Below are 57,644 nucleotides of genomic sequence, written 5' to 3' on the forward strand. Positions count from 1 at the left end.
GGTCGCGGTTGACCAGGACGGTCAGCGAGCGGCGCTGCGCGGTGGCGCCGGCCGCGCGGAACCCGCTGTTGCCGACGGTCTCCGCGGCGGCGTCCGGGTCGACGTAGCGCCGGTCGTCGAAGAGCCCGAGCACGAACTTCTCGCGCAGCAGGCGCCGGACCGAGTCGTCGATCCGCCGCTCGGCGATCCGCCCGGAGCGGACGAGTTCGACCACCACCTCGGGGCACTCCTCGCCGCCGAACTGGTCCACGCCCGCGTCCAGCGCCTTGGCGGCGCGCTCGGCGACGGTGAGGTGCTCGACGCCCCACGCCCTGGCCCGGTGCGGCTCGCCGAGGATCTCGTCGTCGTTGAGCAGTCCCCAGTCCGTGCAGACGATGCCGCCGAAGCCCAGTTCCTCGCGGAGCAGCCCGGTGACCACGCCCCGGTTGAAGCCGAAGCCGACCTCCTCCCAGTCGGTGCCGATCGGCTGGCCGTAGTACGGCATCATCTGCGCGGCGCCGGCCGCGATCGCGGCCCGGAACGGCGCCAGGTGCAGTGCGCGCATCCCGCCGGGGTAGACCTGCTCCTTGCCGTGCGGGAAGTGCGGGTCCTCGCCGTCCTTCTGCGGGCCGCCGCCGGGGAAGTGCTTGACCATGGTGGCGACGCTGTCGGGGCCGAGCCGCTCGCCCTGGAAGCCGCGGATGTAGGCCTGGACGAGCTCGGCGGTGAGCGTGGCGTCGGCGCCGAAGGTGCCCATCTGGCGGGACCAGCGGGGTTCGGTGGCGAGGTCGATCTGCGGGTGGAGGGCGACCCGCAGCCCGACGGCCAGGTACTCCTGACGGGCGATGTCGGCGAAGCGGTGGACGAGTTCCGGGTCGCGCACGGCCGCCAGGCCGATCGCCTCGGGCCAGGCGGAGAAGGCGCCGGCCTGGATGGAGGCGCCGATGTTGAGGGTGAAGGAGTGCCGGGGGTCGGTGGAGACGGTCACCGGGATGCCGAGCCGGGTGCCGGCGGCGATCTCCTGCACGGCGTTGTGCCACTCGGCCAGCTGCCGGGGGCCCGCGGTGCCGACCAGGTTGAAGTGGTTCAGCCCCGCGTCGCGGATCAGCCCGGTGGTGTCGGCGGGGAAGTCGGGTCCGTCCCCGTCCGCCGCCTCGACCGGGCGGCCGTCGGGGTGCATCGGGATCATGGTGTGGAAGAGCAGGCCGGCCTTCTCCTCCAGGGTCATCCGGTCGAGCAGGTCGGCGACCCGCTCCTCGACCGGGCGGGCCGGGTCCTGGTACGGGTGGACGGCGGCGGGGACGGTGCGGCCTGCGGTGGGGGCGGTGCGGCCTGCGGGGGCGATGGTGTGCACGAGGGGTGACTCCTGGGTGGTACGGGGGTGTTGCGGAAGCGGCGGAGGTGACGGACCGGCGGTCGCGGCTCAGCGGACGCCCTTGATGGGGGCCACCGCGAGCGCCCCGGCGAGGATGATCAGCGCGCCGACCAGGTAGAGGGCGTCGTAGCCGGCCGCGCCGACGACCAGCGAGGCCACGAAGGGCGCGATGATCTGCGGGCCGGCGTTGGCGATGTTCAGCACGCCGAGGTCGCGGGCGGCGTCGTCGGCGCTCGGCAGCACCAGGGTGACGAGCGCGGTGTCCACGGCCATGAAGCAGCCGAAGGCGATCCCGGCGAGGGCGGTGTAGAGCAGCATCCCGGTCCAGTCCGGCATCAGCACCGGGACGGTCATGGTCGCGGCGGCCAGCACGCAGGAGACCGCGATCAGCGGCTTGCGCCGTCCGAACCGGTCGGAGAGCCAGCCGCCGAGGACGGTGGCGGCCAGGGTGCAGACGGCGTCGACAGGCGCGAGCACCGCCTGGGCACCGGCCGCGTCCATGCCGCCGGGCAGGGTGATGTGGTCCTGGAGGATGTAGAACTGGAACAGCGAGACGGCGAAGAAGCCGAGCATCATCAGGAACCGGCCGATGAAGGCCCAGCGGAAGTCGGCGACCCGCAGGGTGTCGGCGAAGGCGGCCAACTGGCGCCGCAGCGGCACGGGTTCGGCGACCGGCAGCCGCTCCTCCCGGACCAGCGCGACGAACAGCACGGCCGCGACGGCGACGCTCGCGCCGAGCACGAGGTAGCCGGTGCCGAGCGCGTCGGGGACGTAGCGGGTGGCGAGGGTGACGCCGACGACGGAGCCGATCGGGGTGCCGATGCCGACCATGGCGGAGGCCAGCCCGCGCCGTTCGGCGGGCACCCGGTCGGGCACGACGGCGGTGAGCGCGGCCTGGTAGACGTTCATCGCGGCCTGGACCAGGCACCAGACGATGGTGACCAGCAGGACGGTGCGGACCTGGCCGAGAAGCGCCAGGGTCGCGAAGGACGCGAGGCCGCCGCCGAGGATCCACGGGTTGCGGCGCCGGGAGCGGTCGGAGAGCAGGCCGGCGAGCGGGTTGAAGAGGGTCGCGAAGACGGCCGCGACGCCGGAGACCCAGCCGAGCGCGGCGACCTTCCCGTCCGGGTCCAGCAGTTCGATCTGGGCGGGCAGCAGCACCTGTCCGATGCCCAGGTAGACGAGGTAGAGCACGGCGTTGCCGAGGGTGAGCATCGGCAGCAGCCGACGGCCCCCGGCGATCGGGGGCGGCTTCTCCACCCCGGTTCTCCGGGCGCCGACGGCGGTGTCGGTGGTGGTCATGACCGGCCTCCTGGGTGGCCACAGGTCCCGTGCGTCGGGAAGTCGAGGGGGGCGCCCGGGGGACGGCACGGCTCGGCTCCGGTCGGCGGGCGGGTGGGGCCGACCGGGCGGCTCGGGCGCCGTCTCGGGGTGGCACCAGAGAACCATGAAAACCGAGTAGGCAGTAGGTTTTCGTCCTGTGACCCAGATCACAGATCACCGGCCGCGCGGAGCCGGTGACTAAGGTGACTGTCATGGACGTCAAGGACGGGTCGACGACCCGCGGCACGGGCAGGGGCGCGGCACGCGGCACGTACGCGGTGGGCGACGAGCGGCGCGCCCGCATCCTGGACGCCGCCGTGGAGCACTTCGCCCAGTGGGGCTTCCACGCGACCTCGCTCGCCCGGATCGCCAAGGACGTCGGCATCACCCAGGGCGGCCTGCTGCACCACTTCCGCACCAAGGAGGCGCTGCTGGTCTCGGTCCTGGAGGCCAGCGACGAGCACGACACCGAGCGGTTCTTCGCCGAGGAGTGCGAGAGCGTCGCCGAGTGGTTCCACCGGCTGCTCGACCTCACCGCGTACAACAGCCGGCGCCCGGGCCGCACCCGGATGTTCAACGCCCTGGTCGGCGAGTCCGGGGACCCGGACCACCCGGCGCACGCGTTCTTCGCCCGCCGCTACCGCACCCTGGTCGCCGACGCCGCCCAGTCGCTGCGCCGGGGCCTGGACAGCGGCGAGCTGCGCCCCGACACGGACTGCGAGGCCGAGGCGCGGCAGCTGCTGGCGGTCATGGACGGGCTCCAGCTCCAGTGGGTCCTCGCCCCGCAGGCGGTCGACATGACCGCCGAGCTGCGCGGCTACCTGACGCGGCTGTACCGGAACCTGAGCACCGCCGGGGGCGCCCTGCCGCCGGCCGCGACGGCGGCCGAATAGCCGGGCCGCTCCCCCGCGGCAGGGCGTGGCGGGCTCCGCCTTCAAGTCGCTTGCGGCACGGAGGAGTTACCCAAGAGGCCGGACGTGCTCCGGACGGGAGGGTCAGCGGCGGGACGGTGCCGCGGCGGAGCAGCGGTCGCGGCTCAGGTTTCCGGGGGCAGCGGTTGGCTGACCCAGATGGTCTTGCCGCGGTCGTGGTAGCGGGTCCCCCACAGGTCGGCGAGCTGGGCGACCATGTAGAGCCCGCGCCCGCCCTCGTCGGTGTCGGCGGCGTGCCGCACGTGCGGGGAGGTGCTGCTGTGGTCGGTCACCTCGCAGGTCAGGCCCTGGTCGCGGATCAGCCGCAGCCGGATGGGCGGCTTGCCGTAGCGCAGGGCGTTGGTGACCAGCTCGCTGACCATCAGCTGGGTGCCGAACTCCAGGTCCTCCAGGCCCCAGGCGTCCAGTTGCTCGGCCACCACCGTACGGGCGCGGCCGACCTCCGCGGGGTCGTCCGCCAGGTCCCAGTCGGCGTAGCGCTCCGGTCGGAGGGAGCGCAGCCGGGCGGCCATCAGGACGGCGTCGCAGAGCGGGCCGCTCGGGCTGAGCCGGTCGATCACGTGGTCGCACAGCGCGGACGGATCGGTCTGCGGCGCTTCCGGCGAGGACGGCGAGGCCGGTGAGGACGGTGAGGGCAGAGAGGACGGCGCGGGCAGCGAGCGCAGCGCGGCCACCAGCGCGCCCGGGTGGCCGTCGGCGGCGCCGAAGCCCTTGGTGCTCAGGACCAGGACGTCCCCGTCGGTCCAGGGCATGACGGTGCTCTCGTAGGGCGTGCCGTGGACCCCGAGCGGGCGGCCGACCGGCATGTCGACGGCCCGGACGCTCCGGTCGGCGGCGCGGATCAGCGGCAACGGGTGGCCGGCGCTGGCCAGCGACAGCTCCTGTTTGATCGGGTCGAAGGCCACGAACAGGCAGGTGCTCCCGACCGGACCGTTGTCGGGCTGCGCGAAGTCCACCATGAAGCGCGTCACCAGCGCGTCCAGCCCGGTGAGCACCTCGTCGGGGGTCAGGTCCTGGTCGGCGAGGACCCGGGTCGCGGTCCGGATGCGGGGCGCGTAGAGGGCGGCGGGCAGCCCGTTCCCCGCCGCGTCGCCGACCACCAGGGCGGTCCGGGCGCCGGAGAGCCGGATGTAGTCGTACCAGGCGCCGCCGAGTCCGCTCGGGCCGCGCGCCGGCAGGTGGCGGTAGGCCACGTCGATGGTCGGCTCGTTGGACAGCCGGCTGGGCAGCAGGAGGCGTTGGAGGTCCAGCGCCCGGGCCCGTTCCCGCGCGTAGCGGCGGGCGTGGTCGATGGCGGTGCCGGCCCGCCGGACGATCTCCGCGGCGGTGACCACGTCGTCGCGCTCGAAGCGCCGCGCGACCGGGGGCGGGGTCGCGGGTGGGCCCGGGAGCGGGTGCTCCGGCACCTCCTTGGACCGGACGAGGACCGCGACGCCGAGCGGCTGCTCCCCCGCGTACATCGGTACGACGAGCCAGGAGTGCACCCGCTCGCGGGCCTCCGCCGCGGCCCGGGTGTCGCCGCTGTCGGTGGCGGCCGAGGACAGCTCCTCGCCGGTCAGGAGCAGCGGCCGTCCGCTCGCCAGGGCTCGCCGCACGGGCCCGCCGGGGGTGGACGCGAACCGGTCGGTCTCCCCCGCGCCCGGGTCCGTCGGCCCGGGCCGCCCGGCGTGGGTGGCGGCGGTGGCGGTCGCCGCCCGCAGCAGTGGGAGCGCCGAGGAGGCGGCGTCGGGATCGGGCTCGCCCGTCCCGAGGGCGAACTCGAAGAGTGCGACGTGGGCGCGGTCGCACAGTCGCGGGACCACGAACTCGGCCAGGCGCTGTGCGGTGCCGCGGGCGTCGAGGGGGCCGCCCCCGATCCGCAGCCCCGCCTCGTTCACCAGCCGCAGCCGCTCGCGGGCCTGCTGCTGGCGGGTGTCGTCGACCAGGATGTGCGCCAGGCCGATCGGCTCTCCGGTGCCGCCGCGCAGCGGGAGCACCGTCTCGGACCACACCACGCGGCGGCTTCCGGGCGCCGGCGTGGTGCCCTCCACCCGGACGCGCACCAGCGGCTCGCCGGTGTCCAGCACCGTGCGCTGCCGCTCCTCGAAGGCGTCCAGGTCCAGCAGACCGGGCGGCGCCACCTCCCGCAGGGTCCGTCCCTCGATCCCGGTGATCCCCGCGACCAGCCGGCCGGCCCGGTTGAGGGCGAGGAATCGCCGATCGATGTCGAACACCCCGACGACGACCGGGGATTCGGCGAACAGGGCGTTCAGCAGGGCGTGGTCGAGCTGGGTCCGCCGCACCGCGCCGCCGCGGTCGGCCTGGAGCAGCCAGGAGCCGTCGAGCGGGGTGGCCCAGAGCGCGGCCTCGACCGTGCGGCCGTCGCGGTGGCGCAGCAGGGCGCTGCCGAGGTGGCCGGGTCGACGGCCGACCAGCCGGGCGGTGTCCGCGCGGTCACCGAGGAGGTCGGTCGCCGCGGTGCCGAGGACGTCTCCGGCCCGGTACCCGAGCAGCCGCTCGGCCCCGGGGCTCCAGTGCGACAGTCGTCCGGTTGGATCGACGACCGCGAAGGCGTCGCCCTGCGGTCGCGGGTCGACGCGTGGGCGCTGCGGGGAGGCACCGCCGACGGTCATGGTCCACCTCAGTGCTCCACCGGATCTCTCGGGCCCCTTGCGCCAGGATAGGCCGGGGGTCGTCGGCCTGCCCGGCGCGCGGCCGGGCGCGCGGCCCCGGCGCACCTGTCGCCGGGCATCACCCCCGGGGCGCCCGGCCCCGGGGGCCGACGGAGCCGACGGGCCGGGGTCAGGGCACCGAGAGGCAGTCGCCCATCCTGGTCAGGGCGTCGCGGAGGGCGGCGCGCGTCGTGATGCCCAGCTTGGGGAAGGCCCGGTAGAGGTGGGCGCTGACCGTACGGGGGGACAGGCGCATCTGCTCGCCGATCTCCTTGTTCGTCAGGCCTCCGGCGGCCAGTTCGGCGACCCTTCGCTCCTGCCACGTCAGCGGCACCGCGGCGGGCGCCGGGGCGCGGGACGCGACCCCGGCGGCCCTCAGCTCGGCCTGGGCCCGCTCCGCCCACGCGGTGGCGCCGAGCCGGTCGAAGGTCTCGGCCGCCGGGGCGAGGATCGCGCGGGCCGCCGCTCCGCCCTGGGTGCGGCGCACCCGGATCCCGTGCGCCAGCCGGATCCGGGCCAGCTCGAACGGGAACCGCTCGCCGGCCGGGTGGGACTGGGCGCGTGCGTACATGTCCGCCGCCTCCTCCTCGTCGTCGGCCGTCATCGCCAGGACCCCGTACGTGAGCAGGGCCAGGCGCGGGGAGATGTCGGGCAGGCCGGCGTCGCGCGCGGCCAGCGCGTGGGCCCGGGCCTGTTCCTCGCGTCCGGTGCCCAGGGCGGCTTCGACGAGGTCGAGCAGGGTCCGCGACGCCTGGTGGGCGTAGGGCCGGAACGCGCCCGGTGCCGTGATGCCGATGGCGTGGAGGAACGCGGTCTCGTGGTCGCCGGCGCTCAGTGCGGTGGTCGCGCCGACGGCGTCCGCGATCTGGGTCAGGAACCCGATGGCGCGCGGGCGGGCCCACGCGTCGACCGCGGTCTGGAGGTCGCGCGCCTCCTTCACCCGGCCGCGCACGGCGGCGAGCTGGGCCAGGTAGGCGCGCGTCTGGTAGGCGAACAGGGCGTGGCCGTGCTCGGCGGCCAGGGCCAGGGCGCGGCGTCCGGTGCGCTCGGCGGCCTCCCACTGACCGAGCGCCGTCTGGTCGAGCATGATCAGGTGCAGCATGACGATGCCGCTGGACGCCGCGCCGGTGTCCAGCTCGCGGTCCACCATGCGCTCCAGGTGCGGGCGCAGCGGGCTCAGCACGTCGAGGTGGTAGGCGGACACGGCCAGGCGCGTGACGTCCCACGGCTCCTGGTCCTCCAGGCCCGCCGCGGCCCGCTCCACCGGTTCGGACCAGCCGGCGCCGTGCCGGACCACGTCGCTCCAGGTGCCGCCGTACATCGATGCCCGCTCGGTGGCGGCGTCGCCGAGGGAGGCGAGGGCGCCGACGCCGCCGGGGTCGCCGAGGGAGGCGAGCACCTCGTGGGTGCGCTCCCACGCGCTGCGGCTCCCGGCGTACTGGCTGACGGCGAGCAGGAGGCCCACCAGCCGGTTGAGCACCTCGTCGTCGCGGTCGGCGTCGGGCCGGTCCGAGCGGTGCCGGTCGATGCCGGGCCGGTCGGCCGCCCCTCCGTCGCACAGCCGCTCCACCGCCGCCGCGACCTGGCGGTGCGTGGCCCACACGTCGCCGTCCCGGTACAGCGCCAGGTAGCCGTTGGCGAGGACGGCGGCGGGGTCGTCCTCCGAGCCGTGCGCGGACGCGGCCAGCGCGAGGCCGTGTGCCTGGCCGAGGCGGTCCGCCTGCGCGGCGACGAACGCCGCGTCACCGAGCCGCCTGGAGCGGTCGGCCCGGTTCTCGCTCAGCTCGGCGGCGCGGGTCAGCCAGGACACCGCCATGAGCGCGCCGCCGGTCCGGGTGGCCGACCGGGCCGCGGCTTCCAGGACGGCGGCCACGTCCTCGTCGGGGTCGACGGTGGCGGCCGCCAGGTGCAGGGCGCGCCGCTCCGGGTCCTCCCGGTGGACGTGGGCCAACACCCGGTGGGCGGCTCGGCGTTGATCCATCGTGGCCAGCTGGACGACGCTCGTCCGCACGAGCGGGTGCCGGAAGGCGAGGTCGCCGGAGGCCGGTTCGACGACCAGCAGACCGCACGCGACCGCCTCCTCGACGCCGCGCATGCGGTACCGCCCCGTCCTCGGGGCCGAACCGTCGCCGGACCTGACCGTCGCGCCGTCGAGGGCGCCCGTCAGCAGTTCCGCCCGGACGCTGTCGCCGAGGCGCGCGAGGCGGGCGGCGTAGATCTCCTGGATCCGCCGGGGCAGCGACACGTCGTGCCCGCCGAGGAGGTCGTCCGGCCCCTGGCCGCCGTGGCGGGCGGCGATGTGGGCGGGCAGCTCCACCAGGGCCAGCGGGTTGCCGCGGGCCTGGTCCAGCACGATCGCGCGGAACTGCTTGCCCAGCTCCGGGTGGTGCCGGTCCAGCAGGCAGGTGGCGTCCGCGAGCGCGCCGACCGGCATCTCCGGCAACGCCGCGGTGTCGAACCGCGAGGGGATGTCGCCCCGGACGGCCACCAGGAGTTTGACCCCGGGACTGCCGGCCAGCCGGCGGCCGATGATGCCGCAGACCTCGGCGCTGGCGTCGTCCAGCCACTGGCCGTCGTCGAGGACGAGCAGCAGCGGCCGCTTGGCCGCTGTCGAGGACAGCAGGTCGAGGACGGCGATGCCGAGGGCCATGACCGACGGCGGCGGGGCGCCCGTCCGGCTGAACACGGCGTCGAGCGCCGCCCGGACCTCGGCGTCCGGCTGCCTGCCCTCGGACGGTCCGCCGTCCGGGAGCAGCGGGTAGACGAGCTGGTGCAGCCCGGCGTACGGCAGCTCGCTCTCCGCCTCGACTCCGGTCGCACGGATCACCAGGTGGCCTTCCCTGACCGCGAGTTGCACCGCCAGGTCGAGCAGGGCGCTCTTGCCGACTCCCGCCTCCCCCCTGAGCACCAGGGCCTGCCCGTCGACGGCCTGCACGAACGCGGACAGCCGCGCCCGTTCGCGGTCCCGACCGACCATCACCATGCCCGGTTCCAAGCTCCGTTCCCTCCCCTGCCCCCGAGGCGCACCAGCGTTCTCAACTGGATGGTTAGTTGATTAGACTGTGTCGTGGTTGAGCTGTCAAGTAAATGGTTAGTTAGGAGCTGGCGCATGGAGCGCGACGCCAAAGCCACCAAGCGGAGACTCATGGAGGCCGGCCGGGCCGAGTTCGCCGCACACGGACTGAACGGCGCTCGCGTCGACCGCATCGCCGACGCCGCGCGGAGCAACAAGGCGCAGATCTACCACTACTTCGGGAACAAGGCCGGACTGTTCGACGCGGTCTGGAACGAGCTGGTCGAACAGATCGTCGAGGGCGTACCGGTCGACGTGGAGGACCTGCCCGGGTTCGCGGCCGGCCTGAGCGACCTCTACGCCGAGTACCCGGACATGCCCCGGATCATCACCTGGCAGCGGCTGGAGCGCGGCGACACCCTCAACGAGCTCGGGGTCGCCGAGGTGCGCGCCAGGAGCGCCGTCGTCGCCGAGGCGCAGGCCAGGGGCCTGATCTCGACCCGGTTCGAGCCCCAGGTGCTGTTCTCCCTGCTCGCCCACGTCGCGATGCTGTGGGCGGCGGCCAACCCGGAGGTGCTGACCGTGATGGGCCTCGAAGACCGGGCGCAGCGCCGCGAGACGATCCGCCGCATCGCCACCGCGCTGGTGGAATGAGCCCGCGGGCCGGGGTCGGCCGCCCTCGGCGAAGCGGACGGTGCCGCCCCCTGCCAGGCCGAGGCCGACCTGGCAGGGGGCGGGGGCTGCGGGCTGCCTCAGCCGACGAGGCCGGTGAGGTGCTGCGCCACGGCGGTGGGGGTCGGCATCGCCGCGATCTCGGCGCTGACCTCGCGGGCGGCCCGGGTCAGGGTGTCGTCGGTGAGCAGCTGCTCCAGCAGGGCCGGGGCGATGTCCTCGGCGGAGGCGCGGAGTCCGGCTCCCCGCTCCCGCACCGCGTCGGCGGTGATGAAGCGGTCGGACCCGTCGGGCAGGACGAGCTGGGGGATGCCCGCGTCCAGCGCGCTGAGCGCGGTGCCGCTGCCGCCGTGGTGGATGGCGGCGGCACAGGTCCCCAGCAGCTCCCGCCAGGGGACCCAGCCGTACCCGCGGACGTTGTCCGGCAGGGTGCCGAGGGTGCCGAGGCCGAGTTCGCCGGTCGCCAGTACGAACTCCGCGTCGACGTCGGCCGCCGCCTCGATCACCCGCTCGATCCGGGTCAGGCCGTCCGTCTTGGGCGGGACGGTGCCCAGGGTCACCGCCACGCGCGGGCGGTGGGCCGGCAGGGCCAGCTGGTCGGGGAGCGCGCCCTCACCGTTGTACGCGACGGGCCGCATCGTGCGGCCGTACCGCTCCTGCCCCGCCATGCTGGGCGGCGCGAGGTCGATGGTCTCCGCCGGTTCGGGCAGCAGGTCGATCCCGTGCCGGGCGAAGGTGTCCGCCATCTCCGCGAGCATCAGCGCGCGCAGCTTCGGGGTGCGGACGAATCCCAGGTCGTGCTGGACCGCGGGCACGCCCAGGCGGGTCGCCGCGAGCAGGGCCACCGGGAACTGGTAGTCGTACACCACCAGATCCGGCCGCCACCCCGCGGCGAGTTCGACCATCGCGTCGGCCACCCGGCTGTTGACGTGGGCGGCCAGCGGGACGAAGGCCTCGCGGTCGGCCGAGTTGCTCTCGACCACCCGCCGCATCAGGTCGGGCCGCCGGGTGCGGCCGGCCTCCCTGATCTCCTTGCGCCAGTCGACCCCCGGCGCGATGGACAGGTACGGCAGCCCGGCCCCGGCGACGGCCTCGCCACCGTCCATCGAGGCCACCGCGACCTCGTGGCCGAGTCCGCGCATCGCCCTGGCCAGCGGGACGAGCGGGAAGAGGTGGCCGATGCCGGGGGCGCCGGCGAACAGTACACGCATGAGGGAACCTCGGTCGTCGGGATGGGGGGAACGGCTGCGGCGGCTCAGGAGGCGGCCCGGTGCAGGGCGGCTTCCAGGCCGTTCAGCACGGCGTTGCAGTCGCGCTGCAGGGTCGCGGCGTCGACGGCGCTCAGCAGGTAGACCCCGAGCCAGTTGCGCGACCCCGCGGACGGGTCGAAGGCGGGGACCGTCCGGCCCGCCGGCATCGCGAAGGCGGGGATCGCCTCGATGGTGCTGCCCGGGGACAGCAGGCTCTGCCAGTCCACGGCCTGCGGGTTCCAGACCGGGCTGCTCCGCCAGGGCACGCCCGCCGCGTCGGCCGGGACGACGGCCAGCGAGGCGGCGGCCCTGAGCCCGTCGGTGAGCATGGCCTCGGGGTACTCGACCCGCTCGCCGAGCAGCTGGCGGACCAGCATGCCGATCGGGTCGAGACCGAAGACCTCGTGGACCTGCCTGGTCGTCAGCAGGCCGCCGAACCGGGCCGCGGTCTCGATGACCACCAGCTCGCCGTCCTTCATCAGCTTCAGCTCGGTGTGGGTGCCGCAGTTCTCCAGCCCGAGCGCGTCGACGGCCTGCCGCGAGACCTCCTCGATCCGGCGCTGCAGCGGCACCGCCATGACGGAGGGCGAGGTGCTGGCCACCTCGACGAAGGACGGCACGGTCGGCAGCTTGGCGGTCATCGCCAGCGGGCGGTAGACGCCGTCCGCGACGATCCCCTCCACGCTCACGTAGTCGCCGTACCCCGGCTCCTCGTACCAGCCCTCGGTGGAGCCCTGGGCGATCTCCTCGACCAGGCGGTCCCGGTCGGTGTCCGCGGCGTGGAGCTCGTTCATGCCGACCCGGCTGCCGGCCTGGAGACCGCGCTCGATCTCGGCCCACGCCGGGGCGGCGTCCCCGGGCGAGTCCAGCACGATCTGGGCGACCGACCCGGCGCCCCAGGCCGGCTTGAGCAGCAGCGGGGGCGTGAAGTCGGCCAGGGCGCCGTCGAGGTCCGCGAGGCTGTCGACCCGGCGGAATCCGGGGATCGGCACCCCGGCGGCGGCCCACGCCTCCCGCATCAGCCGCTTGTCCCGGGCGCGGACGATCCCCTCCCCCGCACCGGCCAGGCCGAGACGGCTCGCGGCGTGCGCGACGGCCAGCACCGCGAACTCCGAGAGGGTCAGCACCGCGTCGGCCCCGATGGCCTTCGCGTGCTCCACGATCAGCTCGACCAGGTCGTCCCCGCGCGGCGCGTCGAGCACCAGCTCGACGCCGGTACAGCTCGGCCGCCAGACCTCCTCCCCGGTCGTGGGCAGCGGCGCCAGCGCGAGGACGTGCAGCTCCCCGCAGGCGGCGATGCGCGGGAAGGCGTACTCGAGCGGGGCTCCGCCCTTGACGTAGACGTACAGGATCTTGTTCAACGTGCTTTCTCCTGAAGGAAGTTTACTTGTGCGCGGACGCGCGGGACCACGGGATCGCGGGCACGCGGGACAGCCGGTGCGCGGGACAGCCGGCGCGCGGGACAGCCGGCGCGCGGGATCGCGGCGCCGCGGGCCCGCGGGATCACCGGCCCGCGGGCCCGTGCGGGCTCCGGCCGCGTCAGCCGGCGGTGTGGAAGGGGCGCAGTTGCAGCAGGTCGACCCGGTCGCCCTCGATCGCCCACTCGATGTCGACCGGGGCCCCGTACGTCTCGTCGGGTGCGAAGTGCGACTGCAACAGCCTGCTGATCAGGGCCAGTCGGCGCACGAGCTCCTTGGTCGGGGCGTCGAGATCGGCGGCGGCGGTGCCCAGCGAGACCGTCCGGCTTCCGCCCTCCATGGTGTTGCACAGGTACTGGAGCGGGGCACCCTGTCCGGTGACCACCTCGGTCACCGAGCGCGGCGAAATGTTGAGGTAGACGTTGCGGAAGTCCTGCGGGCTCAGCGGGTTGCAGGTGACCAGGACGCCGCCGACGGTCGCCCCGACCTGCTCCTGGACGATCACGCCCATCCGGCAGTCGTCCAGGGGGATGCCCGCCTGGCGCCGCAGCAGCACCGCGCGCGGCGAGAACAGCGAGGCCCAGACCTCCCGGACCGCGTCGAGGACCGCGTCCGTGCCGCTGACGTGCGCCACCGATTCGTAGAGTCCGGCGGCGGAGAAGCCGGGCAGGTCCTCGGCGTTGGAGGAACTGCGGACGACCTGGACGGGGGCGCCGTACAGGTGCCGGTCGATCGCCCGGTCGATCTCGGTACGGATCGGCTCGGGCAGCGGGGTGCTGCGGATCAGCCGCTGGACGTCGAGGCAGAGTTCCTCGGTCCCCGGCGTCTGCTCGCGGAGCCCGGAGTCGGGCCGGTCATCGAGCCGGTGATCGAGCCGCTCGTCGAGCCGGTCGACGGCGTCCCGGAGTTCCGCCGAGGAGTCGAGGAAGCGCTGCTGGAGGGAGAACGGCAGCACGATCCCGCGCGGCACCTGGGCGTACTCCTTCACCAGGAGCTGTGCGGCGGCGTTCAGTTCGGCCTCGTCCGCGTCCTCCGGGAGGCCGAGCTGCCGGGCCAGGTAGCGCAGCAGGTTGTCCCGGGGCGGCCGGGGCACCTGGTAGAAGCCGAGCCAGCGGGGTGAGCCGTGCTGGAGCAGGTGGGTGAGTTCACCGAGGTTGGCGGCCTTGGTGCCGAAGCGGACGTGGTCCCCCGCGCGCAGCTCGGACAGCGGGGTGACCGGTGTGGGCGCGAGGTCGGGCCGGTCCACGGTGATGCGGTCGGCCGGCGGGATCGGCCGACCGTCCTCGTGGCCGCCGCCCGGCGCAGCGGCTTCGAGGAGGAGCTCCGCGCCGCCGGCTTCGACCCGGTAGCGCACCCACCGGCCGGCCAGTCCGGCGCGGTCGATCCGGTCGAAGGCCTCGATGCCGACGGCGTTGGGGATGCGCCATCCGGCGGCCATCACGTTGATGTGGGAGAGCGGCGTGGTGTGCTCGGTGTGGATGATGCCGGACACCCGGGGGATGTCCTCGGGCACCCGGGGCATCACCACGATGTCGTGCCACTCCAGCGGCTCGGGGTCGGCCCGGTACTCCTCCTCCGAGCGGAACACCCGCAGCCGCCCGTGGGCCGTCCCGGGGTTCAGCGGCACGAACGAGGCGGCGGAGTAGAGCTCGTGGGACAGGACGCGCGGTATCTCGGTCTCCGGGATGCCGGCCAGGTAGCCCTCCTGCCGGTGACCGGCGGGCTTGAGGACCAGCCGCAGCGACGGGTCGATGTGCTCGCGCACGCGGTGGTAGAAGAACCGCAGCATGTCCTGGGACATGGTGTCGACGTCGACCGTTTCCAGGGAGAGGAAAGTGTCGGTCTCGTCGCCGTTTTCGACGCTTTCGACGCTTTCGGCGCCTTGGGCGATTTCAGCGCTTTCGGCACTTGGGGCGATTCCGGCACTTGGGGCGCTTTCGGCGCTTTCCGTGGCGCGACGGGTGTGGCGGGCGAGGGTGCCGAGGTAGAAACGGCGATCCGGATCCCGGTAGACGCGGTCGTTGAACGCGTCGAGCTCGCGGGCCAGTTCGTCGATCGACATGCCGAGGATCTCGCACGCGATGTAGCGGACGTGGAGGGTGCCGTCGGCACTGTCGATGAAGTGAAGCACCGACTCGTCGCAGTCGAGCACGATCTTCACGTAGGGATAGCCCCCGACCTGGCCGGCGAGCCTGGAGAACTCCTCAAGGGTGAGCTTTTCGCCTAAGAAGCGGGGCCGCGTGGTCGCGTCGTTGCGATCCGAACGGGTCATGCGCACAGTTCAGCCATTCGTCATCTTGTGCACGATCCGTGCACAACTGTTGCAGAAGGGTCGGGTACGACCACGCACACAGTGCCACCAGTATGAACGTTTGACGAATGATCACGTGAATTTGGCCATCCCGAACTGATCCGGCCATAAAAGTGCCGCCAAGGAAGCCGCAATTCCGCATCAGGCTGTGGCAAAGGTCACAGCGAGGGGTGACCCGCACTCAATGGGTGCGATCGATGATTTCCGGAACCATTGATTCCTGTACGACCCCTGGCGGGTTCGTTCACCTCTGGACTTCCCTCTTCCTGCGCCCCGCGAAACACCGTGCACCCGCTCTGGTGGACTTTCCGCGAATTGGCGTTGTCCCGCCAGCGCACGACGACGGCCTCCGGGCCGTCAGGTCAGCCGAGCGTGCGGTCGAGATTGAAAGCGGCGCTGATCAGCGCGAGATGGGTGAAGGCCTGGGGGAAGTTGCCGAGCTGTTCACCGGTCGGCCCGATCTCCTCGGCGTACAGGCCGAGATGATTGGCGTAGGTGAGCATCTTCTCGAAGGCCAGCCGGGCCTCCTCCACGCGTCCGGCTCGGGCGAGGGCCTCGACGTACCAGAACGAGCAGATCGAGAAGGTGCCCTCGGCCCCGCGCAGACCGTCGGGGCTGGCCTCCGGGTCGTAGCGGTAGACCAGGGAGTCGGAGACGAGTTCCGCGCCCAGCGCGTCCAGGGTCGTCAGCCACTTGGGATCGCTGGGCGAGATGAACTTGGCCAGCGGCATCATCAGCACGGAGGCGTCGAGGACGTCGTCGCCCAGGCTCTGGGCGAACGCCCGGCGGTCGGCCGACCAGCCGCGTCGCATGATCTGCCGGTAGATCGCGTCCCGGCTCCGCTGCCAGCGGGGAAGGTCCGCCGGCAGCCCGCGCCGGTTCGCCATCCGGATGGCCCGCTCGATCGCCACCCAGCACATCAGCCGCGAGTACAGGAAGTCCTTCCGGCCGCCCCGGGTCTCCCAGATGCCTTCGTCGGGCTGGTCCCAGTGGTCGCAGAGCCAGTCCACCACGGCACCGACCTCGTCCCAGTGATCGCTGCTGATCGGTTGCCCCCACTTGTCGTACAGGTAGACGGAGTCGATCAGCGCTCCGTAGATGTCCAGCTGGAGCTGGCCGGTGGCGGCGTTCCCCACCCGCACCGGGGCGGACCCCAGGTACCCCTCCAGGTGGGACAGCTCGCGCTCGGGCAGGTCGCTGCGCCCGTCGATCCCGTACATGATCTGGAGCGGCCCGGAGGCACCGCCGCCGCCCCGGAGGACGCCCCGCTCGGAGAGGAAGCCCATGAAGGCCTCGGCCTCCGCGGTGAAGCCCAGCCGGAGCATCGCGTAGACGCAGAAGGCCGCGTCGCGGACCCACATGTACCGGTAGTCCCAGTTGCGCCCGCCGCCGATCCGCTCGGGCAGGCTGGTCGTCGGCGCGGCCACCATCGCACCGGTCGGCGCGTAGGTGAGCAGTTTCAGCACCAGCGCGGAGCGGTGCACCATCTCGCGCCACCGCCCGTGGTAGCGGGAACCGGCCAGCCAGTGGCGCCAGAACCGCACCGTCGCCGCGAACTGGTCCTCCGCCTCGGCCCGGGGGCACGCCCTCGGGGCGACGTCGCCGCCGACGCGGTCGAGGGCGAACACCGCCGACTCGCCTTCGAGGAGCTTGAAGTTCGACCACACGTCCACGCCGTCGCGTTCGAGCTGCACCGTGGACGTCAGCGCCAGCGCCAGCGACGGGGACTCGAAGACGGCCTCGTGGGACCGGAGGCTCACGGTGTGCGGTGCGGATCCGAAGTCGAACCGGGGAGCCACCCGCGCCCTGAACGGAAGCGTTCCCCGCGCGCAGACCACCCGCCGGATCAGCCGGTGCCGACCGGCCTCGCGCGACTCGTCCACGACCGGCATGAAGTCCTGGATCTCCGCCACCCCGTCAGTGGAGAAGAACCGGGTGATCAGCACGTTGGTGTCGGGGAAGTAGAACTGCCGGGTGCGCGTCGGCACGTCCGCGGTCAGCTCGAACGACCCGCCCCGGTCCGCGTCGAGAATGGACGCGAAGACGCTGGGGGCGTCGAAACGCGGGCAGCAGTACCAGTCGATCGTGCCGTCCGTCCCCACCAGCGCGGCGGATCGAAGGTCGCCGATCAGGCCGTGCTCGGCGATCGGCAGGTAGCGCGAGCCGCCCGCGCTCCCGAATCCGGCATCCTGCGGTGCCATACCGGCCTCCCTACCGCGGCGGCGTGGGCACCGGGCGGCGGTGCCCGTGGAGACTGGAACGCCGCCGCCGTGGGCCTTGTTCCGGGTCACTCCTCGTGTCGGGGGGCGGCGGGTCGTTCCGGCCGGGACACGAGGGGCGGCAGGGTCCGGGAGAGCCAGTCCCGGACGGCCTTCGCCGTCGTGGCCACGTGCTCGTCGAGGATCGAGTGGTGGTCGCCCGGCACGTCGCCGGCGCGCAGGTGCAGGGTCGGGACCGTCGGCTCCGGCTCCTGGCGGTCGAGGAAGATCCGGGCGTACGCGCCCATCGCGGCGAGGCCGGGCTCGTCGAGCCCGGTCGCGCCACGCACCGCCAGGGCGGTGAGCCGCTCCTCGTCGCGGACGGGGTGGGTGTCCAGCAGCACCACCGCCTCGGCGGCGACGCGGTCCGCGACGGCTCGGGCGACCAGACCGCCGGTGGAACGGCCCAGGAGCACCACCGGGCGGTCGAGCCGCTCGATGGAGGCGGCATGGGCCCGGACGAGGGTCTCCACGTCCTGCGGGACGGGACCGCCGTCGTACCCCGGGTGCGGGAGCACCCAGAGGCCGGGCAGGTGCCGGGCGAGGAGGGTGTACTCCCCGGGGGGAGAGGCGAAGGCGGGGAAGCAGACGATGGCCGGGCCGTCGCCGTCGGTTCCGCCGTTGCTTTCGCCGTTGCCGTCGCCGAGCCTCTTCGGGGCCGGGGAGGGGAGGGTCTCCGCCGACGGCAGCGCCCAGGATGCGGAGACGAGCAGGTGCATGGCCTCCCGGGACCGGCCCAGCTCGCACAGCTTGCGGTACAGGAACGCGAGCGACCCCGGGGGCGGCGGCGGACGCAGCTGCTCGGCGAGGGCCCTGGGCGTGGCGGCGTCGAACACCACCGTGGCGGGCAGGCGCAGGCCGGTCCGCTCCTCCAGCCGGTTGCGCAGTTCGATGGAGGTCAGCGAGTCGAACCCGAGGTCGGGGATCGGGGTGTCCGGATCCACGTCCGGGTAGCTGAGGATCGCGGCGACCTCGGCGCAGACCATCTCCAGGGTGCCGGCCGGCGGGGTCGGTCGCGGCGCGGTCGGTCGCGGGGCGGTCGGTCGCGGCGCGGTCGGTCGCGGGGCGGTCGGTCGCGGGGCGGTCGGTCGCGGCGCGGTCGGTCGCGGGGCGGTCGGTCGCGGCATGCTGGATGGTTCCGGCCGCTGCGGGCGGTCCGGGAGGAGCTCCGGGAGCTCCGGGCGGTCGAAGGCGATCGGCACCAGGACCGGCTCGTCGGTGCCCAGCGCCGCCTCCAGGAGTGCCACGCCCTCGGCGGGGGTGAGGGGCAGCAGGCCGGCGCCGGTGGTCCGGTCGGCCATCATTCCGACCGTCCACGGGCCCCAGGCCAGCGACAGCGCGGGGAGTCCCAACCTCCGCCGGTGGCGGGCGAGTTCGTCCAGGTAGCTGTTGGCCGCCGCGTAGTTGGCCTGTCCGGCGTGACCGAGCACACCGGACGCCGAGGAGAACAGCACGAAGGCGTCCAGGTCCCGGTGCGCGGTCAACTCGTGCAGATGCCAGGCGGCTTCGGCCTTGGGGCGCCACACCGTCGCCATCCGGGCCGGGGTCATCGACGTCAGGACACCGTCGTCGAGCACCCCGGCGGTGTGCACCACGGCCCGCAGGTCCTCGATCGAGTCGACCAGTGCGGCCAGTGCCGCCCGGTCGGTGACGTCCAGGCGGGTCTCGCCGCTGCGGCTGGCGACCACGACGCGCACCCCCTCGGCCCGCAGGTGCTCGGCGACGGCCCGGCCCAGCGCGCCGCCGCCGGTGACCAGGACGGTGCCGCGCCAGCTGAAGGTGCCGCCCGGCACGGGGGCCAGGTTCGCCCGCTCGGACACGAACTCGGTCTGCCCGTCGATCAGTTGGGCCAGGGCGAACCGGCCGGGGTGCTCGGTCTGCGCGACCCGGACCAGTCCGGCCACCGCCGCTCCGGCCGGATCGCCCGGCCGCACCAGGACGGTGAGGTGTTCGTGGCCGGCCTGCAACTCCCGCAGAGCCAGCGTCAGGGCGGCGGGCGCGTCGCCGGGCCGCACCTCATGGACCCGACCGTGCGGCCGCCCCGGGGTCCGGTGCCACTCCGGGCGATACAGCGCGCCGCGGCCGGTCCCGGCCTCACGGGCAACAGCCTTACGAGCAAAGGGAGTTCCGAAAACTTCAGCCCCGACCTTACGCACCACGAGCGACTCGACGCACGCCACCGGCCGGCCCTCCGGATCGGCCACGTCGATCCGCCCCTCCCGGATGCGGACCCGCAGCCCCGTGGCGCCCCGCGCCAGCAGGTGCACCCCGCGCAGGGCGAACGGCACTCCGTCGGTGAGCAGCCGCGCCGGGTGCAGCGCCGCGTCGAGCAGGGCGGGGTGGAGCGCGAAGCGCCCCGCGTCCGGGAAGTCCCCGCGCACCTCGCCGAAGAGTTCGTCGCCGCGGCGCCACACCCTGGACAGCCCGCGGAAGGCGGGTCCGTACTCGGCGTGGTCGACGGCGAGTTCCTCGGCGTCCGGCGGGGGCCACGGACCGGTGTCCACCGGCGGTGCGGGGCGGGAGTCCAGTCGGCCACTGGCGCGGAGGACTCCGTTCGCGTGCACCTCGAACGGCCGGACGCCGTCGACCCCGGGGCGTACGACGATCTCGGCGCGCCGGGTCTCCGGCAGGCGCATCGGCGTGTGCAGGACCAGGTCGTCGACGGTGCCGCAGCCGGCCCGCTCCCCCGCGTACAGCACCAGTTCCAGGATCGCCGTGGCGGGCACGATCGCCGTTCCGTCCACGACGTGGTCGAGCAGCCACACGGGGGTGAGGTCGGCGGTGCACACCACCTCCCCGGAACCGGGCACGACGACGGTCGACTCGACCAGGGGGTGCTCGGCGGCGCGGTCGAGCCAGTAGCGGCGGCGCTGGAAGGCGCGGGTGCCCCGCAGCCGGGCCGCCGCCCGTTCGGGGTCGGTGGTGGGGATGACGCCCTCGCCGAGCGCGGCGAGCGCGTCGCCCGGGCCCAGGTCGACCAGGGCGGCGCCGTCGACGGTGGCGACGTGGTCGGCGAGGCCGGCCGTCTCGTGCAGGCGCCGCGCCCAGTGCTCCGGATCGTCCGGGCGGGCGCCGATGACCGGAACGAGCGGCGGGTGGTACGTCAGGCTCCTTGCCACCTCCGCGAACCGGGACGACCCGTGGGCGGCGAGCAGCCTCGCCGCGTCGGGCAGGGACAGGACGCCCGCCACGTGAGCCGCCGCGATCTGCCCGGCGCCGTGCCCGATCAGCGCGTCCGGGCGGTACCCCCGGGACTCCAGCAGGCGGAACAGCGCCACCTCGTGGGCGAACAGGGCCGCCCGGTCCGCCCTGTCCGCCTGGCCCGCCCGATCCGCCCGATCCGCCCGATCCGCCCGGTCGGTGCCGATCGCCTCCCGCGGCCCGGGGTTCCGTACCGGATCCACCGGATCCAGCTGGGCGCACGCCTCCTCGAAGGCGGCGGCGAACACCGGGTACCCGGCCGCGAGTCCACGTGTCGTCCCGTGCCGCGGCGCCCCCTCCCCCGGGAACAGGAACGCCACCCGCAGCTGCTCGTACTCCTCGACGATCACATGGGCGTTGGTCCCCGAGATCCCGAAGGCCGACACCCCGGCCCGGCGCGGGCGGTCCCGCCCCGGCCGGTGAGGAGCCGCCGGCCAGGGCGTCGGCTCGGTGACCACGCGCACGGCGCCCGCCGACCAGTCGACCCGGGGCGTGGGCTCGTCGACGTGCAGCGTGGCGGGCACGGTGCGGTGCCGCATCGCCATCACGGTCTTGATCACACCGGCGACCCCGGCGGCCGCCTGGGTGTGCCCGAGGTTGGACTTGACCGTACCGACCAGGAGGGGAGCCGACCCGTCCCGGTCCCGGCCGTAGGTGGCGAGCAGCGCGGCCGCCTCGATCGGGTCGCCCAGGGCGGTGCCGGTGCCGTGGGCCTCGACCACGTCCACGTCGGCGCCGGTCAGCCCCGCGTCGGCCAGGGCCTGCTGGATCACCGCCGCCTGGGCGGGGCCGCTGGGCGCCGTGAGGCCGTTGGACGCCCCGTCCTGGTTGACCGCGGAGCCGCGCAGCAGGGCCAGGACCGGGTGGCCGTTGCGCAGCGCGTCCGAGACCCGTTCGAGGAGCAGCACTCCCGCCCCCTCCGACCAGGCGGTGCCGTCGGCGGCCGCGGAGAAGGGCTTCACCCGCCCGTCCGGGGCGAGGCCGCGCTGCCGGCTGAACACGACGAAGCTGTCCGGTGTGGCCATGACGGTCGCGCCGCCCGCCAGGGCCAGGTCGCACTGCCCGCTCCGCAGGGAGTCTGCTGCGAGGTGCAGGGAGACCAGCGAGGAGGAGCAGGCGGTGTCGAGGGTGAGCGCGGGGCCGTGCAGCCCCAGGGTGTAGGCGATCCGCCCCGAGGCCACGCTGCCCGCCGCGCCCAGCGCGATCTGGGCCTGGAGGGGGTGTGCGGCGCCGCGGAAGCGACTGGCGTAGTCGTTGTACATCACGCCGACGAACACCCCGGTGTTGCTGCCGCGCAGCGACTCGGGCGCGATGCCCGCCCGCTCGACCGCCTCCCAGGCCGTCTCCAGCAGCAGGCGCTGCTGCGGGTCGGTGGCCAGGGCCTCGCGCGGCGACATGCGGAAGAACGCCGCGTCGAAGTCGGCCGCGCCTTCGAGGAAGCCCCCGCGCGTGACGTAGCTGGTGCCGACGTGGTCCGGGTCCGGGTGGAACAGCTCGTCCAGGGGCCAGCCCCGGTCGGTGGGGAAGTCCGTGATCGTGTCCTGGCCCGCGGCGACCACGCGCCAGAGGTCCTCGGGGCCGGTGATCCCGCCGGGGTAGCGGCAGGCCATGCCCACGATCGCGATCGGCTCGGTGGCCGTGGCCCTGCGGGCGGGCGGTGGCGGGCCGGCGGCCGCGCCCGTGAGGTAGTCGGCCACCGCTCGGGGCGTGGGGTGGTCGAACACCAGGGACGGCGGCAGGGCGACGCCCAGGTCCGCGCCCAGCCGGTCCCGCAGCCGTACGGTGCCGAGCGAGTCCAGGCCGGCTTCGGCGAACGGCTGGTCCGCCCCGGGCGACCGGCCGGTGATCCCCGCGGTCTCCCGCCGGACCACGTCGAGCAGGTACTGGTGGCGGAGCCGTCGCCGCACCGGCTTGCCCGAGGAGGTCCGCGGGATCCGGCTGACGGGGCGGACCTCCTGCGGCACCCGGTGCGGTGGCAGCAGGCCGCGGCAGGAGGCCAGCAGCGCCGCCGGATCCACGCCGCCCACCACGTAGGCGACCGGTACCTCGCCGAGCACCGCGTCGGGCTCACCCGTCACCGCCACGTCCCGGACGCCGGGGCAGCGGGCCAGGACCTGCTCGATCTCGGCCGGGTGGATGTTCTCCCCGCCCCTGATGATCACTTCGCTCGCCCGCCCGGTCACCACCAGTCGGCCGTCCTCCTCCCGGCCGAGGTCCCCGGTCGCGAGCCATCCCTCGGCGCCGGGCAGCCTCAGCCGGATCTCGCCGTTCACGAACCGGGTGTCGATCCCGGGCAGGACGACGCCGTCGACGGCGATCTTCCCGGACGCCTCCGTGCTGCCGTAGCCGTCGTGCAGCTCCCGGCCGAACGCGCGGCGGAACCGGGTCCGCAGCTCCTCCGGGAGCGGGGCGCCCGCGGACAGGCAGCGCGACGGCAACGGCGCCCCGACGTCCAGGAGTTGGGCGAAGACCGTCGGCACGCCGCCCAGGGCCGTGAACGGCGTCCGGCGCAGCAGGTCGGCGGCCCGGTCCGCCGTGAAGCGGTCCATCACGTAGGCGCTCGCGCCCAGCGCCAGCACGCCCACCACGCACATCGAGTGCCCGAACGCGTGGAACAGCGGCAGCGGCCAGAGCAGGTGGTCCTCGCCGGTCATGCCCAGAAGTCCCCGGTAGGCGTGGTCGGCCGACCGGAGCCAGGCCCCCTGCGTCGACAGCACGCCCTTCGGCTCCCCGCTGGTCCCCGAGGTGTAGTGGAGCCAGGCGGGCTCGTCCGCTGCGAGGTCGTCACGCGGCCGGGTACGGGCGGGCGCGAGCAGCTCGTCGACGGTCACCACGCGGACCCCGGCCACCCGCCGGACCAGCGCCAGGTGCTCGCGGTCGGTGACCACCAACGCGGCGCCGCTGTCCTCCATCCGGAACCGGAGGCCGTCCTCGCCGCTGCGCGGGTCGAGTGGCACCCCGACCGCGGCCGCGCGGCTCACGCCGAGCGTCGCCGTGACGGCGGGCACCCCGCCGGACAGGCACAGCGCCACCCGGCCGCCGCGCTCCACCCGCAGGTTGCCCGCCACCCGGGCCGTACGGCGGGCGAGTTCGCCGTAGTCCACCGCGCCGTCGGCATCGGCGAACGCGGTCTTGTCCCCGCGATCCGCTGCGTGACGGAGGATCAGCTCTTGCACCTTGCACCCCTGCGGTCGATGGCTGAAGTCAAGCACACGGCCAGGACAGGAGGGCAATCCACCGGGGCGGCCCCTCGGCCCGGACTACCGGCTGAGGACCGCCATTCCCCGGTACTCCAGCTCCACCCGGTAGTCGGGCGAGTCGATCTGGGCCTGGAAGGCCAACTCCACGAAGACGGCGACGGACACGGACGCCATGTGCTCGCTCCAGTCGGGATCCAGCACGGCCGCACCGTCCTCGCGATCGGTCAGGTGGACGTCCCCGTGGTGCAGGTAACCCTCCAGGGTGAGCTCGGCGTTCACCCGGACCTCCCCGAGGCTGAGCCCGTACTCGTAGGTCTCCGCCGGCTGCCAGTCGATCGATCCGAGCATCGGGGCCACGTCCGCCACCGAGGTGCCCGTCATCGCCGCGAGCACACGGTGGCCCCGGCCGTTGTACGTCGGCTCGTCGTCCAGATCGACCTCCAGGTGGACCAGATCCGCACAGGCGGACGCGACGGCCTCGCGCAGCGCGTCGTCGAGGTTCCGTGGCGGAGGCCACGGGTCCGACTCCTGAACGAAGGCCCGGAGCAGGACGAGACAACTTCCCCGGACCGTGCGCACGCCGACACGGGGAGAGATGTTGAACAGGGTGTCGTTCTCGGTGTCGTCGGGTGTGTCGAGGATGACGACGACGCTGAGCGGATCCGGCCGGTCCGCGGCTGCCAGGTCCAGGAGTGTCCACTCCGGACGGAACGCCGACTTGAGGTCGATCGGGATCCGGATGTCACTCTCGGGCACCTGGCAGTACAGGTCGTGACTGCTCGTTCCTCCGGTGCCGATGGTGAACCGGTGCTCCAGCGCCGTACCCAGGCTTTGTTCGAGCACCCGCATCACATACGGCACCCCTTGATTCCTGGTCATCATCGGTTCATCGGAACTGATGATGACCAGGAGTGCCCGCAGGATACGGTCGATCTCCTCGTGGACCCATTCCCCGAACCGGCCCCCGAGGTGCCCCCAAACCGCCTCGCGCATGAGGTCGTACGCCTCGCGGATGGAAGGCACCACATAGCCGGGTGCCGCACGATTGCGCAGGAGCGCCAGCGGCGACCGAGAGTGGTGCGCGTGGTGGTTCACCACAGGAGGTGACGTCAACTGCCTCATCGCACGGGCGATGCGCCCCGGTCCCAGCAGCTCGGGTCCCTCGGGAATGCCATTCGCCATCACGCGGTGCAGCAGTCGGGGGAAGGAGTCGGGGCCCGGCCCGTTGCACAGGACGTAGACATCCGCGTCCACCTCCAACTCCATGGGGTACTCCGAGCTACCGGGGAAGCTCTCGAAAATGATCACGATTCGGCGGAAGTCACCCTCCAAGAGGATGTCCGCCAGGTGTTCGAGACTGAGGACTTCGTGCCCCAACACCAGGAAGCGGGGCCCGATGCCCGACCCCACCCGGACGAGTCCGGCGAAGTACAGGAGAAAGGTCTCGTCGCCTCGCCGAAGACTGCGGCGGAGCACGTCGACGAATTCCTTCCGTCCACGGGGCTCCCTCACGACCTGACAGTGGCCGGGTGGCAGATGCCAGCCGTCCGGGGACATCAGCACCCCGCGCATCTCCTCCAGCGCCTCATCGATATCACCGATCCTCGAGAGCTGCGCGCGCTCGGGCACCCCGACGAGCAGCGCCCCGGTCCGGCTCGGGTCCGGGAGGCTCGGAGCGGCGAAATTCTCGGACCGCGGCCGCGCACCCGTCCCCCGCACCGCCCGCCGTCTGCGCCCGCCGTCCAGCACGGCGAGGAGTTCCTCCGAGGCCAGGGCGAACGGCCGCAGCTCGGCGGGCAGTTCCTGGGCGCCCTCCGCCGCGACCGCGGCCACCGCCGTGCCCGCTCCGGGCGTGCGGGCGGCGACGTAGCGCGTCAGCGCGGCCTGGACCGTCCAGGCGTCGTGGCGGCTGAGCAGCGGTGCGAGCCGGGCCCGGGCGGACTCGGAGAAGGTGAGCACGGTGGGCCCGCCGTCCACGGTCGCGATGTCCGCGATGCCGCTGGTCAGCAGCTCGGCGAGATCGCTCACCGAAGCCTCCGGGACCGTCTCCTGCCGGATCAGCCGGAGCAGCGGCAGGCTCATCCGGCTGAACGGGCTGCACAGCGCCGCCAGCCGCTTGGCCGCCGGGGAGCCCGCGTGGAGGAAGGCGGCCGCTCGGCCTTCGGCGTCCGGGGCGGGCGGCGCGTACTCGGCGAACGGCGAGGTGAGGACGCCGGTTTCCGGCAGCAGTACGGCGTCGTGGCCCGCGCGGGCGCCCCGCATCACGCCGGCCGCCCAGCGGCGCAGCGCGTGCGGGGTCAGGGACAGGGTCGGCAGGGCGACCCATCCGAGGTCGGGTCCGAACAGGGTCTTCAGCGCCAGCGGGACGGTGTAGGAGAGCTCCGTGTTGTGGGTGGACGGCGTCCGCTGCCGGACCCGTACGGCGGGCAGGTCCAGTCCCGTGCCGGCCCAGAGCCGTGCGGGCAGCGGGTTGAGCAGGACGACCGAGGTGGCGGCTCCCCAGTCCCGCAGCAGCAGCCGGACATCGGCCTCGCGCCAGCCCGGCGCGGCGCAGTCGGACACGACCAGGACCAGCTGCCGGCCGCCCGGCGCGGGAACCCCGGCGGTCGCGCGCGCGTGGCCGCGGGGGTCGGTGACGCGCGGGTCGGGCCCGACGGTGAGCCGCAGGGACCGGACCAGGCGGAACGCGCCGAGGCCGGCCAGCAGGGAGGTGAACTCGTCGACGGTCTCCCGCCACACCTCCATGGTCGGGTGGGTGTCGACCACCACGACGGCCTCGAACCACGGCTCGGGGGCGGGGGTGAACACCGGGACGAGCTCGCCGCTGTCCGCGTAGGCGCGCACCGTGGCGTCGAGGTCCAGGGTCCGCCGGGTGCCGCGTCGGTAGCGGCGTTTGAACGGGCGCAGGGCACGGCCCAGTTCGAGGGCGTGCGGGAGCGCCCGCCCGGTCGCCACGTCGACCGGGCGGCCGTCCGGTGCGGGCAGGCCGGGCAGGGGCAGACGCTCGTACAGCGGCACGTCCCGGCTCACCGGCCGGGCCTCCCGCGGGGGTTCCGGCGGGGTGTCGTCGTCGCCGTGCGGCCCGTTCGACCGCTCGGGACGGGGGGCCGCCGACGGCGGCGGGGGTGTCGCCGGTTCCGCCGGGCCCGGGTTCCCGGCCGGTGCCGCGGCGAGCCAGAGCGCGTCGGCCACCGTGGCGGCGTCCGTGCCGGGGGGCATCGCCTCGCTGAGCGCCTCGACCAGGGCCGCGAGGCTGTCACGCACCGGACAGGTCCCGCAGCATCAGCCGGAGCAGTCGCTCCCGCTCCGCGCCGGTGGGCGCCCGGTCGTCCGTCACCAGCCGTACGGCGTTGAGGAGTTGGTCGACGGCCAGGCTGTCGCCCCGGGCGATGCGCTCGGCGAACCCGGTGATGACATCGGCGGCGGGGCCCCGGTCGTCCACCTCGCAGCGGAGATGGGCCTCGACCGCGCGGCGCAGCGTTTCCGGGGTCGGTGTCGGCATCTCGTAGCGGATGCAGCGGCGGAGGAAGGGCGCGGGGAAGTCGCGTTCCCCGTTGCTGGTCATCACGATGAACGGGAAGGTCGTGCACTGGACCTTGCCGTCCGTCACCGGGTGGGTGGCCGTGTCGTCCCATTCCCGGACCCGCACCTGTCGGCGCGGGTGGCGGACCAGCTCGGGGATCTCGAAGCGTCCGCTCTCCAGGACGTCCAGCAGGTCGGCGGGAAGGTCCAGGTCGCTCTTGTCGATCTCGTCGATCAGCAGGGCCCGGGGCCGGTCGCCGGGCAGCAGGGCGGTGCCCAGCGGGCCCAGTTGGAGGAACGGGGCGATGTCGGCGCTGCCGTGTACCCGGCCCGGGTAGCGGCCCGCCCGGCCCACCCGCTTCGGGCGGGCCGGGCGGGGCGCCGCCGGGGCCGACCGGAGCCGGAGGGCGTGGATGTGCCCGAGCGCGTCGTACCGGCAGAGGGCGTCCGCCAGGCTGCTGCGGGACGTGATGTGCCACCGCAGGGGCTTGCCGAGCTTCAGCTCGGCCGCGACCTGCTCGATCACCGAGGACTTGCCGGTGCCGGTGCTCCCGGTGATCAGCAGCGGCCGGTGCAGGTACAGGGCCGCGTTGACGGCGTCGGTCAGGCCTTCCGGCGGCAGGAACGCCGTGGCGGAGTCTCCGCCGGAGAAGCTGCGCCACGGCGGCGGGGGTGGGAAGTCGACATCGCGGGGCCGACCGTCGCCTCGGTAGTACGTGTTCCAGGTCATCAGGTGCTCCTCGGGGCGAACGGCGCGTGCTGCTCGTAGGTGTCGCAGAAGTCGAACCAGTCGGTGTCGTGCCAGGCGGCACGGAGGCAGGCGAGCGGACCGAGGTGGTCGGGAGCCTCGGCGCACCCGTCGTCCTCCTCGTCCCAACTCTGGCGCTGCGCTTCGTTCAGGACCTCGGGCAGTCGCTCCCAGACCTGGCCGAGGCGGGATCGGGCCGCTTGGTCCACATCGCCCTCCGTGTCCGGCCAGAACAGGATCGGGGTGTAGGGCAGGAGCGCCGTGACCAGTTCCTGGAGGTGCGAGGGGCGGTGGCCGACTCCGATGGCCCGTCCGTACTTCCCCCTGGCCAGGCTCGGCATGAGCTGCGCCACCACCGTGCGCTCCTGGTCCAGCCAGTCGACGGGGGCGCTCTCCAGGGGGTCCTGGCGGAGCGTCTCCAGCTGGGCCCGGGCCCGCTCGTTCAGTCCGCGCATCCCGGCCGGCACCACGAGGCGCCCGGACCAGCGCAGCGTGACCGTGCGGTGGGTGCCCAGCAGGTACTGGTCGACCAGGGCCTGCTCCGGGCGCCAGTTCAGCAGCACCGGCGCGGTGGCGACGATGTCGACGTGCCCCACCTCGGCGCGGCCCGGGGACGCCTCGTACGCCCAGGCGATCACGTCGGGCAGGACGGCCTCCACGCCGGTCCGGTCGGGCCGGCACGGGAAGTGCTCGTGGCGCAGGCAGCCGGGCCCGTCGCGCAGGCACGCGGACAGCGAGTCGGGCCAGTCCACCTGTGCCGCGTGCAGGCTGATGACCAGCCGCAGCGCCCGCTCCCGGCGGTTCCGCTCGTACCTCTCGCGGGCGTCGTTGAGGCTGATGGGATCGGCCGTGTTCCGGGCCCAGCGCCGCACCCGGGTGTCCGACAGGTCGCTTCCGCAGGTGTCGGCCACGGCGACCACGTACCAGGCCAGGGCGAGGTCGGGGGACACGGTTCCGGCCACGCTCGGCGTTCGCAGTGCCGCGTGTTCCAGGAGGTGTCGGAGCAGCGCACGGCCGGTCAGCCCACCGGGCGGCCGGACCGGCTGGATCCCGTCGGCGGCCCACTGGCGGTTGAAGTCGGCCGCGAGCCGGCGCAGCAGCGGGGTGGTCAGGGCGGACCCGGCCAGGTCGACCAGGAGGCTGCCGGTGTCGATCGCGGCGACCAGGCCCTCGGCGACCTCGGCCGCCCACCGGGCGGCGGGCGGCCCGGACGGGTCGAGGGCCCGTTCGGAGAGCTCGGTCAGGGCCTCCCGGCTCCAGGGGTCCGGGGTGGCGGGGCCGCCGGGCCAGTTCCGCAGCGCCTCGGCCAGGTCCTCGGCGCCGATCGCACCGATGCCCTGGTTCTGCGTCCACGGTCGGCGCAGCCGGTTCAGGGCGAGCCACAGTGGTTCCTCGGCGTCGGCATCGCCGTCGAAGTCGACGTTCTGGACGTCCTGGTCCTTCAGCCTGGGCCCGACCCGCAGTTTGAGCGCGCCCGTCCTGAGCATCTCGCCCTCGTCCGGGATCCCCTCGCTGAGCGCCTCGGCCAGCTCGTGGCTGAAGTCCAGCCGGTAGGCCTCCTGTTGGGAGCCGCAGGCCATCAGCACGGAGAGCCGCTTGCTCCCGTTCCTGAAGCCACCGGCCAGGGCCGCGGTGTTCGGCACGCCGGCGCCGGCGTGACAGGTGTCGATGAGCGCGATCACGCCCGTGGCGCCGGTGGCGTCGCTCGCCAGTTCCAGCAGGGCCGCCACGTCGAGGGAGCGGTCGGCCTCGTCGGGGAGGCTGTCCGCGGCCATGTACCAGAGCTTCCCTCCGGCCAGCGGGGTCTGGCCGTGTCCGAGGAAGGCGAGGACCAGGGTGGCGCCGGCCCGCGCCGCCACCCGGACGGCCGCACGGATCGCCTCGTCCGCCTCCCGCCAGGTGACCGACCCCGACCGCAGGTGTGCGGCGTCCCCCGCGGGGGCCGGACTGGGCTCGCACCTGCCGGTCCGCGGATCGGTCAGCACGTCGAAGAGCCGGTCGGCCCTGGCCGTCAGGTCCGGGAGTTCCGGCATCGCCGCGCACTGGGTGGCGATCAGCACCAGGTGACGGGCCGGTGGCCGCCACACCTCGCTCATGACCGTGGGGCCGTGGCTGCCCGGGCCTCCAGCACCGGACCCGCGACCTCCTCACGCCGGAGGTAGGTCGTGGCGTCGTGGGACCAGAACCTGGCGGACGTCAACCGGTGCGGTGTCGGCCGGACGCCCGCCGAGTTCGGCTCGACGGCCTTCACCAGCCGGCGCTTGGGCACCACGAGGTCGTCGCTGTCCCGGAAGTCGGCCCAGGCGGCGACGGTCTCCGGGGTCGCGGGCGGGCGGGGCCTGATCAGCGGCCGGACCACCCCGGGGGTGGCGATCGGCGAGCCGACCGTGACCAGGAGTGCCACCGGACCCCGATACTCCGCCAGGGCCTCCAGGGCGACCACCGTGCCCAGCGAGTGCGCCACGACGATCGCGGGCCGGGACGGGTCGAGGCATCGCAGGACCCGGTCGCGCACCCGCCGGTCGAGCGTCCGCCCGGTGGCGTCCGGCTCGGCCCGTCGCAGGTAGCGGCCCGGCTGGGAGAGGATCCCGAGCAGTTCGACCCTGCTGAGCCGCCGGGCGCCCCAGCTCAGCCCGGGCAGCGCGGCGACGGAGGCCAGCATCAGGTTCAGGTGCCGCACCGGGTTGAGCACGCCCTGTGCCTCGCCCTGCGGGCTCAGCTGGGCGCGCACCCGGGCGAGGCCCCGGTGGTCCTGGTGCCCGGGCGACGTGGCGAGCTCGTCGAGGAATTCGGCCAGCAGGTCCAGGGTGAGCACCGCCTGCTCCTCGTCCGCCCCCGCGCCCGCTCCCTGGGCACCGTTCGCGGTGAAGAGGTCGCCGTAGGAGGCGAACGCCGAGTCGGCGGCCAGGGCGGCGGCCAGGGCGGCCCGCTCCGGGGCGCTGCCGGCGGCGCCCGCGCCCTCGGCCAACGCCCGTGTCCAGTCGGCGAGTTCCTTCGCCGCGTCGCGGGGGCCGCCGATGCCGTGGACGAAGACCAGCTGCGGCCTTGTCTGCCCGGTCGCCATGGTGTCGGTCGTCATGGCCGGTCCCCCACATCCGTCAACGCGCCGCCCCTCCCCCTCCGCCCGGCCGGCCGCGGGCCGCCCGTGGGCGTGTCCACGGCGGTGGCGACGGTCGAGCCCGTGGCCGCGCACCGATCGGAGCAGGGGGAGACGAACGGTACCAACATCCGCTGCCCGACCGTGAATCCGGCCGGTCGGGACGCCGCCGGCCGGTCGGCTCGCCGCGGCCCCCAGGTCAGGGAGACGGGGGGTCGGGAGGCGGGCCGTCGGGGTGGGTCGAGGAGTGGTAGGCGGCGACGGCGGTGGGGAGGGTGGGGAAGATCCGGTCGGGGCCGACGGAGGCGCTCAGGCCGTAGGCGTCGAGTTCGGCGCGCAGGTCCTGCTTGACCCGGGCGAGGGCGAAGACGATGCCCCGGGCCTCGAGTTCGATCCGCAGGGCGTCCAGGGAGTCCAGGGCGGTGATGTCCACCTCGACGTTCGCCTCGGTGTTGAGGACGAACCAGCGGACCGGCTCGGGCTGTTCGGCCAGGGCGGCGAGCGCCCGGCGCCGGAGGTTCTCGGCGTTGGCGAAGAACAGCGGGGAGTCGTAGCGGTAGACGAGCAGGCCGGGGACGGTGCGCGCCTCGGGGTAGTCGTCGACGTCGTGCATGCCGGCCACGCCCGGCACCAGGCCGAGGACGGCGTCGTGGGGGCGCGCGACCCGGCTGAGTAGTTCGATCACCGACAGGCCCACCGCGACCAGGACGCCGTAGAGGATGTCCAGGCTCAGCACGCCGACCATGCAGCCGAGCGCCAGCAGCAGTTCGCGGCGGCGGAAGGAGGCCAGCCTGCGGAAGCCGGCGAGGTCGATCATCCGCAGCGCGGCGAACACGACCAGGGCCCCGAGCACGGCGTCCGGGGTGTCGTGCAGCAGCGGGCTGAGGAACAGCAGCACGGCGACGACGCCGACGCCGGCCGTGAGGGCGTACAGCTGGGTGCGCCCGCCGGCCGACTCGGCCAGCGCGGTGCGGCTGGCGCTGCTGCTCACCGGGAAGCCCTGGAGGAAGCCGGCGCCGAGGTTGACCGCGCCGAGCCCCAGCAGTTCCTGGTTGGCGTTCAACCGCCGTTCCTCGCCGGGCTTTTCGAAGGCGCGCGCGGTGAGGATGAAGTCGGTGTAGCCGACCAGGAGGATGCCCAGTGCCGGCATCAGCAGCCGGTTCAGCTCGGTCAGGTCGGGCAGCGCGGGGCGGGGCAGCCCGGCCGGGATCTCGCCGATCACCGCGAGGCCGTGGTCCTCGAGCGAGAACGCGGCCGAGACCGCGGTGCCGAGCACGACGGCGAGCAGCGGTCCTGGCAGGCGTGGGAGGAGGCGGGCCATCAGGAGGAGGAAGAGCAGGGTGGCGGCGCTGAAGGCGACCGTCGGCAGGTGGGCCTCGGTGAGGTTCGACGCGAAGGACGTCAGCTGCGGGAAGAACCCCTCCCCCCGCACGTCGATCCCGGTGAGTTTGGACAGCTGGTCCACGATCATGATCAGCGCCACGCCGGCGAGGTAGCCGATCAGCACCGGCCGGGAGAGCAGGTCGGCGACGAAGCCGAGCCTGGCCAGCCAGGCCAGCACGCACAGCAGGCCGACCACCACGGCCAGGCTCGCGGCCAGGACGGCGTACCGGGCGGTGTCGCCGCCGGCCAGCGGCCCGATCACGGTGGCGGTCATCAGCGCCGTGGTCGACTCCGGCCCGACCGACAGCAGCCGGGACGAGCCGACGAGGGCGTACAGCACGATCGCGGGCAGGATGGCCCACAGCCCGGTGACCGGCGGCAGGCCCGCCACGCTCCCGTACGCCATGACCTGGGGCACCAGGTAGGCCACCACCGTGGCACCGGCCAGCAGGTCGCCGCGCAGCCAGTCCCGCCGGTAGGCGCGGAGCACCGCGAGTCCCGGCAGGGCCGGCACGACGCGGCGCCATCCCCGGTCGGGGGGAGCACCGTCGGGAGGAGCGGCGTCAGGGGGAGCACCGGCGGCCATGGATCTCCTCAAGGACTCCGGAGCACCGTCACGGACGGGAGGCGGCCGTCGCCGCGCCGCGGGCGGCCGGCGATCGGCGGGCCACGAACTTGCCCAGCTCCCAGAGCAGCAGGAGCGCGACGGCGGCCAGCAGGGCCCAGCCGAACTGCCGGGCGTCGATGTCGGTGGTGCCGAGGAGGCGGTGGAACGCGTCCATCTGGGTGACCAGGACCGCCAGGGCGAACTCACCGAGGGCCGCCAGGTTCATCTGCCGGCTGTCGAAGGTGCTGACGGTCAGCGCCGAGCCGCGCTCGCTGCGGCACTCGTAGGCCGCCACGATCAGGCAGAGCGCGAAGGCGGTGAAGGCGATCGAGTTGCCGATGTGCGCGCTGTGGTAGTGCGCCTCGCCCAGTTTGGTCAGCCCGAGCAGGGCGACCGTGACGGCCAGTCCGGCGAGCCCGACGGTGATCATCACGGGTCTGGTCAGCACCGTCTCGCCGCGCGGGCGCGGGGTGCGCCGCATCAGGCCGGGGCTCTCCTGGTCGAAGCCCAGGGCGAAGCCGAACGGGGCGTTGACCACGAAGTGGACCCACAGGACCTGCGCCGGGGTGAACGGCTCGCCCGCGGCGATGTTCAGGAGCGCGGCCCCGAGGAAGGTCAGCACGAACGTCACCAGCAGCACCAGGACGAACCGGATGTACTTGGTGAGGTTGTCGTAGAGCTTCCGGCCCTCCTCCACGGCGTAGACGATGGTGGCGAAGTTGTCGTCGGCGAGGACCATGCGGCTGGCGTTCTTCGCCGCGTCGGTGCCGCTGCCCATGGCGATGCCGATGTCGGCCGCCTTGATCGCCGGCGCGTCGTTGACGCCGTCGCCGGTCATGGCGACCACGTCGCCCTTGCGCTTGAGCGTGGCGGCGAGCAGCACCTTGTGCTCGGGCGCGACCCGGCCGACGACTCCGATGCCGTCGATCCGGGCCAGCCGCTCGTGCTCCGGCAGGGCGGCGAAGTCGGCGCCGAGGACGGCCTCCCCGTCGATGCCGAGCTGCCGGGCGATGGCCGCTCCGGTGGTGACGTCGTCGCCCGTCACCATGCGGACCCGGATGTGGGCGGCCTGCGCGCTGGCGACCGCGGCCTTCGACTCCTCGCGCGGCGGGTCGACCATGGCCACCAGGCTGGTCATCCGCAGGTCCTCGACGTAGGCCAGCAGGTCGCCGTCCGGGTCGAAGTCCGCCGGGTCCAGGTCGCGGACGGCCCCGGCCATCACCCGCAGCCCTTCGCCGCCCATCCGCTCGGTCTGAGCCCGGGCGCGTCCGCCGAGGTCGGCGTCCCAGGGGACGACGACGCCGTTCGCGACGGCCGAGGAGGCGCGGGCCGTGACGGCGGGGGCCGCGCCCTTCACGAAGCACCGCACCACCGCCCGGCCGTCCGCGTCCTTCGCCTCGTTGAAGCTGGCCATCAGCTTGTAGGTCGGGTCGAAGGGCAGCGTGGCGAGCCGGGGGAGGCGCTCCCGGGTGCCCTCGATGTCCAGCCCGGCCTTGTGGCACAGGACGAGCAGGGCGCCCTCGGTCGGGTCGCCGACGACCTCGCCCCCGACCAGTTTCGCGTCGTTGGCGACCAGGTAGGGCAGGACGGCGTCCTCGATGCTCGGGGCGGAGCCCGCGGCGTGGTGGATCCGCCCGTCGAGGCGGTAGCCGGTGCCGGAGACGGTGTAGCGGTCGGTGGGGCTGAGCACCTCCACGACCGTCATCTGGTTCATCGTCAGGGTGCCGGTCTTGTCGGAGTTGATGGCCGAGGTGAAGCCGAGGGTCTCGACGGACGGCAGCTCCTTGACGATCGCGTGCCGCTTGGCCAGGTTGAGGCTGCCGACGGAGAGGATGACCTGGCTGACCGTCGGCAGCGCCTCCGGGATGGCCGCGATGGCCAGCGAGACCGCGCTGACGAAGAGGGCGTCCCACGCCTGGTCGCGGCTGCGGCCGAGCGCGAACATCACGACCATGGTCAGGCCGGCCGCCGCCGCGATCCACAGCGTCAGCGTGTTGAGTTCCCGGGTGAGCGGCGACTGCTCCTTCTCGGTCGCCGACAGCATCCCGGAGATCTTGCCCAGTTCGGTGCCGGAGCCGGTCGCCGTGACGACGAGCAGTCCGCTGCCGTGGGTGACCGGGGTGTTCATGAACGCCATGTTCGTCTGGTCGCCCGGGCCCAGCGGTTCGGCCGGCAGGGTGCCGGTGTCCTTGGCGGCGGGGACGCTCTCGCCGGTCAGCGCCGACTCGTCGATCTGCAGGGCGCTGGCCTCGACGATCCGCCCGTCCGCCGGGACCTCGTCGCCCGCCGAGAGGAGCACCGCGTCGCCCACGACCAGCTGTTCGGCCGGGATCTCCGCCTCCGTGCCGTCCCGCCGCACCCGCGCGGTGGCCTTCATCATCGACCTCAGCGCGTTCATCGCGCTCTCGGCCTTGCCCTCCTGCCGCAGGCCGACCACCGCGTTGAACAGCGTCAGGACGATCAGCAGGATCCCGGTGGTCCACTCCTTGATCGCCAGCGAGACCACCGCCGCGGCCAGCAGGATGATCTGCATGTAGCTGCGGTACTGGTCGAGGAAGCGCAGCCAGTCCGGCCTCGCCTTCTCCTCGGGCAGCGCGTTCGGCCCGTTCGCGGCGAGCAGTTCGGCCGCCCGGGCGGCGGTGAGCCCGGTCGCCGGGTCCACCCCGAGCGCGGACGCGACCTCGCGGGGAGGTCGCGCGTACCAGGGGTCCGGGGACTCCTGCGGGCCGGCCGGCCCGGGCTGCTCCGCCATGCTTCACTCCTCAAGATCCGAGTGGCCCCCCGAAAGATCCCGGAACGAAAGATCCCGGAACGCGCCCGCGGGTGCGGGTCACGCGCGGCTGCCTCAGGAGGCCTCCGCCTCCAGCCGGCGCCTGGCCGCGCGGAGGTCCTTCCGGGCCTGCTCGTCGACCGTGGGGAACCGCGGATCGATCCCGATCAGGGTGTGCGCGAGCACCGCCGCCGCGCAGATGCGCGCGAACCACTTGCGGTCGGCCGGCACGACGTACCAGGGCGCCCAGGGCGTGCTGGTGGCCGACAGCATGTCGGAGAACGCCTCCTGGTAGTCGTCCCAGTGCTCGCGCTCGCGGATGTCGGCCCCGGAGAACTTCCAGTTCTTCTCCGGGAGGTCGATCCGCGCCAGGAAGCGGCGGCGCTGCTCCTCCTTGGAGAGGTTCAGGAAGATCTTCACCACCTTGAACCCGTTGTCGGTGAGGTAGCGCTCCCAGTCGTTGATCTCCCGGTACCGGCGGTGCCAGACCCCGGGGCCCTTCGCCTCCGCCGGCAGCTTCTGCCGGTCGAGGTTCTCCGGGTGGACCCGCACCACGAGGACCTCCTCGTAGTGCGACCGGTTGAAGATCCCGATGTCCCCGCGCGCCGGGAGCCGCTGGGCGTACCGCCACAGGAAGTCGTGGTCGAGCTCCTCCGCGGAGGGCACCTTGAAGCTGCTCACGTGGACGCCCTGCGGGTTCACCCCGCTCATGACGTGACGGATCGTTCCGTCCTTCCCTCCGGCGTCGAGCGCCTGGAGGCAGAGCAGCACGCCGTAGGTGTCCTGGGCCGCCAGCCGCGCCTGGTACTCCGAGAGCAGCGACACGCCGGTGCGCAGCAGCTCGACGCCGTCGCGCTTCTTCATGCCCGCCTTGTACCGGGGGTCGAAGTCCTCGGCGAGGTTCACCCGCGACCCCGGCTTCACCCGCAGCGGCTTGATGAACTTCGCGATGCGCCTGGCCGTTCGTCCGTCCGACATGGCTGTACCAGTTCCTCTCGGGTCCGGCGGGCGTCACGAGGCCTGCCGTGCCGCCCCGTCCGCACCCGCGTCCTCGACGCGGCGGAAACCGGGGCCGACCAGCACGGAAGAGTGCTACCTGCCACGCTGTGGCCACCGGACGACCGTGTCAATCGGACGCCGTCCCGACGGAATCCGTCCGGGCCGGGCCCGCCCGGGCCGCCCGGCGGGGGCCTCGCGGCCGGATCGCCCGTCCGGCGTCCGCGTGTGGCAGGCCCCGCCGCCGGTGCCGACGATGGGGCTGCCGGGCAGTACCCCCGCGATCGGAGGCCGTGATGGCGACCCTGACGGTATGGCGTTTTCCCACCGCGAACGGAGCCGAGGAGGCCCTGGCCACGTTGAGGAGACTGGGGCGCCAGGAGCTGATCAAGGTCCAGGACGGAGCCGTGATCACCTGGCCGGAAGGGGCCAGGAAGCCGAAGACCCGCCATCTGAGCGACATGACCGGGATGGGTGCCGTGGGTGGTGCCTTCTGGGGCTTCCTGCTCGGGATGATCTTCTTCGTCCCGGTGCTCGGCGCGGCCGTGGGCGCGGCCGGCGGCGCGCTGGGGGGCCACCTCGCGCACGTCGGCATCGACGAGGACTTCGTCAAGCGGCTGCGGCAGAAGGTCACCCCCGGCACCTCCGCCCTGTTCGTGCTCAGCTCCGACGCCGTGCTCGATCCGGTCAGGGCCGCGTTCGAGGGCCTGCACGCCGAACTCCTGGAGACGGACCTCTCGGCGGACGAGGAGGCCCGGCTGCGCGAGGCGTTCACCGAAGGCGAGTGAGGCGCCGCTCCGTTGGTCCGTCCGTTGGTCCGTCCGAGGGCCCGTCCGAGGGTCCGGACGGCCCGCGAGCGCGACCGCCCGCGGGCTCGGGGACCGTACGCGTCAGGCGGGGGGTCAGCCGAGGCGGTCGGCGAGCAGCCGGGCCAGCCGACGCGCCCCCTCCTCCACCTGATCAAGCGTCAGCACACTGACGGACAGCCGGAGTTGCTTGGCCGCCTCGGGCGCGTCGTGGAAGTGGCGCATCGGCGTCCACAGCACGCCGTAGTCCTGTGCGGAGGCTTCGAGGAGGGCGTCGTCCGCCTCGAAGGGGACGGTGACGACGAGGAAGAAGCCGCCGGTGGGGGTGTTCCAGGTGACCGGGCTCCCGGGCGGGAAGTGGTCGGCGAGGGCGGCCAGCAGGCGCCGGAGGTTCTCGCGGTAGCGGGCGGTCTCGCGCTCGTTGGCACGGACGAGGCTGCCCTCGTGCTCCAGCAGCTTGCCGGCGATGACGGCCTGGGCGATCGGCGAGGTGTTGACCGTCACCATGCTCTTGAGCTTGGCGAGTTCGTCGGCGAACAGGCCGGTGGCCCCGCCCGGGGTGACCACCTCCTGGTCGGCCACCACGAAGCCGATCCGGGCACCGGGCAGGCCGGTCTTGGCATAGGACCCGAGGTAGACCACCCGGCGCCGGGTGTCCAGCGCCTTGAGGGTGGGCAGCCGCTCGTCACCGGCGCTGAACAGGCCGTACGGGTTGTCCTCCAGGAGCAGCAGGTCCTCGCGTTCGGCGAGGTCCAGCAGGGCGTGGCGGGTGGCCAGGTCGAGGCTGAGGCCGGAGGGGTTGGAGTGGTCGGGCAGCAGGTAGAAGGCGCGCGGGCGCAGCCCGTCGGCGCGGGCCCGGCGCAGGACGGCGGCGAGGTCGTCGAGGTCGACGCCGCGGGGGCCGCTGCGGACGGTGCGCACGGGCATGTCGACCAGGCGGGCGGCGCCGGTGAGGCCGACGTAGGTGGGCGCGACGGCGAGGACGGCGTCGCGCTCGTCGGTGCGCAGCGCGCGCAGCACCAGGAACACGGCCTCCTGGCAGCCGACCGTGACCACGACGGAGGCCGGGTCGACGGTGATGCCCTCGTCGACGGCGAGGTTGCGGGCGACCAGCTCGTGGATGACGCCCTTGGTGCGGCCGTACTGGAGGAAGGTGCGGGCGGCCTGTTCGGGCGTGAGCCCCTGGCCCTCGGTGAGGTGGCGCTCGAAGCGGCGCAGGTAGCGGTGGACGTCCTCGATCGCGAAGAACTCCTCGCTGGGCCGGCCGGCGGCCAGCGAGACGGCCTCGGGGTAGCGGCCGGCGATCTCGTTGAGGAAGTTCATCGACTCCAGGGCCGGGTCGGCCAGCGAGGAGTGCAGGGCGGCGAGGTCCAGGCGGGTCGGGGTGGCGTCGGAGGTGATGGTCAACTGGGCTTCCTAGCGGGCGGGGTGGGAAGTGCGGTGGGCCGGGTGACGGTCCGCAGGGTACGCGCCTCGGCGGTGGAGGCACAGCCGGCCGGGCCGAGGGCGCCCGCCATCGCGACCGGACCCGGTCAGCCGTTCCAGGAGCCGGCCGTGCCGGTCGTCCGGGCCGGGGCGGTCGTGCCGGTCGTGCCGGTCGTGCCGGTCGTCCTGCTCGGGCCGTCCGGGCCGGCACCCCGGCCGCCGGGGGCGGCGGCGGGCCGCAAGAAGTCCGCCCCCGCGCCCGAGGTGGTCGGCCGCGCGCCCGGCGCCGAGCTGCCCGGGGCGGTACCGCTCGCCGGCCCGGTGGAGGTGCGCGGCACCGCGCCGGCCGAGGCCGCCGGAGCGAGGTGCGCCGCGGTGGTCCGGCGCGCGGCCGGAGCGGCGGGGGCGGTCGACGGGTCGTCACCGCCCGGTGCGACCCGCTCGATCCGCAGCACCAGGTTGCGGTCCTGCCGGTCGCCGGCCAGGTCGCGGTTGCGGCTGTGCACGACCTGCGTCAGCACGCCCCGGATCTCCTGCCACCGGCCCTGCACCGCACGGATGTTGGAGCACCAGCCGCTCTGGTCCCGGTGCTCCAGCTCGAGCTCCCAGCGCTCCGCCTCGACGTGGTGGACGGCGCCGACCTCGCCGGGGATCTCCACCGGGGCGGCGCCCCGGACGGTCACCACCGCCCGCTGCGGGAACCGCCCCTCCACCGCCGTCACCGTGATCCGGCTCGGCCCCTGGTACCAGGCCATCGCTGTCCTCCCTCGTCCGCGCTCCGGGCCGGCTGCCGACCGGCCCCAGCCGGTAGCACGGACGGCGCCCCCTCCGGGGTTCGATCCGCCGGCGTCCGGTCTGAACCCGGAGGCCCACGCCTTCCGTTCGGCGGGGCGGATCCCGTCCCGCACACCGCCGACCGACGGGCACCCGCCGCCACGGCCGACGGCCGGCCGCGGACGGACCGGAGTCCGTGCGCGGCCGGCCGTCGGGTCCGGCTCAGCGGTCCTTGTCCGCGGCGATCAGGCCGGCCTGTCCGGCGGTCAGCCGGCCCTGGTCGTACAGCCATCGCACCGTGTCCGCCATGGTCTCGGCGGTCGGCCTCGGGCTCAGCCCGCCGGTGCTCGCGGCGGGATCGACCGGGGTCGCACAGGCGCAGGTGTACACGGCGCCGTACTCGGCGGGGATGTGCCAGGGCCATCCGCGCTGGAGCAGGCTGGCCAGGGCACCGACCGGCAGCATGGCCCGGGCGGGGAGGAAGGCCGCGGGCAGCCGCCGCCCGGTGACCTCCCGCAGGGTCCGCACGTACTGCCGGGTGGGCAGGTGGTGGCCCGGCCCGAAGTGCCGGTCGGTGCCCGCCCGCGGCGTGGTCAGCAGCCGGGCGTGCAGCTGCGCGGTGTCGCGGACGTCGCCGACCGGGAAGCCGCCGAGCGGCCAGATCGGCATCAGTCCGCGCAGGGTGTTGCGCAGCCGGGCGTTCTGGTCGCCCAGCCCCGGGTCCTGCGGGCCGAGCAGCGCGGGCGGGTAGCTGATGACCACCGGCGCGCCGTCCCGCTGGTGGCCCCGCGCGATCCGCTCGGCCGCCGCCTTGGTCGCCATGTAGGTGTCCCGGGGACGGCCGACCGGGGAGTGCTCCCCGAGCGGCCGTCCGGGGGACGGCAGCAGCGCGACGATGCTGGAGACGTGGACGACCGGGTCGGCGCCCGCGCGGCGGGCCGCGGCCAGCACCAGTTCGGTCCCCCGCTCGTTGGTCCGGCGCATCCGCTCGTCGTGCCGGCTGTCGAAGGAGTACACCGCGGCCGCGTGGAGCACGGCGTCGGCGCCGCGCACCGCGCGGGCCGCGCCGCCCTCGTCGGTCACGTCCCCGACGACCAGGTCGACGGCGCCCGGGTCCACCGCCAGCAGGCCGAGGACCCGCTCCGCGGCGGCCGGGTCGCGGACCAGCATCCGCACCCGGTGGCCGCCGCGGACCAGCGCCGCGACCGAGTGGATGCCGACGAATCCGGTGCCGCCGGTCACGCTCACCAACATCGGTCGTCCTCCCCTCAGCCGATCGCGTCCGGTGTGCCGCCGATGCCCCGGTGGAAGGCGCCGCCGTAGAACAGCAGCGCCTGCCGGTGGTCGGCCCAGTCCGAGGCGAGCACCTCGCCGAGGAAGATGGAGTGGTCGCCGCCGTCGTACTGCTCGGCGAGCTTGCACTCCAGCCAGGCCAGTGAGCCGGACAGCAGCGGCGCCCCGGTGAACGGGCCGGGCTGCCAGTCGAGGCCGTCGAACTGGGCGGCCCCGCGCGGTCGGCTCTTGTTCGTGAAGTACCGCGCCAGGTGCTCCTGGTCGGCTCCGAGCACGGTGACCGCGAAGGACCTGGTCGCCGTGATCGCCTCGTGCATCGTCGCGGAGCGGCCCACGCAGCACAGCACCATCGGCGGCTCCAGGGAGACCGAGCTGAAGGCGTTGGCGGTCATCCCGTGGGCGTACTCGCCGCCCGTGGTCAGCACCGTGACCCCGGTGGCGAACCGGGCCATCGTCTCGCGCAGGGCCTTCGGAAGAACGGCGTGGTTCTCGGCGACCGCCGGCGTCACGCCCGGCAGCTGGGTGTTGACCGGGGAGCGGCCGTTGCCGATCACAGTGCCCGCCCCGACTCCACCGGCCCGCCGGACGGGAGCTGCGCCGCGAGGGCCCGGGCGACGGCCGGCCCCTCGGCGTACGGCGCCAGCGCCAGGCGCAGCTCCTCGGGCACCCGGGCGGGGACGGTGGCCGTGTTCGGCCCGCGCATGCACGCGATCCGCTGCCGGCCGCGGGCGACCAGGTTCTCCTGCTCGCCGTCGATCCGCAGGTAGTCGAAGCTGAACTGGATCTGGGTCTGGGTCAGCTCCTCCAGCCGCATCCGGACCGACAGCTCGTCGAACGAGGTGATCTCGGCGAAGAAGTCGCACTCCACCTTGAGGGTGAACAGCTTCAGGTCGTCCCGCAGCTCGGCGAGCACGCCCGGCGCCTTGTCCTTGAGGAACATCTCCCGGCAACGCCCCTGCCAGCGCAGGTAGTTCACGTAGTAGACGTTGCCGACGAGGTTGGTCTCCTCGAAGCCCACGGTGTGCCGGATCTCGTAGTAGGCCGACATCAGTTCTCCTTCCCGACGAGCACGGCGAAGAGCACCGGCTCCGTCCGGTCGTTGACGGTGGTCACCCAGGTGGCGACGGACGCGTCGCCGGCGGACAGGACGACCCAGCCGCCCGGGTGGACGCGGTCGAGCGTCAGCGCCTGCGTGGTCGCACCGGACTTGCGCAGGCATTCCAGCGCGCTCCAGACCCTGGTGCCGGCCACCGCCGGGCTGCAGCCCGCCTCGCTGACCAGCAGGTCCCGCAGGGCGAGCTGGCCGGCGCCCAGCAGGGCGTCCCAGTCCTCGGTGCTGCGCTCCAGGACGGTCTCGACGTCGCAGGCGAGCCGCCCGGCTCCGGCCACCGCCAGGGTCAGGCCGGGGCCGTGCGAGGCCGACACCGTGATGCCCTCCAGGCCGGGCGCACCGGCGAGTTCGGGCTTGCCGTCCGGCCGGTGGAGCAGTTCCACCGGCCGGCCGAGCGCCCGGCTGAGGGCCGTCCCGGTGCGGGCCCTGCGGTCCCCGTCCGCGGCGGACCCGGCGGCGGCTTCCGCGGCTTCCGCAGCCGGTTCCACGGCGGGCTCCCCGCCCGGCTTCGCCGCAGGTTCGACGACCACCGCGCGGCTGCCGCCCAGCACCCGCTCCAGGCCGCGCTCCAGGTACGAGCCGAGCATCGCGGGCACCCACGGTCCGGCCCCGTCGCGCTTGCGGACGGCGACCAGGGTCAGCCCCTCCCAGCGCTCGACGACCTTCCCGGCCGGCGTGCGCACGTCGAGGTCGTAGACGTAGGTGTCCCCGTCCTGGGAGCGCTCCCTGGCGTCGAGCACGACGTACTCGGCGTCCTGGTCCGCCGGGTCGGCCAGCCAGAGCCGCTCGATGCTCTGCGGCAGCAGGGTGGCGTCCGGCACGCAGCACTGGATGGCGTGCATCATCGCGTCCCGGGTGCCGGGGTCGGCCAGCTGCTGGTCCTGCGGCAGGAAGGCCGCGAACCACGGCGCCGGGGCGGTGGTGGAGATCTCCGCCAGCGCGTGCCGGGCGCTCGCCCGCCGGTACTCCAGCAGGCGCTGGAAGCGCTTGCCCTGGAAGAGCACGCTGCCGTACAGCTCGGTCACCGGGTCCACCGGCACCGCCGGCAGGCCGAACTCGACCGGCACCGGCGTCCCGGGCACCTCGGGCCGGGGGTAGCGCAGCCTGGCCCGGAAGTGGTCGGCCGCGAACTCGGTGCCCTCGCTGCGCAGCACCACGTCCACCGTTCCGGGTTCCCGGACGAGCGCCGCGATCCGGATGGTGGTCGAGCCGCCCGGCCGGACCACCACGGGACGGCGGAACTCGACGTCCTCCAGCAGCGGCGGGCCCTGCTGCCCGCTCACCGCGGCGGCGACCTGGGCCATCGCCTCCATGCCGAGCACGGCCGGGAAGAGCAGGTCGTCCTGGAGCCGGTGGTCGGACAGGTAGGGGTCGCCGCCCTCGGTCAGCTCGGTCTCGGTGATCAGCTCGATGTCCGGGTGGTGCACCAGCACCCGCTCGACGAACCTGGTCAGCGGCAGCTCTCGGCGCACGGTGGTGAGGGTCGGCAGGCCGCCGGCCCGTCCGCTCACCACCAGGACGGGGCCGGCGGAGGGGTCCGCCAGCACCTCGCGGAGCACCTGGATGCCGTTCTCGGTGGAGATCGGCGTGATGCCCTCGCGGATCAGCGCCTCGACGACGCCGAGCCGTTCGCCCATGCCCGCGCCGGACCAGACCGACCACTCCAGCGCGATGGCCCGGGCCCGCGGGTGGCGGTCCTGGAAGCGCAGGGTCAGCTCGGTCATCCAGTCGTTGGCGGTGGCGTAGTGGGCCTCGCCGCGCAGTCCGGCCCGGCCGATGATCGAGCCGAAGGTGATCAGCAGCTTCAGGCGTTCCGGTTCGACGGCCGCCAGGACCGCCTCCAGGCCGTCGGTCTTCGGCGCCAGGGTGCGGCGGAAGTCCTCGGCGGTGAGCGCCTCCAGGGCGGCCGGGTGGTTGAAGCCGGCGCCGTGCAGGACGGCGGTGACCGGGCCGAGCCCGTTCTCCAGCGAGGCCACCGCGGCGGCGATCTGCTCGGCCGAGGTGACGTCGGCGCGGGCGTACCGGTAGCGCAGGCCCGCGGCCTCCATCCGGGCGAGGTTCCCGGCGAGTTCGGTGTCGGCGGCCGGATCGGCGCGGCCGATCAGGGCCAGCGCCGCCCCGGAGTCCTGGGCCATCGCGATGGCGCACTCGGCGGTGATGCCCTTGCCGCCGCCGGTGACCAGCAGGACGTCCCGGGCGTCCAGCGGGGACTCGCCCTCGGCCGCCGGGCGCAGCTGCAGCGGCCGGAGCACCGGGACGGTCCGGCGCCCGTCCGGCTGGTAGCGGACCTCCGCGAAGCCGGCCGTGGCGGCGGTCTCGGCGACCACCCGGGCCACCGCCTCGTCGCGGGCCGCGCCCTCGGGGGCGGTGTCGGCCAGCTCGACCACCGTGGTCGGCACCGACGGGTGCTCCAGGTGCAGGGTCTTCGCCAGGCCCGAGGCCCCCAGCCGGTGCTGGACCACGACCAGCCGGGTGCCCTCGGGGGCGGCCAGGACGGCCCGCCCGGCGGTCAGGAAGAGCTCCGCCTCCTGCGGCCCGCAGGCGTCCGGCAGGCAGAGCAGCACACCGTCCCCGACGCCCGCTGCCGCGAGCGCGGTGCGCAGCGGTTCGGCGAGCGGGTGGCCGGGGGTGCTGTGCACCGTCCACTGCCCGGCGCTCTCCTGCGCGGCGGGCTGCGGGCGGGGAGGCAGGACGGCCTCCACGTGCTCGACCGCGAAGGGCCGCACCCAGGGAGCCACGCCGGCGGCCTCGCCCGCCGCCTCGCCGCCGTCCTGCGCGGTGTCCGCCAGCTGGTCGATCAGCTCGGCGATCCCGCCCAGGTTGACGGTCGCGTAGTTGGGCGTCGCGGCGAGCACCGGCCGGCCGAGCGCCCGGGTGACGTCGTTGACGATCTGGCCGATGGTGATGGAGCTCAGGTGCAGGTCGTCCATCGGGTGGGTCTGCGCGGTGACGGACTCCAGCGGCAGTTCGACCCGCTCGGCCGCGAGCCTGCGCAGCAGTTCCAGGGTGGAGTCCGGGCCCTCGCCGCTGTCCGCGGACAGCGCCGCGCCGGCCCGCTCGTCCGGGCCCGGCCCGCCGTCCGGCGCCGCCAGGTCCGCGTCGATGGCCGGGGCGGCCTCGCAGGGGTTGGCCAGGAAGGTCATCGCGCCGTCCGCCGGCAGCGGCCGCACCAGGCGGTCGCCGAACAGGGCCTCGGTCCGCAGCGGCGTGCCGAGCACGAACGCGGCGCCGGCGATCCTGAGCAGCGATCCGAGCGAGGCGCTGTCGGTGTCGACCGCCAGGGTGGTCGCGTCCGGGGCGATCTCGGCCAGCAGGCCGGAGAGCACCCGGCCCGGGCCGACCTCCACGACCAGGTCGGCGTCGGCGACCGCCACGGTGGCGGCCTCCTGGAACCGGACCGGAAGCAGGACCTGTTCGCGCAGGACCTCGCGCAGGTCGGCGGACGGGTCCAGGAGCCGACCGGTGACGGTGGAGGCGATCGGGCGGACGGGCTCGCGGAAGTCGAACCGCGCGAGTTCCTCCGCCATCGCGACCGCGGCCGGCTCGACCAGCGGCGAGTGGAAGGCGTGCGACACGTTCAGCCTGGTCGCCGTGACGCCCTCGCCGGCGGCCCGGCGGCAGACCTCGTCGACCGCCTCGGCGGGGCCGGAGAGCACGGTCTGGCGGGGCCCGTTGTAGCCGGCGACGACCACGTCCTGTCCCTCGGACAGCCGGGCGGCCTCCTCCGGCGTCGCCGCCAGGCCGGCCATCGCGCCGCCGCCGCGGCTCGCCCGCGCCATCACCCGGCCGCGGATCGTGGCGAGCCGCACCACCTGCTCCTCGGTCATCGCGCCCGCCCAGTGCAGGGCGGTGAGCTCACCGAGGCTGTGGCCGACGGCGGTGTCGGCCCGGATGCCGAGCGCGTCCAGCACCCGCAGGGCGGCCAGCGAACCGGTGACGATGCGCGGCTGGGCCACCTGGGTGGCGACCTGGTCGTCACCGGTGGGCAGGGCGGCGGCGGTGAACACCTCCTCCGCCGTGGCGAACCGGCGCCGGATCGCGCCGACGGCACCACGGCCGGAGCCCTGCCCCGGGAAGAGGTAGGCGATCTTGGGGGCGGTCCGGGCGTGGCCGAGGAAGATCCCCTCACCGGCCGAGAACGCCTCCCGCGCGCCGGAGTCGAGCAGGGCGAGCAGCCGTTCGAGGGCGCGCACGGCGTCGTCCGGGCCGGTCGCCACGACGGCGGCCCGCACCGGGCCGTCGGAGAGCCGGTCGGCCAGCGTGCCGGCCAGGTCCGCCAGTTCGGCCTGGGCCAGCTTCGGCACCAGGTCGAGCAGCCGGGCCAGTTCGGCGCGCAGCGCGGCCGTGTCCGGGGCGTCCAGCAGCAGGAGTTCGGCGTCCTGGCGGCCGGACACCAGCCGGGTGGTGCGCTCGTCGAGCGCCTCGCGCCGGGCGCTGCCGGGTGCCTCGGCGAGGGTGATGTGGGTGTTGATCCCGCCGAAGCCCATGGCGGACACCCCGGCCCGGACGGGCTGGTCGGTCGGCCAGAGTTCGGCCCGGCCCGGGACGTACATCGCCGCCTCGTCCCCGAGCAGGCCGGGGTGCGGGTCGACGTGGCCGGTGGCCGGGGGGATCACCTGGTGGTGCACGGCGAGGGTCGCCTTGATCAGGCCGGCCACGCCCGCGGCCGCCTTGGTGTGCCCGAAGTTCCCCTTGACCGTCCCGAGCGCGGCCGGACGGGCCGTCGGGTCCGCCATCCGGCGGGCGGAGGACAGCGCCTCGATCTCGGTCGCGTCGCCGAGGGCCGTGCCGGTGCCGTGTCCCTCGAAGTACGAGACCGTCTCGACGCCGTAGCCGGCCCGCCGGTAGGCGCGGGTCAGCGCCAGCCGGTGCCCGCTGGCCTCCGGCCGGGTGATGCCGCCCTTGCCGTCCGAGGAGACTCCCCAGCCGCTGATGCTCGCGTAGATCCGCCGCCCCTGGGCCAGCGCGTCCCGCTCGCGCATCAGCACGAGCATGCCGGAGCCCTCGCCGGGCCAGAAGCCGTTGGAGTCCCGGTCGTAGACCTTCATCTCGCCGGTGGCGAGTGCGCCCGTCTTGGCGAAGCCGATCACCTCGAACGGGTCGATGGACAGGTCGACGCCGCCGGCGACGGCCACGTCCAGTTCGCCGTCGGCCAGCGCCTTCGCCGCCGTGACGACGGACAGCAGGGAGGAGGAGCACGCCCCGTCGACCGTGTAGCCGCCACCGCGCAGGTCGAAGTGGTTGCAGATGCGGCCGGCGATGGTGTTGGCGAGGCCGCCGGCCAGCGAGTCCTCGTCGATGGCCGGGAACGGCGCCTTGTACTGCGGCTCCAGCTCCTGGAGGAACTTCGCGACCTCCCCCTCGGTCCAGCCCTGGCCGCTCAGCGCGGCGGCCACCGTGCGGCGCACGTAGGGCCACCGCAGTCGCATGATGTTGGCCCGCGAGAATTCCCCGGTGAGGCTGTTTCCGACCACCACGCCGGTGCTCTGGTGGGGAAGGCCCGAACCGTCCGGGAATCCGGCGTCGGCGAGTGCCTCGGCGGCCACGTCGAGGGCCAGCCAGTGTGTCAGGTCGGTCGCCCGGTACGTGCTTCCGGCGACGCTGTATTTGATGCGGTCGAATGCGTAGTCCCGGAGGACCGCAGCCTTCCTGGTGTAGTGCCGGTCGGGCGCGCTCCGGTCCTCCGACCAGTAGTCCGCCTGGTTCATCCGCTCGTCCGGCAACCGCCGGAAGGCCCGCCGGCCACCCAGTACGTTCTCCCACAGTTCGCTCGCCGAATTGGCGTCCGGGTAACGGAGGCCAATTCCCACGATAGCGATCCGCTCACTGCTCACGTATTCACCACCCATGGAGATGAATTGACGGCGATTCTTTTCGCCGACTCGACTCGCCTGCACTGTCCTCAAGAGTGCGGCCGCGGCCGTCCGGGTGTCATCTCCGAGTTTGCTTTCCGCCTGGTGGGGGCCTGGATTTGACATAACGGTGTGATTTCATGGCGCCGCTATTCAATAACGCCGTCATTTTCGGGACCGGCGGCGTCCGTTCCGGCGCCCGTGCGGAAGGCCGTGCGGAGGGCCGTGCGGAGGGCCGTGCAGGCGGCTGTGCCGACGGCCGTGCGGACGGGCGTGCGAAGTGCTGTGCGGACGGCTGTGCGGCTGCCCGGAAACGCACCGAGGCTCCCGCCGGTCGGCGGGAGCCTCGGGTTGTGCGGGGCCTTGCGGGGCCGTACGGGGACTTGCGCGGGGTCAGCCGCCGGCGGTCGCCGGCAGGCGTGCCCCGAGCCGGGCGCCCAGCTCGCGGGCCGCCGTGAGGGCGGCCCAGGAGGTGAGCTCGATCAGCGCGGTGTCGCCGGGCCGGCCGCGCCGGAACTCGGCGACCAGGCCGTCGTCGACCTGGTAGGCGGCCTTGGCGGTCAGCAGGGCCAGCCGGCCCGCCGGTCGCTGGTCCCCGGGCAGGGCCGACACCGCCTCCTCGACCCAGGCGCGGCTGATCCCCGGCGGCCGGCCGTCCCACCCGGCCAGGTGGTCCGCCACCAGGACACGCACGCCCTGCGGCACCGCACGGGCTCCCGCCGCGTCGATCGCGGCGGCCGCCCGGGCGAACGCCCCGGCGACGCTGGGGGTGCCCGCCGCCCAGGCCAGGTCCCCGGGCAGCGGCGCGGAGGGCAGCAGGTCGAGCGAGGTCCCGGCCGGCGGGGCGACGCGCGCGCTACGGCGCATCAGCCGGCCGAGGACCGCCCTCGCCGCCGCCCGGGCGGCCGGCGGGAGACCGGCCGGCAGCGGGCTCGGTTCGAGGAACAGGTTGACCATGCGGTTCAGGTAGTGGAAGGTGACGGCCACCCCGACCAGCTCGGGCCCCGCCTGCGCGGGGAACGGCGCCCCTTCCTCCGCCGCCCCTTCCTCCGGCTCCCCTTCCGGTCTCCCTTCCCCCGGTGTCCCTTCCTCTGGCGCCCGTCCCCGGTCGCCGTCCGCCCGGAACCAGTCGGCCCACCCCTCGGCCGTCGCGCGGGCCGTGCCCGGGGCGGCGGCCCCGGGCAGCAGCGCGGCCAGGGTCGTGCCGTGCACCTCCACGCAGTACGGGCAGGAGTTGGCGGCCGAGACCGCCGCGGCCACCGCCTCCTTGGTCGCCCGGTCGACCCGCCCGTCGGCGACCAGGGTCTCCCGCAGCATCACCCAGGAGGCGGCGAGCACCTCCGGCGAGGCCGCGTGCAGCCCGATCGGCGGTGCCAGCATGCCGAACTCCCGCTCGACGTCGGCGAAGACGCCGGCCACCTCCTCCCCCGCGTCCCCGGGCCGCACCGCGGCGACCCGGTGGACCTGCGCCATCGACCGCCGCAGGGCCGACCGCAGGAACGGTGTCGTCATGTGCCTCCTCCTCGATGGCTCGATCCGGTGTTCCGGCCCGCTACCGGCGCATCAGGCCGGGCAGCTGCACCTGCACGCCGCGCCGGCCGCTGGTCGCCCCGTCCGGCGCGGGCGCGCCGTACGTGACGTTCACGCCGCGCTCCTGCGCGGCGGCCACGATGCCGGGGATCGCGCGTTCGGCGAGCGCGGAGATGGTCAGCGCGGGGTTGACCGTGAGCGCTCCCGGGACGGCGGAGCCGTCGGTGACGAAGATGCCCGGGTGGTTGCGCAGTTCCTGCCGGTCGTCGAGCGCGGAGGTCTGCGGGTCGTCGCCGATCCGGCAGGACGCCAGGGGGTGCACGGTGTAGGCGCCCACCAGGTCGTTGGTCCACGGCATGACCCGGGCGAGTCCGTCGCGCTCCAGGATGTCCTTCACCACGGCGTCCGAATCGGCCCAGGCGCGCAGGGTGTTGGCGGTCGGCTGGTACGAGATCGACCCGCGCCCGAGCATCTGCTGGGAGATCCGGACGGCGTTGCCGGTGGGCGGCGGCGGCCCGAAGACGCCCTCGTTGTCGTCCTCGATCATGGTGAAGACGGTCAGCCAGGACTGCCACTGCCGGACCAGTTCCTTCTTCTCCACGCCGAACCAGCTGGGTCCGGTCGCGTCGGGCACCTGGGCCAGGATGGTGCCGAACCCCGGCGGGAAGTAGAGCTGCTCCAGGGAGAACCGGGAGTGCTCCGGCAGCGATCCGTCGAGGTTGTCCCAGCTCGCCACGACCGGGCCCTTGCCGATCTGGTTGGCCCGGAACGCCCGGCCGTCGGAGCGCTTGAGCCCGAGCAGGTCACGGGCCTTGTCCTCGTCGACGACGGCCGTGTTGAGGCGTTCCCCGTTCCCGGAGAAGTAGCGGCCCACGGCGTGCGGCATGGTGCCCAGGGTCGCCTCGGAGCGCTGGAGGATCACCGGGGTGGCGCCGGCGCCGGCGGCGAGCACGACGATCTTCGCGTCGATCGTGCCGCCGCCGACGTGCACCCGGTAGTCCTCGTCGTCGACGACGTTGTAGTGCACCCGGTAGCCGCCGTCGTCCGTCCGGGCGAGCTGCTGCACCTCGTGCAGCGGCCGGATCTCGGCGCCGTGCGCGAGGGCCGCCGGCAGGTAGTTCAGCAGCAGGGAGCGCTTGGCGTCGAAGCGGCAACCGGACATCATCCAGTTGCAGTTGGTGCACTTCGCCCGGTCGATGGCGGCCGGGACGGGGTTGGCGGTGCGTCCCGCGTGCTCGCAGGCGGCGGCGAACAGCCCGCCCGCGTACGTGACGTCGTTCCAGTCCTGCTGGGTGATGGGCAGCGCCTCGGACACCCGGTCGTACCAGGGGTCGAGGACGTCCCGGTCGATCGCGGCCGGCCACATCCGGCGGCCGATGCTGCCGCGGCGCTCGAAGACGAACCGCGGCGCGCGCGGCATCGCGGCGAAGTACACCACGCTGCCGCCCCCGACGCAGTTCCCGCCGAGCAGGCTCATGCCGTCGCCCACCACGAAGTCGAAGATCCGGGTGTACGAGGAGCCGAGCATGAAGTCGTGGTCGAAGTCGTCCGCCTTCAGCCACGGACCGCGCTCCAGGATGGTGACCTTCGCGCCGCCGGCCGCCAGGTGGTACGCCGCGATCGCGCCGCCGAAGCCGCTGCCCACGATCAGGACGTCGGTGCTCTCGTTGCTCGTCATGCGGGACTCCCTGTGGGCGTGGTGTCCGGGTGGGGATCGGCCAGTTGCTTGCCGTACGAGAAGTCGGGGAACCGCCACAGGCCGTCCTCGCCCGGCTTCATGAACCCCATCCCGGTGAGGCCGGGGTGGCCCGCCGCGAGCGCGTCCGTGGTGTGCATGTGGGCGGCGGTGTCGAAGGCCATGTTGGTGAACAGCGCCAACAGGACCCACAGTTCCCGTTCCTGGTGCTCCTTTCCGGTCAACGTCTGGACCAGGCGGGTCCGGTCGGCGAACGGCAGGGCGACGAACGGCGGCACCGAGTCGTCGAGCCGCAGGCCGTGCTCGTCCGCGTAGGTGCTCGCGTGGCGGTTGAGCGCCTGCTCGTAGTCGTCCAGCGCGTCCGTCAGTCCGGTCGCGGGGGTTTCGAGCAGTTCGATGGCGCCCGCCTGGACGGCACCGCCGCCGGTCGAGGCGCCGGCGATCGCCCGGTCGTCGGGCGACCGTTTCTCGCCCGGGACGATCGTGTCCGCGAAGGCTTCGAGTGTCATGATCCGGTCATGGTTTCGATCTGAGGCAGGCGATCCCACCGGCATCTCCTCAGGGCTTGTCGAAAAGCGGGGACGGCGCAGGCCGGCCGGTCCCGATTCGCATACGCGACTGTGGCATCGTGCGCGCAATGCGCTCCCGCCCGCATCTCTCGCGTTGCTGAGGGGTCCGGACGCCGTTCAAACCCGAAATCCCGGGTTGTCTCACCGATCGGGCATGCCAACGGCACGTGCCGCCCGTACCATTGCGGCTGTCATGTGCCTGCTGCTACGGTCGTCACTTGCTATGGCGGCGACACTTTTCAGCTTCGCCTTCCGAAGGGGGTTCTCCCTTCGCTTGCCCTGGCGCCTTCGACAGTCGGCCTGTCACTTCGGCCGTGACTTTCGTTCCCGATCATCGCAAGGGTGGAATTCTGTTCATCCGCAGGTGCGGCGGAGAAGCTGGAGTCAAAGATGACATCTGCCATCGAGCAAGCTGTTTCCCGGGCCATCGAGACGATGCACGACAACATCGGCGAGTTACTGACCATCGACGATATGGCGCAGGCCGCCATGTACAGCAAGTTCCACTTCTCCCGGGAATTCCAGCGGATGACCGGGGTGTCACCACGGCGGTTCCTCTCCGCCCTCCGGCTCGAAACGGCCAAGCGCCTCCTCATCGAGACCTCGTTCACGGTGACCGAGATCAGTCACCGCGTCGGGTACAACAGCGTCGGCACGTTCAGCTCGCGGTTCGCCAGCAGCGTCGGCGTGCCTCCCACCACCTACCGCCAGCTCGGGGGCTTCACTCCCCGGATCGAGGTCGACCCGCGCGGCCTGACCCGCAGCACGGAGCTCTCGACCTTCCGCGGCGAGATCCGGCCCCCGGTCGCGGGGAACCTCGGCCTGGTGTACGTCGGGCTGTTCCCGACGAGGGTCCCCGAGGGCCGGCCCGCCGCCTGTACCGTCCTCCCCCGGCCCGGCGTCTTCTTATTCGACCAGGTGCCGGCCGGCACCTGGTACCTGCTGGCGCACTCCGTCCCGGCCGCCTTCGACGAGGTGCTGACGGGTGACCACCCCGTCTCGGTGGGATCGGTCGGACCGATCGAGGTGCGGCCGGACGTGCCGCTGCTGCCGATCGAACTGCGCCTGCGCCCGGCCCTCGTCCTCGACCCGCCGGTCCTGCTGGCCCTGCTGGACGCACGGGCGATCGCGCAGACCGTACGGACCCCGATCACGGACACCGCCTGATCCGGCCCGGGCCGCGCCGGCGGGCCGCCACGACAGGGGCCCGCGCGTGCGCCGTGGCCCTCCGCACGGAGCCCCCGCGACGGTTGTCGCGGGGGCTCTGTCGTGCGCGGCACGGGCGTGCCCGCTCAGCCGGCGGGGTGCACCGTCATCGGCAGGCCGCCGCGCACCCGCAGCGACAGCATCGGCTCGGCCACCACCCGGTAGCCGGGCACCTTCCTCAGCCGCAGCTCCCGGGCGACCATGGCGATCGTGAACGTCGCCTCCAGCAGCCCGAGATGGTTGCCGATGCAGAAGCGCGGACCGGCCCCGAAGGGGATGTAGGCATAGCGCGGCCGGTCCGAGGCCCGGTCCCGGTCGAAGCGCTCCGGGTCGAACTGCTCGGGGGCGTCCCAGAAGCGCGGGTGGCGGTGCAGGGTGTACGGGCAGATCAGGACGTCGGAGCCGGCCGGCACGTGGTACCCGCCGACCTCGTCGTCCGCCTGGGCCTGCCGCGGCAGGATCCACACCGGCGGGTAGAGCCGCATGACCTCCTCCACCACCATCGAGGTGTAGCGCAGGCGGTGGATGTCGTCGAACTCGGGCAGGCGGTCGCCGAGCACCTCGACGGCCTCGGCGTGCAGCCGGTCCATCACCTCGGGGTGCCGGTCGGCCAGGTAGAAGGTCCAGCCGAGGGTGCTCGCGGTGGTCTCGTGGCCGGCCAGCAGCAGCGTGACCAGCTCGTCGCGCATCCGCTGGCGGGCGACCTTGCGGTCGGCCTCCTGGCGGGTGGCGACGATCAGGCGGGACAGCGCGTCCTCCCCCTCGATCCGCCCGCCGTCGCGGGAGACCCGCTCCGCCACCAGCCGGTCGACCACCCGTTGCAGGTCCTGCCGGGCCTGGCGGAAGCGGAGCTGCTTGGACAGCGGCACCCAGCCGGGCACCATGCCCATGGTGACCATGTCGAACATCGCCTGGTCCTGGACGGCCTCGAAGTCGTGGCCGACCGCCTCGAAGGCGCTGAGGTCCACGTCGAGCAGCGTACGGCCGAGCACCCCGAGGGTGAGGGCCGTCACCTCCTTGACCAGATCGACCGGCCGGCCGCCCTCGTGCGCCCGCAGCCGGCCGACCAGCTTGGCCGCCTCCTCCGCGACGGCACTCGCCTGCTGGACGATCCGCTTGTGCTGGAAGGCGGGCTGGATCTGCCGGCGCTGCTTGCGCCAGAGCTCCCCCTCGCTGGTCAGCAGGCCGTTGCCGAGGGCGCGCCGGGCCTGGGCCAGGCCGATCCCCTTGTGGTAGTTGGCCGCGTTGTCCGCGAGCACGTGCTTGGCGTGGTCGGGGTGGTTGAAGAAGTAGAGCGTCTTGGGGCCCATGGAGATCCGGACCGCGTCGCCGTACTCGGAGGCGGCGGCGCGCATCATCTCCAGCCGGTCCCCCACCAGCCTGCGCAGCAGGACGGGGGCGGCCCGGCGCGGCGGGCCCGGCGGCACCCGGCGGGTGGCGGTCACTGCGGGCACCCCCCGACGGTCGCGAAGCGGTCGGCGATGGCCCGGCGCCACACCTCGTACGCGGGCAGCGCACCCGGCACCGGCCCGCTCGGCCGCACCTCCTGGGTGACCGCGGCCGCCTCGGCGGGCCCCATGCCGCAGAAGACCCGGGTGGCCAGCTCGGTGTGCGGCACCAGCAGTCCGGCCCGGATCCGGGCCTCGGCCGCGAAGGCGCTGCCCTGGGCGACCATCGCCTGGTGGATCCCGGCCCGCTCGCGGAACGCGCACAGCTCCGCCTCGTCCACGCCGCCGGCGTAGGTGGCCGCCAGCCCGGCCCCGCCGTAGAGGTCGGACCGCCGGGACTCCGGGAACTTCTCGATCATGGTCGCGACCAGGTCGGCGTCGGTGCCGCCGACGAACCACAGGGCGCGGCCGATGCCCTGGTCGATCGCGTTCCCGGCGTACGACGGGTTGTCGTGCGCCGGCCACGGGAAGGCCGGGTCCCGGTACTGCTGGTGGACGTACCGCTCGGTGCGGAAGTACGCCTGGTGGAATCCGTACCCGTCGAGGACCAGCCAGCGCAGCAGCGGGTCGAGCGCGTCGATGTCGGGCCAGCAGAACCTCGGCAGCCGGGCCATCGCCCAGCCGATTCCGACGTAGATCATGTAGACGTGGTCGGCGCCCCGCCCCTCGAGGCAGCGGGCCACCGAATTCCGGCCGGACATCCGCAGCCCGTCGAGCATGGCGAAACCCATGCCGGCGCCCTCGTAGGCGAAGCCGCGGAACCGGTCCGGGATTTCCTCCAGCGGGTATTCCGCCTCCGCCGGATTCCGGGCCTCCACCGCGTGGGCGTAGCCCTCCAGGAACCGCGCGCCGACCGTCTCCAGGAGTTCCTGGGCGGCCGGCGACTTCCGGTGGAAACCACGCGTTTCCAAGAGCGTTTCCGAGGTGCTCGGAGTGAGAATTCGTCGTCGGAGCGTCCGCCATGCACTGGACACGCCTTACTCCTCTCAGATTTCCCCCGGGGCAGCCGATCTGCCCCGCGGATGACTTCGCACCGGTCCGGCCCGGAGCCCGTCCGAGGCCGCTCAGTCCGCCCGGGCCGTCGTCCCCGGCGCGGGCGAGGGCGAGGGCCCGGCGTCGCGGAAGTGCTCGCGCACGTTCGCCCGCCAGAGCTCGTACGGGGGCGTCCCGCCGGCGGCGCCCCGGGTGCGGTCGTCCACCGCGCAGTCGTCGGCCACCTTCGCCGCCGCCTCGACCGACAGACCGGTCAGTGCGGTCGAGGCGACCTCGGAGTGCGCGGGCACGAAACCCGCGTACGCGCGGGCCTTGGAGGCGAACACCGACCCCTGGGCGAGCTGCGCCCGGTGCGGGCCCGCCGCGTCGCGCAGCCCGGCCAGGCCGTCGGCCGTGGCGCCTCCGGCGAACGTCGAGGCCAGGCCCACGCCGCTCCACAGGTCGGCCTGCCGGTCCGCGGCGAACCCGCCCACCGCGGCCGCGACGTTCGCCGGCGATCCGCCGTGGATGAACCACAGCGCCCGTCCGACGCCCTGGTCGACGGCCCGCTGGAAGTACTCGGGCGCGCCCTGCCACGGGTACGGCTTCGGCCGGCGCTGCTCGTCCACCCAGCGCCGGGTGTGGAAGTAGGCCAGGTCGAAGCCGTAACCGTCGACGGCCAGCCAGCTCATCGTCGGGTGGTACGGCGTCCCGGTGAGGTCCGGCAGCACCTTGCGCCACAGCGGCCTCGGCAGCCGCGCCATGGCGAAGCCGATGCCGATGTACGCCAGGAAGATGTGCGGCTGCCCGGACCCGGCCAGCAGGTCACGGGTGCGGTGGCCGCCCCGGCCCATCGCGTCCAGGACGGTGAAGGCCATGGTGGCGCCCTCGTAGGCGAATCCGCGCTGCTCGGGTTCGACCAGGCCGAGTCGGCGCTCGACCTCCCACTGGCTCCGGGCGTCGATCCCCCACTCGAAGCCGCAGACCACCGCCTGGGGCACCGCCTCCAGCCGTTCGGTGCTCTCCGTGGGCGTCACCGGGAAGCCGCGTCCGGCGAACGTCACCGCGGACAGTGACGGTGTCAGTACCAGCCGGCGCAGCGATCCTAAGGTCGTCGGCACGATCCCTCCCAGAATCACGTCCCGAATTTGACGGTCCCTCCATGGTCCTGACGTCGCGTCACGGCTCGCATCTCCACGGTTGCGTTCCTGGACCGGCGCGGCCGCCGGGCGTCTTCGGACGTGCTCCGCGCTCCGCCCCCTCGGCCTCCGGTGGCCCCGGACGCCACAATGGAACCGGCCCGCGCGAGACCGGGGTTCCGGCGCCGTCGGTCCGTCCCCGTCAACGTCGTCCAACCGAAGGAGAACCCGTATGAGCACGTATCAGCGGAACGCCGAGGCCACGCCCGGGTCGCTCTGGGACCGGGCGCCCGACCACCTCGCCTACCGCGGTGCCCGGGAGAACATCACCGCTCTGCTGGGCGACCTGCCCGCGGCGGCCGACGTTCCGGTGCCCGCCTGTCCGGGGTGGACCGTCCTGGACGTGGTCGGCCACCTGCTGGAGGTCTGCCGGACGGTGGCCGCCGACGCGCCGGGCAACCTGTGGGAGGTCCCGCACGCCGACTCCGCCGACGGCCTCGCCGGTCTGCTCGACGAGTGGGAGCGGCTGGACGGCCGGGTGGAACGGGTGCTCACCGAAACCCCGCAACTGCGGCACACCATGCTGATGATGGACGCGTTCACCCACGAGATCGACCTGCGGGGCGCGCTGGGGGCACCGGTGGTCCCGGACCACGCGTCCTACCCCTCGTCGCTGGACCTGGTCGTCCGGGGCTTCTCCGCCGCGGTGCGCACGCTCGGGCTTCCGGCGCTGCGGATCGAGGCGCCGGGCGCCGAGTGGCAGGCCGGTGACGGCGAGCCGGCCGCCGTCGTCCGCGGGCACCGGCACGACCTGCTCCGCTCGCTCACCGGCCGGCGCTCGCTCGGGCAGATCGCCGAACTGGACTGGAGCGCCGAACCCGAGGCCTGGCTGCCCGCGTTCACCTGGGGCCCGTTCCGGCCGCCGGCGCAGCTCGTCGAGGCCGCGGCCGCCGGGCGGTAGGCCCCCGCTCGACCCGGTCCTCGGCGGGCCCGGGAAACGGCGCTGTGGCGCTGCCCCTCGGCGGGGCGCGCCCCCCCCCCGGGGGTGGGGGTGACCCCCCGCGCGCGCCCCCCGGGGGGATGCGGGGGTGGCTGCCGCGGCGGCCCCCCCCCCCCG

The 57,644-nt window shown here is 74.0% G+C and carries 32 protein-coding genes and 1 pseudogene (1 of these 33 cut by a window edge); 5 read left to right on the plus strand and 28 right to left on the minus strand.

The genetic code is table 11. The features are described from left to right. Together ACFWP2_RS15900 and ACFWP2_RS15905 are read right to left on the minus strand one after the other, a co-directional pair. A protein-coding gene (locus tag ACFWP2_RS15900) for a glycoside hydrolase family 3 protein (RefSeq protein ID WP_380451378.1) crosses the window boundary here: on the minus strand, positions 1–1,333 show its 5' portion. Its footprint begins 491 nt before the window's first position; the window shows 1,333 of its 1,824 coding nt (coding positions 1–1,333); its start codon is at positions 1,331–1,333; the stop codon falls past the left edge of the window. A 69-nt stretch (positions 1,334–1,402) separates the two neighbouring features. Beyond that, positions 1,403–2,656 carry an MFS transporter gene (locus ACFWP2_RS15905; protein ID WP_380451380.1) on the minus strand — a complete coding sequence of 418 codons (1,254 nt, stop codon included), beginning with the start codon at positions 2,654–2,656 and terminating at the stop codon, positions 1,403–1,405. Between the two features lie 233 nt (positions 2,657–2,889). Here ACFWP2_RS15905 and ACFWP2_RS15910 point away from each other — a divergent pair, with 233 nt between their 5' ends. Beyond that, entirely contained in the window at positions 2,890–3,570 is a 681-nt protein-coding gene (locus tag ACFWP2_RS15910; RefSeq protein ID WP_380451382.1) for a TetR/AcrR family transcriptional regulator, read from the plus strand. Between the two features lie 143 nt (positions 3,571–3,713). Here the strand turns inward: ACFWP2_RS15910 and ACFWP2_RS15915 are convergent, their stop codons facing one another. Together ACFWP2_RS15915 and ACFWP2_RS15920 are read right to left on the minus strand one after the other, a co-directional pair. Then, on the minus strand, positions 3,714–6,221 hold the full coding sequence (locus ACFWP2_RS15915) for a SpoIIE family protein phosphatase (protein WP_380451385.1): 2,508 nt from the start codon (positions 6,219–6,221) through the stop codon (positions 3,714–3,716). A 169-nt stretch (positions 6,222–6,390) separates the two neighbouring features. Next, complete coding sequence (locus tag ACFWP2_RS15920) at positions 6,391–9,237, minus strand: AAA family ATPase (protein ID WP_380451447.1); 2,847 nt, start codon at positions 9,235–9,237, stop codon at positions 6,391–6,393. Positions 9,238–9,369: 132 nt separating this feature from the next. On the opposite strand from ACFWP2_RS15920, the gene ACFWP2_RS15925 reads away from it, so the two are divergent. Further along, complete coding sequence (locus tag ACFWP2_RS15925; RefSeq protein ID WP_380451387.1) at positions 9,370–9,927, plus strand: TetR family transcriptional regulator; 558 nt, start codon at positions 9,370–9,372, stop codon at positions 9,925–9,927. A 98-nt stretch (positions 9,928–10,025) separates the two neighbouring features. On the opposite strand, the gene ACFWP2_RS15930 is transcribed toward ACFWP2_RS15925, so the two are convergent. The 12 genes and pseudogenes from ACFWP2_RS15930 to ACFWP2_RS15985 all read right to left on the minus strand — a co-directional run. After that, the gene (locus ACFWP2_RS15930; RefSeq protein ID WP_380451389.1) at positions 10,026–11,156 is read right to left on the minus strand and encodes a nucleotide disphospho-sugar-binding domain-containing protein; all 1,131 of its coding nucleotides are present in this window, start codon (positions 11,154–11,156) and stop codon (positions 10,026–10,028) included. A gap of 44 nt (positions 11,157–11,200) precedes the next feature. After that, the gene (locus tag ACFWP2_RS15935; RefSeq protein ID WP_380451391.1) at positions 11,201–12,556 is read right to left on the minus strand and encodes an acetyl-CoA carboxylase biotin carboxylase subunit family protein; all 1,356 of its coding nucleotides are present in this window, start codon (positions 12,554–12,556) and stop codon (positions 11,201–11,203) included. 178 nt (positions 12,557–12,734) lie between these two features. Beyond that, positions 12,735–14,885: a PEP/pyruvate-binding domain-containing protein gene (locus ACFWP2_RS15940; protein WP_380451393.1), complete on the minus strand. Its 2,151-nt coding sequence runs from the start codon at positions 14,883–14,885 to the stop codon at positions 12,735–12,737. 401 nt (positions 14,886–15,286) lie between these two features. Further along, positions 15,287–17,125: a glycoside hydrolase family 15 protein gene (locus tag ACFWP2_RS15945; RefSeq protein WP_380451395.1), complete on the minus strand. Its 1,839-nt coding sequence runs from the start codon at positions 17,123–17,125 to the stop codon at positions 15,287–15,289. 86 nt (positions 17,126–17,211) lie between these two features. Beyond that, positions 17,212–23,559 carry a beta-ketoacyl synthase N-terminal-like domain-containing protein gene (locus tag ACFWP2_RS15950; protein WP_380451397.1) on the minus strand — a complete coding sequence of 2,116 codons (6,348 nt, stop codon included), beginning with the start codon at positions 23,557–23,559 and terminating at the stop codon, positions 17,212–17,214. An 84-nt stretch (positions 23,560–23,643) separates the two neighbouring features. Beyond that, complete coding sequence (locus tag ACFWP2_RS15955; protein ID WP_380451399.1) at positions 23,644–26,847, minus strand: SAV_2336 N-terminal domain-related protein; 3,204 nt, start codon at positions 26,845–26,847, stop codon at positions 23,644–23,646. After that, a complete protein-coding gene (locus ACFWP2_RS15960) occupies positions 26,840–27,835 on the minus strand; it encodes an ATPase (protein ID WP_380451401.1) in 996 nt (331 codons plus the stop codon). Before ACFWP2_RS15960 ends, ACFWP2_RS15955 begins: the two co-directional genes overlap by 8 nt. After that, the gene (locus tag ACFWP2_RS15965; RefSeq protein ID WP_380451403.1) at positions 27,835–29,949 is read right to left on the minus strand and encodes a hypothetical protein; all 2,115 of its coding nucleotides are present in this window, start codon (positions 29,947–29,949) and stop codon (positions 27,835–27,837) included. The genes ACFWP2_RS15960 and ACFWP2_RS15965 overlap by 1 nt, the downstream gene beginning before the upstream one ends. After that, the gene (locus ACFWP2_RS15970) at positions 29,946–30,932 is read right to left on the minus strand and encodes an alpha/beta hydrolase (RefSeq protein ID WP_380451405.1); all 987 of its coding nucleotides are present in this window, start codon (positions 30,930–30,932) and stop codon (positions 29,946–29,948) included. The genes ACFWP2_RS15965 and ACFWP2_RS15970 overlap by 4 nt, the downstream gene beginning before the upstream one ends. A gap of 217 nt (positions 30,933–31,149) precedes the next feature. Beyond that, positions 31,150–32,919, minus strand: coding sequence for a SulP family inorganic anion transporter (locus ACFWP2_RS15975; RefSeq protein WP_380451407.1), 1,770 nt, complete (start codon positions 32,917–32,919; stop codon positions 31,150–31,152). Positions 32,920–32,947: 28 nt separating this feature from the next. Beyond that, a complete protein-coding gene (locus ACFWP2_RS15980) occupies positions 32,948–35,692 on the minus strand; it encodes a cation-translocating P-type ATPase (RefSeq protein WP_380451409.1) in 2,745 nt (914 codons plus the stop codon). Positions 35,693–35,754: 62 nt separating this feature from the next. Continuing rightward, positions 35,755–36,688, minus strand: a pseudogene (locus ACFWP2_RS15985) (polyphosphate kinase 2 family protein); the annotation flags it as partial. 314 nt (positions 36,689–37,002) lie between these two features. On the opposite strand from ACFWP2_RS15985, the gene ACFWP2_RS15990 reads away from it, so the two are divergent. Continuing rightward, entirely contained in the window at positions 37,003–37,494 is a 492-nt protein-coding gene (locus ACFWP2_RS15990) for a DUF1269 domain-containing protein (RefSeq protein ID WP_380451411.1), read from the plus strand. A 114-nt stretch (positions 37,495–37,608) separates the two neighbouring features. Here the strand turns inward: ACFWP2_RS15990 and ACFWP2_RS15995 are convergent, their stop codons facing one another. The 9 genes from ACFWP2_RS15995 to ACFWP2_RS16035 form a co-directional block, all read right to left on the minus strand. Further along, positions 37,609–38,919 carry a PLP-dependent aminotransferase family protein gene (locus ACFWP2_RS15995; protein WP_380451413.1) on the minus strand — a complete coding sequence of 437 codons (1,311 nt, stop codon included), beginning with the start codon at positions 38,917–38,919 and terminating at the stop codon, positions 37,609–37,611. A gap of 125 nt (positions 38,920–39,044) precedes the next feature. Next, positions 39,045–39,692 carry a hypothetical protein gene (locus ACFWP2_RS16000; RefSeq protein ID WP_380451415.1) on the minus strand — a complete coding sequence of 216 codons (648 nt, stop codon included), beginning with the start codon at positions 39,690–39,692 and terminating at the stop codon, positions 39,045–39,047. A gap of 241 nt (positions 39,693–39,933) precedes the next feature. After that, positions 39,934–40,965, minus strand: coding sequence for an NAD-dependent epimerase/dehydratase family protein (locus ACFWP2_RS16005; protein WP_380451417.1), 1,032 nt, complete (start codon positions 40,963–40,965; stop codon positions 39,934–39,936). 14 nt (positions 40,966–40,979) lie between these two features. Next, the gene (locus tag ACFWP2_RS16010) at positions 40,980–41,558 is read right to left on the minus strand and encodes a flavin reductase family protein (protein ID WP_380451419.1); all 579 of its coding nucleotides are present in this window, start codon (positions 41,556–41,558) and stop codon (positions 40,980–40,982) included. After that, entirely contained in the window at positions 41,555–42,052 is a 498-nt protein-coding gene (locus ACFWP2_RS16015; RefSeq protein ID WP_380451421.1) for an acyl-CoA thioesterase, read from the minus strand. The genes ACFWP2_RS16010 and ACFWP2_RS16015 overlap by 4 nt, the downstream gene beginning before the upstream one ends. Next, positions 42,052–47,964, minus strand: a complete 5,913-nt coding sequence (locus tag ACFWP2_RS16020) for an SDR family NAD(P)-dependent oxidoreductase (protein ID WP_380451423.1) — start codon at positions 47,962–47,964, stop codon at positions 42,052–42,054. The genes ACFWP2_RS16015 and ACFWP2_RS16020 overlap by 1 nt, the downstream gene beginning before the upstream one ends. Positions 47,965–48,360: 396 nt before the next feature. Continuing rightward, positions 48,361–49,479: a carboxymuconolactone decarboxylase family protein gene (locus ACFWP2_RS16025; protein WP_380451425.1), complete on the minus strand. Its 1,119-nt coding sequence runs from the start codon at positions 49,477–49,479 to the stop codon at positions 48,361–48,363. A gap of 40 nt (positions 49,480–49,519) precedes the next feature. After that, positions 49,520–51,175, minus strand: a complete 1,656-nt coding sequence (locus ACFWP2_RS16030) for a GMC family oxidoreductase N-terminal domain-containing protein (RefSeq protein WP_380451428.1) — start codon at positions 51,173–51,175, stop codon at positions 49,520–49,522. Beyond that, positions 51,172–51,702 (minus strand): DUF5987 family protein, encoded by a 531-nt coding sequence (locus ACFWP2_RS16035; protein WP_380451430.1) that lies wholly within the window; start codon positions 51,700–51,702, stop codon positions 51,172–51,174. The genes ACFWP2_RS16030 and ACFWP2_RS16035 overlap by 4 nt, the downstream gene beginning before the upstream one ends. 450 nt (positions 51,703–52,152) lie before the next feature. Between ACFWP2_RS16035 and ACFWP2_RS16040 the strand changes: the two genes are divergently transcribed. Then, positions 52,153–52,929 carry a helix-turn-helix transcriptional regulator gene (locus ACFWP2_RS16040; RefSeq protein ID WP_380451432.1) on the plus strand — a complete coding sequence of 259 codons (777 nt, stop codon included), beginning with the start codon at positions 52,153–52,155 and terminating at the stop codon, positions 52,927–52,929. A gap of 125 nt (positions 52,930–53,054) precedes the next feature. Here ACFWP2_RS16040 and ACFWP2_RS16045 read toward each other — a convergent pair whose 3' ends face one another. The 3 genes from ACFWP2_RS16045 to ACFWP2_RS16055 form a co-directional block, all read right to left on the minus strand. Further along, positions 53,055–54,413, minus strand: coding sequence for a cytochrome P450 (locus tag ACFWP2_RS16045; protein WP_380451449.1), 1,359 nt, complete (start codon positions 54,411–54,413; stop codon positions 53,055–53,057). Beyond that, a complete protein-coding gene (locus tag ACFWP2_RS16050) occupies positions 54,410–55,390 on the minus strand; it encodes a DUF1702 family protein (RefSeq protein ID WP_380451434.1) in 981 nt (326 codons plus the stop codon). Before ACFWP2_RS16050 ends, ACFWP2_RS16045 begins: the two co-directional genes overlap by 4 nt. Before the next feature lie 90 nt (positions 55,391–55,480). After that, on the minus strand, positions 55,481–56,509 hold the full coding sequence (locus ACFWP2_RS16055) for a DUF1702 family protein (RefSeq protein WP_380451436.1): 1,029 nt from the start codon (positions 56,507–56,509) through the stop codon (positions 55,481–55,483). Positions 56,510–56,759: 250 nt separating this feature from the next. On the opposite strand from ACFWP2_RS16055, the gene ACFWP2_RS16060 reads away from it, so the two are divergent. Next, the gene (locus ACFWP2_RS16060) at positions 56,760–57,488 is read left to right on the plus strand and encodes a maleylpyruvate isomerase family mycothiol-dependent enzyme (RefSeq protein WP_380451438.1); all 729 of its coding nucleotides are present in this window, start codon (positions 56,760–56,762) and stop codon (positions 57,486–57,488) included. Positions 57,489–57,644: the final 156 nt, after the last annotated feature.

The sequence above is a fragment of the Kitasatospora sp. NPDC058444 genome (genome assembly GCF_042721415.1).
Taxonomy (GTDB): domain Bacteria; phylum Actinomycetota; class Actinomycetes; order Streptomycetales; family Streptomycetaceae; genus Kitasatospora.

Bases quoted from the DNA above. Each gene is read 5' to 3' on its own strand.
- ACFWP2_RS15925 (WP_380451387.1), top strand. From the start codon at position 9,370: ATGGAGCGCGACGCCAAAGCCACCAAGCGGAGACTCATGGAGGCCGGC.
- ACFWP2_RS15965 (WP_380451403.1), bottom strand. From the start codon at position 29,949: ATGAGCGAGGTGTGGCGGCCACCGGCCCGTCACCTGGTGCTGATCGCC.
- ACFWP2_RS16015 (WP_380451421.1), bottom strand. From the start codon at position 42,052: ATGTCGGCCTACTACGAGATCCGGCACACCGTGGGCTTCGAGGAGACC.
- ACFWP2_RS15915 (WP_380451385.1), bottom strand. From the start codon at position 6,221: ATGACCGTCGGCGGTGCCTCCCCGCAGCGCCCACGCGTCGACCCGCGA.
- ACFWP2_RS16025 (WP_380451425.1), bottom strand. From the start codon at position 49,479: ATGACGACACCGTTCCTGCGGTCGGCCCTGCGGCGGTCGATGGCGCAG.
- ACFWP2_RS15910 (WP_380451382.1), top strand. From the start codon at position 2,890: ATGGACGTCAAGGACGGGTCGACGACCCGCGGCACGGGCAGGGGCGCG.
- ACFWP2_RS15960 (WP_380451401.1), bottom strand. From the start codon at position 27,835: ATGACCTGGAACACGTACTACCGAGGCGACGGTCGGCCCCGCGATGTC.
- ACFWP2_RS15930 (WP_380451389.1), bottom strand. From the start codon at position 11,156: ATGCGTGTACTGTTCGCCGGCGCCCCCGGCATCGGCCACCTCTTCCCG.
- ACFWP2_RS15980 (WP_380451409.1), bottom strand. From the start codon at position 35,692: ATGGCGGAGCAGCCCGGGCCGGCCGGCCCGCAGGAGTCCCCGGACCCC.
- ACFWP2_RS15945 (WP_380451395.1), bottom strand. From the start codon at position 17,125: ATGGCACCGCAGGATGCCGGATTCGGGAGCGCGGGCGGCTCGCGCTAC.
- ACFWP2_RS15905 (WP_380451380.1), bottom strand. From the start codon at position 2,656: ATGACCACCACCGACACCGCCGTCGGCGCCCGGAGAACCGGGGTGGAG.
- ACFWP2_RS16020 (WP_380451423.1), bottom strand. From the start codon at position 47,964: ATGGGTGGTGAATACGTGAGCAGTGAGCGGATCGCTATCGTGGGAATT.
- ACFWP2_RS16035 (WP_380451430.1), bottom strand. From the start codon at position 51,702: ATGACACTCGAAGCCTTCGCGGACACGATCGTCCCGGGCGAGAAACGG.
- ACFWP2_RS16000 (WP_380451415.1), bottom strand. From the start codon at position 39,692: ATGGCCTGGTACCAGGGGCCGAGCCGGATCACGGTGACGGCGGTGGAG.
- ACFWP2_RS16030 (WP_380451428.1), bottom strand. From the start codon at position 51,175: ATGACGAGCAACGAGAGCACCGACGTCCTGATCGTGGGCAGCGGCTTC.
- ACFWP2_RS15975 (WP_380451407.1), bottom strand. From the start codon at position 32,919: ATGGCCGCCGGTGCTCCCCCTGACGCCGCTCCTCCCGACGGTGCTCCC.
- ACFWP2_RS15920 (WP_380451447.1), bottom strand. From the start codon at position 9,237: ATGGTCGGTCGGGACCGCGAACGGGCGCGGCTGTCCGCGTTCGTGCAG.
- ACFWP2_RS15990 (WP_380451411.1), top strand. From the start codon at position 37,003: ATGGCGACCCTGACGGTATGGCGTTTTCCCACCGCGAACGGAGCCGAG.
- ACFWP2_RS16005 (WP_380451417.1), bottom strand. From the start codon at position 40,965: ATGTTGGTGAGCGTGACCGGCGGCACCGGATTCGTCGGCATCCACTCG.
- ACFWP2_RS16060 (WP_380451438.1), top strand. From the start codon at position 56,760: ATGAGCACGTATCAGCGGAACGCCGAGGCCACGCCCGGGTCGCTCTGG.
- ACFWP2_RS15940 (WP_380451393.1), bottom strand. From the start codon at position 14,885: ATGACCCGTTCGGATCGCAACGACGCGACCACGCGGCCCCGCTTCTTA.
- ACFWP2_RS16040 (WP_380451432.1), top strand. From the start codon at position 52,153: ATGACATCTGCCATCGAGCAAGCTGTTTCCCGGGCCATCGAGACGATG.
- ACFWP2_RS15970 (WP_380451405.1), bottom strand. From the start codon at position 30,932: ATGACGACCGACACCATGGCGACCGGGCAGACAAGGCCGCAGCTGGTC.